Origin of the sequence: Paraliobacillus sp. X-1268 (assembly GCF_003426095.1) — a bacterium.
Lineage (GTDB): Bacteria > Bacillota > Bacilli > Bacillales > Amphibacillaceae > Paraliobacillus_A > Paraliobacillus_A zengyii.
The window spans coordinates 692,059-749,729 of sequence record NZ_QJSK01000001.1 but is presented as its reverse complement, the minus strand read 5'-3'; the positions used below and the strand labels follow the sequence as shown (position 1 = coordinate 749,729).

The 57,671-nt window shown below is 34.5% G+C and carries 53 protein-coding genes (1 of these 53 running past the window's edge); 36 read left to right on the top strand and 17 right to left on the bottom strand.

The window, feature by feature from the left end:
- Positions 1-375: 375 nt before the first annotated feature.
- Positions 376-513 (bottom strand): YjcZ family sporulation protein, encoded by a 138-nt coding sequence (locus tag D2K62_RS03800; RefSeq protein WP_112180600.1) that lies wholly within the window; start codon positions 511-513, stop codon positions 376-378.
- 510 nt (positions 514-1,023) lie between these two features.
- Between D2K62_RS03800 and D2K62_RS03795 the strand changes: the two genes are divergently transcribed.
- A complete protein-coding gene (locus tag D2K62_RS03795; protein ID WP_117160930.1) occupies positions 1,024-1,788 on the top strand; it encodes a class I SAM-dependent methyltransferase in 765 nt (254 codons plus the stop codon).
- Positions 1,789-1,915: 127 nt separating this feature from the next.
- Positions 1,916-2,812 (top strand): alpha/beta fold hydrolase, encoded by an 897-nt coding sequence (locus D2K62_RS03790; RefSeq protein WP_157967838.1) that lies wholly within the window; start codon positions 1,916-1,918, stop codon positions 2,810-2,812.
- A gap of 173 nt (positions 2,813-2,985) precedes the next feature.
- Here the strand turns inward: D2K62_RS03790 and D2K62_RS03785 are convergent, their stop codons facing one another.
- On the bottom strand, positions 2,986-3,774 hold the full coding sequence (locus D2K62_RS03785; protein ID WP_112180603.1) for an HAD family hydrolase: 789 nt from the start codon (positions 3,772-3,774) through the stop codon (positions 2,986-2,988).
- Between the two features lie 200 nt (positions 3,775-3,974).
- Here D2K62_RS03785 and licT point away from each other — a divergent pair, with 200 nt between their 5' ends.
- The 3 genes from licT to D2K62_RS03770 all read left to right on the top strand — a co-directional run bounded on the left by licT (position 3,975) and on the right by D2K62_RS03770 (position 7,733).
- Entirely contained in the window at positions 3,975-4,841 is an 867-nt protein-coding gene (gene licT / locus D2K62_RS03780) for a BglG family transcription antiterminator LicT (protein ID WP_112180604.1), read from the top strand.
- A gap of 115 nt (positions 4,842-4,956) precedes the next feature.
- Entirely contained in the window at positions 4,957-6,789 is a 1,833-nt protein-coding gene (locus tag D2K62_RS03775; RefSeq protein ID WP_117149274.1) for a beta-glucoside-specific PTS transporter subunit IIABC, read from the top strand.
- A 38-nt stretch (positions 6,790-6,827) separates the two neighbouring features.
- A complete protein-coding gene (locus tag D2K62_RS03770; protein ID WP_112180606.1) occupies positions 6,828-7,733 on the top strand; it encodes an AEC family transporter in 906 nt (301 codons plus the stop codon).
- 81 nt (positions 7,734-7,814) lie between these two features.
- Here the strand turns inward: D2K62_RS03770 and D2K62_RS03765 are convergent, their stop codons facing one another.
- The 3 genes from D2K62_RS03765 to D2K62_RS03760 form a co-directional block, all read right to left on the bottom strand.
- Complete coding sequence (locus D2K62_RS03765; protein WP_112180607.1) at positions 7,815-8,672, bottom strand: Cof-type HAD-IIB family hydrolase; 858 nt, start codon at positions 8,670-8,672, stop codon at positions 7,815-7,817.
- Between the two features lie 115 nt (positions 8,673-8,787).
- Entirely contained in the window at positions 8,788-8,910 is a 123-nt protein-coding gene (locus D2K62_RS19250) for a hypothetical protein (RefSeq protein ID WP_255421349.1), read from the bottom strand.
- Positions 8,900-9,403 carry a hypothetical protein gene (locus D2K62_RS03760; RefSeq protein ID WP_112180608.1) on the bottom strand — a complete coding sequence of 168 codons (504 nt, stop codon included), beginning with the start codon at positions 9,401-9,403 and terminating at the stop codon, positions 8,900-8,902. The genes D2K62_RS19250 and D2K62_RS03760 overlap by 11 nt, the downstream gene beginning before the upstream one ends.
- Positions 9,404-10,024: 621 nt before the next feature.
- Between D2K62_RS03760 and abnB the strand changes: the two genes are divergently transcribed.
- The 3 genes from abnB to D2K62_RS03745 all read left to right on the top strand — a co-directional run bounded on the left by abnB (position 10,025) and on the right by D2K62_RS03745 (position 12,642).
- A complete protein-coding gene (gene abnB, locus D2K62_RS03755; protein ID WP_198671271.1) occupies positions 10,025-11,371 on the top strand; it encodes an arabinan endo-1,5-alpha-L-arabinosidase AbnB in 1,347 nt (448 codons plus the stop codon).
- Between the two features lie 159 nt (positions 11,372-11,530).
- Positions 11,531-12,013 carry a DUF4306 domain-containing protein gene (locus tag D2K62_RS03750; protein WP_112180610.1) on the top strand — a complete coding sequence of 161 codons (483 nt, stop codon included), beginning with the start codon at positions 11,531-11,533 and terminating at the stop codon, positions 12,011-12,013.
- A 107-nt stretch (positions 12,014-12,120) separates the two neighbouring features.
- On the top strand, positions 12,121-12,642 hold the full coding sequence (locus D2K62_RS03745) for a cysteine hydrolase family protein (RefSeq protein ID WP_117160928.1): 522 nt from the start codon (positions 12,121-12,123) through the stop codon (positions 12,640-12,642).
- 152 nt (positions 12,643-12,794) lie between these two features.
- Here the strand turns inward: D2K62_RS03745 and D2K62_RS03740 are convergent, their stop codons facing one another.
- A complete protein-coding gene (locus D2K62_RS03740; RefSeq protein WP_117149278.1) occupies positions 12,795-13,436 on the bottom strand; it encodes an alpha/beta family hydrolase in 642 nt (213 codons plus the stop codon).
- Positions 13,437-13,614: 178 nt separating this feature from the next.
- Here D2K62_RS03740 and D2K62_RS03735 point away from each other — a divergent pair, with 178 nt between their 5' ends.
- The 5 genes from D2K62_RS03735 to D2K62_RS03715 all read left to right on the top strand — a co-directional run bounded on the left by D2K62_RS03735 (position 13,615) and on the right by D2K62_RS03715 (position 18,429).
- On the top strand, positions 13,615-14,310 hold the full coding sequence (locus D2K62_RS03735; protein ID WP_117160927.1) for a hypothetical protein: 696 nt from the start codon (positions 13,615-13,617) through the stop codon (positions 14,308-14,310).
- A 126-nt stretch (positions 14,311-14,436) separates the two neighbouring features.
- On the top strand, positions 14,437-14,994 hold the full coding sequence (locus D2K62_RS03730) for a tyrosine-type recombinase/integrase (protein WP_117160926.1): 558 nt from the start codon (positions 14,437-14,439) through the stop codon (positions 14,992-14,994).
- A gap of 16 nt (positions 14,995-15,010) precedes the next feature.
- Positions 15,011-16,483 carry a potassium/proton antiporter gene (locus D2K62_RS03725; protein WP_112180614.1) on the top strand — a complete coding sequence of 491 codons (1,473 nt, stop codon included), beginning with the start codon at positions 15,011-15,013 and terminating at the stop codon, positions 16,481-16,483.
- A gap of 106 nt (positions 16,484-16,589) precedes the next feature.
- Entirely contained in the window at positions 16,590-17,375 is a 786-nt protein-coding gene (locus tag D2K62_RS03720; RefSeq protein WP_117160925.1) for an alpha/beta hydrolase, read from the top strand.
- Between the two features lie 139 nt (positions 17,376-17,514).
- Entirely contained in the window at positions 17,515-18,429 is a 915-nt protein-coding gene (locus D2K62_RS03715) for a C45 family autoproteolytic acyltransferase/hydrolase (RefSeq protein WP_117160924.1), read from the top strand.
- A gap of 30 nt (positions 18,430-18,459) precedes the next feature.
- Here the strand turns inward: D2K62_RS03715 and D2K62_RS03710 are convergent, their stop codons facing one another.
- Positions 18,460-18,660 carry a cold-shock protein gene (locus D2K62_RS03710; RefSeq protein WP_112180617.1) on the bottom strand — a complete coding sequence of 67 codons (201 nt, stop codon included), beginning with the start codon at positions 18,658-18,660 and terminating at the stop codon, positions 18,460-18,462.
- Positions 18,661-18,958: 298 nt separating this feature from the next.
- Here D2K62_RS03710 and rlmN point away from each other — a divergent pair, with 298 nt between their 5' ends.
- Complete coding sequence (rlmN, locus tag D2K62_RS03705; protein WP_112180618.1) at positions 18,959-20,020, top strand: dual-specificity RNA methyltransferase RlmN; 1,062 nt, start codon at positions 18,959-18,961, stop codon at positions 20,018-20,020.
- 105 nt (positions 20,021-20,125) lie between these two features.
- On the top strand, positions 20,126-20,542 hold the full coding sequence (locus D2K62_RS03700) for a DUF4395 domain-containing protein (RefSeq protein ID WP_112180619.1): 417 nt from the start codon (positions 20,126-20,128) through the stop codon (positions 20,540-20,542).
- 116 nt (positions 20,543-20,658) lie between these two features.
- Here D2K62_RS03700 and D2K62_RS03695 read toward each other — a convergent pair whose 3' ends face one another.
- Entirely contained in the window at positions 20,659-21,945 is a 1,287-nt protein-coding gene (locus D2K62_RS03695) for a lysine N(6)-hydroxylase/L-ornithine N(5)-oxygenase family protein (protein ID WP_112180620.1), read from the bottom strand.
- Positions 21,946-22,142: 197 nt separating this feature from the next.
- On the opposite strand from D2K62_RS03695, the gene D2K62_RS03690 reads away from it, so the two are divergent.
- The 8 genes from D2K62_RS03690 to D2K62_RS03655 all read left to right on the top strand — a co-directional run bounded on the left by D2K62_RS03690 (position 22,143) and on the right by D2K62_RS03655 (position 31,346).
- Positions 22,143-22,589 (top strand): GNAT family N-acetyltransferase, encoded by a 447-nt coding sequence (locus D2K62_RS03690; protein WP_112180621.1) that lies wholly within the window; start codon positions 22,143-22,145, stop codon positions 22,587-22,589.
- A gap of 461 nt (positions 22,590-23,050) precedes the next feature.
- On the top strand, positions 23,051-24,346 hold the full coding sequence (locus D2K62_RS03685) for an ABC transporter substrate-binding protein (protein ID WP_112180622.1): 1,296 nt from the start codon (positions 23,051-23,053) through the stop codon (positions 24,344-24,346).
- A 71-nt stretch (positions 24,347-24,417) separates the two neighbouring features.
- Entirely contained in the window at positions 24,418-25,278 is an 861-nt protein-coding gene (locus D2K62_RS03680) for a carbohydrate ABC transporter permease (RefSeq protein ID WP_112180623.1), read from the top strand.
- On the top strand, positions 25,278-26,093 hold the full coding sequence (locus tag D2K62_RS03675; RefSeq protein WP_112180624.1) for a carbohydrate ABC transporter permease: 816 nt from the start codon (positions 25,278-25,280) through the stop codon (positions 26,091-26,093). The genes D2K62_RS03680 and D2K62_RS03675 overlap by 1 nt, the downstream gene beginning before the upstream one ends.
- A gap of 41 nt (positions 26,094-26,134) precedes the next feature.
- Entirely contained in the window at positions 26,135-27,151 is a 1,017-nt protein-coding gene (locus D2K62_RS03670) for a LacI family DNA-binding transcriptional regulator (protein ID WP_117160923.1), read from the top strand.
- Between the two features lie 89 nt (positions 27,152-27,240).
- Entirely contained in the window at positions 27,241-27,909 is a 669-nt protein-coding gene (locus D2K62_RS03665) for a YesL family protein (RefSeq protein ID WP_117160922.1), read from the top strand.
- A 68-nt stretch (positions 27,910-27,977) separates the two neighbouring features.
- The gene (locus D2K62_RS03660; RefSeq protein ID WP_112180627.1) at positions 27,978-29,663 is read left to right on the top strand and encodes a glycoside hydrolase family 13 protein; all 1,686 of its coding nucleotides are present in this window, start codon (positions 27,978-27,980) and stop codon (positions 29,661-29,663) included.
- 18 nt (positions 29,664-29,681) lie between these two features.
- The gene (locus D2K62_RS03655; protein WP_117160921.1) at positions 29,682-31,346 is read left to right on the top strand and encodes a glycoside hydrolase family 13 protein; all 1,665 of its coding nucleotides are present in this window, start codon (positions 29,682-29,684) and stop codon (positions 31,344-31,346) included.
- A gap of 65 nt (positions 31,347-31,411) precedes the next feature.
- Here D2K62_RS03655 and D2K62_RS03650 read toward each other — a convergent pair whose 3' ends face one another.
- The 4 genes from D2K62_RS03650 to yicI form a co-directional block, all read right to left on the bottom strand.
- On the bottom strand, positions 31,412-32,233 hold the full coding sequence (locus D2K62_RS03650) for a carbohydrate ABC transporter permease (RefSeq protein WP_112180629.1): 822 nt from the start codon (positions 32,231-32,233) through the stop codon (positions 31,412-31,414).
- Positions 32,233-33,099: a carbohydrate ABC transporter permease gene (locus D2K62_RS03645; protein WP_369974622.1), complete on the bottom strand. Its 867-nt coding sequence runs from the start codon at positions 33,097-33,099 to the stop codon at positions 32,233-32,235. Before D2K62_RS03645 ends, D2K62_RS03650 begins: the two co-directional genes overlap by 1 nt.
- A 127-nt stretch (positions 33,100-33,226) precedes the next feature.
- Positions 33,227-34,504 carry an ABC transporter substrate-binding protein gene (locus D2K62_RS03640; protein WP_117160920.1) on the bottom strand — a complete coding sequence of 426 codons (1,278 nt, stop codon included), beginning with the start codon at positions 34,502-34,504 and terminating at the stop codon, positions 33,227-33,229.
- Positions 34,505-34,677: 173 nt separating this feature from the next.
- Complete coding sequence (yicI, locus tag D2K62_RS03635; protein ID WP_117160919.1) at positions 34,678-36,996, bottom strand: alpha-xylosidase; 2,319 nt, start codon at positions 36,994-36,996, stop codon at positions 34,678-34,680.
- Positions 36,997-37,166: 170 nt separating this feature from the next.
- On the opposite strand from yicI, the gene D2K62_RS03630 reads away from it, so the two are divergent.
- The 10 genes from D2K62_RS03630 (at position 37,167) to D2K62_RS03585 (ending at position 52,708) form a co-directional block, all read left to right on the top strand.
- Positions 37,167-38,081: an AraC family transcriptional regulator gene (locus tag D2K62_RS03630; RefSeq protein WP_112180632.1), complete on the top strand. Its 915-nt coding sequence runs from the start codon at positions 37,167-37,169 to the stop codon at positions 38,079-38,081.
- 1,130 nt (positions 38,082-39,211) lie between these two features.
- Positions 39,212-40,753, top strand: a complete 1,542-nt coding sequence (locus D2K62_RS03625; protein WP_117160918.1) for a response regulator transcription factor — start codon at positions 39,212-39,214, stop codon at positions 40,751-40,753.
- Positions 40,750-42,537, top strand: coding sequence for a sensor histidine kinase (locus tag D2K62_RS03620; protein WP_117149283.1), 1,788 nt, complete (start codon positions 40,750-40,752; stop codon positions 42,535-42,537). Before D2K62_RS03625 ends, D2K62_RS03620 begins: the two co-directional genes overlap by 4 nt.
- Positions 42,538-42,786: 249 nt before the next feature.
- A complete protein-coding gene (locus D2K62_RS03615) occupies positions 42,787-44,100 on the top strand; it encodes an ABC transporter substrate-binding protein (RefSeq protein WP_117149284.1) in 1,314 nt (437 codons plus the stop codon).
- 87 nt (positions 44,101-44,187) lie between these two features.
- The gene (locus D2K62_RS03610) at positions 44,188-45,060 is read left to right on the top strand and encodes a carbohydrate ABC transporter permease (RefSeq protein WP_112180636.1); all 873 of its coding nucleotides are present in this window, start codon (positions 44,188-44,190) and stop codon (positions 45,058-45,060) included.
- On the top strand, positions 45,057-45,884 hold the full coding sequence (locus tag D2K62_RS03605; protein WP_117149285.1) for a carbohydrate ABC transporter permease: 828 nt from the start codon (positions 45,057-45,059) through the stop codon (positions 45,882-45,884). Before D2K62_RS03610 ends, D2K62_RS03605 begins: the two co-directional genes overlap by 4 nt.
- Positions 45,885-45,949: 65 nt before the next feature.
- Positions 45,950-48,160, top strand: coding sequence for an alpha-galactosidase (locus D2K62_RS03600; protein WP_112180638.1), 2,211 nt, complete (start codon positions 45,950-45,952; stop codon positions 48,158-48,160).
- 30 nt (positions 48,161-48,190) lie between these two features.
- Complete coding sequence (gene lacZ / locus D2K62_RS03595; protein ID WP_117160917.1) at positions 48,191-51,301, top strand: beta-galactosidase, LacZ type; 3,111 nt, start codon at positions 48,191-48,193, stop codon at positions 51,299-51,301.
- A 152-nt stretch (positions 51,302-51,453) separates the two neighbouring features.
- Positions 51,454-52,242: a hypothetical protein gene (locus D2K62_RS03590; RefSeq protein WP_112180640.1), complete on the top strand. Its 789-nt coding sequence runs from the start codon at positions 51,454-51,456 to the stop codon at positions 52,240-52,242.
- Between the two features lies 1 nt (position 52,243).
- On the top strand, positions 52,244-52,708 hold the full coding sequence (locus D2K62_RS03585) for a hypothetical protein (protein WP_112180641.1): 465 nt from the start codon (positions 52,244-52,246) through the stop codon (positions 52,706-52,708).
- Positions 52,709-52,751: 43 nt separating this feature from the next.
- Here D2K62_RS03585 and metA read toward each other — a convergent pair whose 3' ends face one another.
- The 5 genes from metA to D2K62_RS03560 form a co-directional block, all read right to left on the bottom strand.
- Positions 52,752-53,660, bottom strand: coding sequence for a homoserine O-acetyltransferase MetA (gene metA, locus D2K62_RS03580; RefSeq protein ID WP_112180642.1), 909 nt, complete (start codon positions 53,658-53,660; stop codon positions 52,752-52,754).
- A 135-nt stretch (positions 53,661-53,795) separates the two neighbouring features.
- The gene (locus D2K62_RS03575; protein WP_112180643.1) at positions 53,796-53,933 is read right to left on the bottom strand and encodes a YvrJ family protein; all 138 of its coding nucleotides are present in this window, start codon (positions 53,931-53,933) and stop codon (positions 53,796-53,798) included.
- An 84-nt stretch (positions 53,934-54,017) separates the two neighbouring features.
- Positions 54,018-54,230 (bottom strand): DUF2922 domain-containing protein, encoded by a 213-nt coding sequence (locus D2K62_RS03570; protein WP_117149289.1) that lies wholly within the window; start codon positions 54,228-54,230, stop codon positions 54,018-54,020.
- A 32-nt stretch (positions 54,231-54,262) separates the two neighbouring features.
- Positions 54,263-54,484: a DUF1659 domain-containing protein gene (locus D2K62_RS03565; RefSeq protein WP_112180645.1), complete on the bottom strand. Its 222-nt coding sequence runs from the start codon at positions 54,482-54,484 to the stop codon at positions 54,263-54,265.
- Positions 54,485-54,615: 131 nt separating this feature from the next.
- A complete protein-coding gene (locus tag D2K62_RS03560; RefSeq protein WP_117149290.1) occupies positions 54,616-54,795 on the bottom strand; it encodes a YjzC family protein in 180 nt (59 codons plus the stop codon).
- 135 nt (positions 54,796-54,930) lie between these two features.
- Between D2K62_RS03560 and D2K62_RS03555 the strand changes: the two genes are divergently transcribed.
- From D2K62_RS03555 to D2K62_RS03545, 3 genes are all read left to right on the top strand, one after another.
- Positions 54,931-55,893 carry a LacI family DNA-binding transcriptional regulator gene (locus D2K62_RS03555; protein WP_117149305.1) on the top strand — a complete coding sequence of 321 codons (963 nt, stop codon included), beginning with the start codon at positions 54,931-54,933 and terminating at the stop codon, positions 55,891-55,893.
- Positions 55,894-55,938: 45 nt separating this feature from the next.
- The gene (locus D2K62_RS03550) at positions 55,939-56,724 is read left to right on the top strand and encodes a Cof-type HAD-IIB family hydrolase (protein WP_112180648.1); all 786 of its coding nucleotides are present in this window, start codon (positions 55,939-55,941) and stop codon (positions 56,722-56,724) included.
- Positions 56,725-57,082: 358 nt separating this feature from the next.
- Positions 57,083-57,671 carry the start of an NAD(P)/FAD-dependent oxidoreductase gene (locus D2K62_RS03545; RefSeq protein ID WP_117149291.1) on the top strand. Its footprint extends 620 nt past the window's final position, so 589 of the gene's 1,209 nt are visible here — the first part of the coding sequence; its start codon is at positions 57,083-57,085; the stop codon falls past the right edge of the window.

The window sequence follows — 57,671 nt, the reverse complement described above, 5'->3', positions numbered from 1 at the left end:
TAGACATACAAAAAAGCATTACGACCTTCATTAAGGTCGTAATGCTTTTTTCTTTTGGATTTTTAATAATAATCCGGTTAAATATGTACACTTTTTTGTAGATCATATAAAATACGTTAGTATAATAACGTTAGTATTCCCAAAGGTAGGTGAGAAAATTGTGCAATATAGAAACTTGGGGAAGTCATAAAATTGTAACAATTCTCACCTACATTAAAATTGTAACAGACTATGTTGAGTAAGGGAAGTAATCGATTAAAAATCGGTCCAAAAGAGGAGCGTTTTAGGTCTTAAGATGTAGAAAATCTTCTTATATGTAAGAAGGCAGAGCAAGTAATTTACCTTGCTTTGCCTGTTCATTAATTTTACATTATCTTAATAAAATGACGCACCTACAATAATTAAAAGAATAAACAACACAACTATTAGCGCAAATCCGCTACCAGCACCTGTCGCTACAGGAGTAGCACAACCAGCACCATAGCCGGCACCATATCCACCATGATAACCCATGTTCTATCACCACCTTACTGTCTTAACTACTTATAGACTATGTAAAAAACAATAAGTGTTGAGGGCAAATGACTATATTAATATGAATTGGGCTTTATATAATTATAAAATTGCATAGGAACAGCATTTTACATGCATTTTTGTTTTTTTGAAAATAGTACGTAAGAATATCTTACAAAAGAAGCGAAACCTCTAGAAACCTGTGTTACATTTAATACATAGAAATTGTGAGTATCCCAACAATACTTACAATATTCATTTCATTGCTCTCCGTTTATTTTAAAGTGTCTGCTATGTAAAATTAGCAATAAAGAAGCCAAAATACCCCCTGTGTTTTGGTTTTTTTATGCTCTTTTTTAGTTGACATTGTTAAAGTATGTTTTTGCTCATTTGATTTACAGGAATTAATGTCCTGGAATGAATTTAATTATAACAAGAGAGTATAAAATATTTTAATACAAAATATGGTAATTAATGATATACTTATCTAAAATAGAATGAGAGATTATAATGACAAATAACATTGATGCATTTTCGAATAGTTTAGAAAGTTATCGTAATTACACAGAAATGCCTTGGGGAAAGTTATTTTACTCAACAGTTCTCTCACAAATAGAACAACATTTAAGTGGTCAAAAATACGTTTTAGACATTGGATGCGGATTTGGCTTAACGGCTTTATCTTTAGCACAGAAAGGTTTTAAAGTAATGGCAGTTGAACCTAATAAAGAGTTGTTAAACATGGCTAAAGAGAAAGCACTTGATAGCGGTGTCGCTATTGAATTTAGGAATTTAAATATGACACAACTGGATTCTTTTGAATGTACTGTTGATTTTTTAATTTGTCATAATGTGCTTGAATATGTGGACAATCCCGAAAAAGCGATTAGAGACTTGGCTGATAAGACAAAAAATAAAGGATATCTATCGTTAATTACTCATAATCCATTGGCAAACGTATTGAAAAAGGCAATAGTAGATAAATCACCGGCAAAAGCGTTAACTTATATTGGGAAAAAATCAGATTATAGTGCAGTGATTGGTGCAGAAACGTCACTCTATACAAATGATGATATTCAGAAATGGTTGAATAATGCTGGATTTAAGGTCGTGAATCGTTATGGTGTTCATAATTTATACGGATACATAGACAACGAATTTAAGTTTGCTCCTGATTGGAATAAACAAATGACTGAACTGGAGATGCAAGTCAGTAGTATTTCTCCTTATCGAGATATTGCTGTTTTCACGCATACAATTGCTCAGCTAACATAATTAAGCTAATCCAAAAAGGAAAAGTAGCATGTTAATTCATGAAATGAGAAAATATATGTGGAACAGTGGATCGAAATGTTCATTTCACAATATAGATCAATCGGTTTAGAACGGAAGGAGAAAGATTTTGTCTGGGTATATAACGATTAGAAACAAGCGGATTTATTATGAGGTTCACGGCGATGCCGATCTACCTGTAAGTTTGTATTTACATGGTGGCCCTGGAGTTGGTTCCTATGACTTCATCGAACAGCAAGCTAAAGAGCTTTCAAAATTCATGAGGGTCATTGCAATTGATCAAAGAGGAGTGCTACGATCGGATCCAATTGAAGATAAAGAGTCATTCGGACTTCTTGATCTGGTAGAGGACTGCGAAACTATCCGTAAACAACTTGGTATCGAAAAGTGGGGTATCATTGGTCATTCTATTGGTGGATATTTGGCAGTACACTATCAATTAAAATATCCTGAGCAGGTGACATATCTTTTGTTTGAATGTCCGACGTTTGATTTGGGAAGTTCTGCGCGATCTCTAATTACAGGAGCAGTTCAGCAATATGAACGATTAGGAAAAGATGGGATGATCAAAGAGTGCCTGATAGCTTCAAAAATAACGGATACCAAAAAGGTATGGGAAAAATGTATAGAGTTTCTTATTGATTTAGGTGAAAATAAAGACAATTTGTATGTCCATGGTGAAGATAAGCATTTTTTTGATCGACTTGTTGAAAAATCCGATATTCCAGAGGTGAATTGGAAAAGGGCCTTCAATCATCAACAAAAACTCTATCAAGAGGGGAAAATATTTGAATCATTGTTAACGAAACTCGATTCTATTACCTGTCCAATGCTACTGATGAAAGGTAAATATGATTGGGTAACGGGTGATGACCAACTGCTCTCGTTTACGAACGGAAAGTCCAATCGTAAGGTAGTTGTGTTTAATCAAAGTGGCCACTTTCCGAGGGTTGAGGAACCCAAAATGTATGCCAGGACAATAAAAGATTTCATATCGGTTAACTGAAAAATCATACATATTGACCTGAAACAAACGGTTCCTTTATTATAACAACCTACCACTACTGTTGTTCAACTATAGTGGTAGGTTTGTATGAGTAAATAAAACTTTTAATTTAATAATCTAGGTTAATGGAACTTCCTAATTTGCGGAAGTTCCATTAAGTTTAACAGCGTATTTTATTTAACTAAACCTAATTGCTTTAGTCCGTTAAAAATACCATTATCATCGACACTTGTTGTACGATGTTTTGCGAAAGCGAACAAATCTGTATGCGCGTTTCCCATTGCAAAACCTTCTTCTACAAATGCAAGCATTTGTTTGTCATTCATCCCGTCCCCAAATGCAATCGTACTATCTTTTTCGAAACCAAGAAGTTCAATAACATGTTTAATAGCGCGACCTTTGTTTACACTCTCTCGGATTACGTCATAACTATGCATTAGACCTTCAACATTAACCTGCGAGAAAAAGATCGGTTCATCTGTTTCATATAATCCGGGATCATCTTCATTTAGGTTCATTAGTGTAATTCCTAAAATATTATCCACATATGCCGATGTATATAGTGATGTGTCTTTTAAATCAAAGTAACTAGAAAAATCTTTAATAACATCTGCTTCCATTGATGTCATCAAACTTTTATTATGTGTATATAAAACCATTTCATGCGGATTCGCTTCACAAACACGAAGGAAGTGTTCGACTGTCTCCTGTTTCATGGGTTTGTTCAATATTTCTTTATCTTGATATATAGCATAAGCACCGTTGTAGCCAATAAAAGAATGTACATCTAGTTCTTCAGCAATGTCTATAACTTCATGTAGTGGTCGACCAGTAGCCAAGAAGATCTCTATTCCTTGTTCTTTTACTTGTTTTATTGCATTTTTTGTCGAATCATCAATCGTGTGATCTGCTTTCAAAATAGTTCCATCAATATCTAAAAATAATATTTTATAATTTGTCATGGTAGGCTCCTTTTGTAGTAGACGCTATAATGAAAAGTTTATCATAAATTTGTCATATAGAGAATGGAAATACTGTAGTTTACCATCTAAGAAGAAAATGATATAGTAATGGATAGCTTCACGTTGATAAGTAATTGATTAACCTTATTTTCGTAGTTCGGATAAAGGACTTTAAAACTTATTTAAAAGGGCGAATGTAGATGAATATAAAAAAAATCTTAAATAACAATGTTGTTGTAACGGAAAACGAGCAGCAAAAAGAGTTAGTTGTGATGGGGAGAGGCCTAGCTTTTCAAAAAAAGATCGGTGAAGAAATTGAAAGCGAAAAAATTGAAAAGACCTTTGTTTTAGAAGGAGAAGGTTTTACAGACAAATTAGCAGAACTTTTAAGTGAGATCCCAGAACAGTATTTTGAAATCGCTTATAAAATAATTAATTTTGCAACGAAACGGTTACCGTATGAATTAGATGATTATATTTATGTTGCCCTTACTGATCATTTGAGTTTTGCAATTAGCCGCTTTAAACAAGGGGTTAATTTACCGAATGCCCTATTATGGGAAATAAAAAAGTTCTATAAAGAAGAATATCAAATTGCAAGAGATGCACTTGTTATTATTAAAGAAGAAATAGGAATCGATCTTCCAGAAGACGAAGCAGGTTCTATTGCTTTACACTTAGTTAACAGTCAGCTCTCGGGGGAAAATGTCGAAGCAACCGTGAAAGTTACAAAGATGGTTAATAGTATTTTAACCATTGTGAAATATCATTATAATATTGAAATAGATGAGACTTCGCTTAACTATGAAAGATTTTTAACACACTTAAAATTCTTTGCCTTACGATTCATACGAAATGAGGGTAAGGGACAGGAAAGTATGGATACCTTTTTATTTGAACAGATAAAAACGAAATATAAAAAGGCATATGATTGTAGTGAAAAAATTGTTGCGTTTGTAGCTAAATCATACGATTGGGATATATCAGATGACGAAAAAATTTACTTGAGTATCCATATTCATCGTGTTACCAATAGAGAAGTACAACAGCAACAATCAAACAAATAGATTGATTAGCTAAAACCTAAGACTACATTTCATACAGAAACTGCTCAAGCGTAGTTGGTTTGTATCGAACTGTTAGTTTAGGTTTTTTTATTAGGGAAAGAGAGTGGGATCTAGTATGAATTATAATCAGTTAGCTGAGAAAATTATTCATTATGTTGGTGGAGAAGAAAATATTGAGTCTTTACATCACTGTACAACCAGATTGCGATTTAAATTAGTTGATAAATCTAAAGTTGATCGACAGGAAATACAACAATTATTAGGTGTTATACAAGTGATGGATAGTGCCGGTCAACTACATATTGTTATTGGGAATGATGTTAGTGACGTCTATCGGAAAATAATAAAACAAAGTGAGTTAGACGGTAAAACACAAACTAAAACGCAAGAAAACAACTCTATACTGAATTATTTTATTGATATTATTTCAGGTGTTTTCACGCCATTATTAGGTGCAATGGCTGGTGTCGGTATTTTAAAAGGCATATTGATTTTATCCCTTGCATTAAACTGGTTAAATGAAGATAGCGGTACCTATCAAATTTTACATGCGGCAAGTGACAGTTTGTTTTATTTTTTACCACTTATATTAGGTATAACAGCCGCACGAAAATTTGGCACGGATCCTTATGTAGCTTTTGTTATTGCAGGAGCATTAGTATATCCAGATTTGATCACTACATATGAATCAGGGTTAGAATTAACTTTTATGGGCTTACCTATTTATTTAACGAACTATGCAACATCTGTTATACCGATCATTTTGACGGTTTTTGTCATGTCTAAAATAGAACCACTACTAAATAAAATTTTTCCTAGTGCGATAAAAACATTTTTTACACCACTAGTGTTAATTGCGACGTTGGTTCCGTTAACTTTATTAGTGTTTGGTCCTTTTGGTAACTATGTAAGTGGAGGTCTTGCTGATGGATATAGCTGGATTTATAGTAATAGTGCAGTAGTAGCAGGAATTGTAATAGGTTTCTCGTGGCAAATACTTGTCATGTTTGGTCTGCACTGGGGATTAGTTCCTATCGCAGTTAATAATTTAAGTCAATTTGGTGGAGATACCCTTACTGCGATGTTAACGCCAGCAATTTTTGCTCAGGCTGGAGCGGCGCTTGGTGTATTTCTTAAATCAAAGAAAAAACAGGTTAAATCAATCGCTGCCCCTGCGGCAATAGCGGGCTTGTTTGGGGTGACAGAACCCGCTATATATGGAATTACACTACGTTATAAAAAACCATTCATTATAGGCTGTATTGCTGGAGGGATTGGTGGTGCAATTGCTGGGCAATCAGGCGCAAGTTCTTCATCTTTAGCAGTACCAGGACTTGCTTCCTTACCGGTATTCTTTGGACGCGGTTTTACATTATTTTTATTAGCAATAGCAATAAGTTTCATTTTTGCTACTGTATTTACTTATTTCTTTGGATATCAAGATGAAATGAGCGCACAAACTGCAACTAATAATCAAACAGAAACAGTCATAAAGAATGTAGCGATAGCAAGTCCATTTAATGGGGCACTTCTTTCATTAGAAGAGGTACCAGATGAAGTGTTTGCTTCAGGTGTGGTTGGTAAAGGTATTGCGGTTGTACCAATTGATAAGAAGTTATACGCGCCAGTAACGGGAGTAGTTTCAAGTGTCTTTCCAACGAGTCATGCGATCGGTTTTACATCACAAGAAGGTGTAGAAGTATTGATTCATGTAGGGATTCATACAGTGCAATTAGATGGTGAATATATGGAAGTATTCGTCAAACAAGGTGACCTGGTAGAGCAAGGTCAGCATATCGCAACAATAGAAATCGAAAAAATTACTGCACGGGGATATGATATCATCACGCCGATTCTTGTAACGAATACAGGAGAATATACAGATGTTTTACCAATAGATGAAGAGAATATAGTGGTAGGAGAACGACTGATTACAGTTATTATTTAATTATATACGACTATCACTTTATGTAGGGAGATTTTAATTTGGACGGATTTAATCAGCAATTCATCTATTCCATTTTAATTATTGGTTTAGGTTATTTATTAAAACAAACAAAAATAATCAAAGAAAGTGATGGAGAAGGACTAGCACGTCTTATATTTAATCTTACATTACCAAGCTTAATTGTAGTAACATTTTCAGATATTGTGATTGAGCCATCTTTATTTTTCTTAGTAATAGCGGCAATTATTGCAGGTTTTTTCTTCGTATCCATCGGTTTATTTGTTTTTAGAAATGAACAGAACAGTACAAGAGGCATGTTACTTATGATGATACCAGGATATAATGTAGGCTTATTCGCTTATCCTTTGGTAGAAGGGCTTTGGGGTGCGGAAGGGATTAAATATTTTGGAATGTTTGATGTAGGGAATGCTTTTATTGTATTTGGATTAAGTTATTTAATGGGTAGTTTTTATGCAAGTGAGGAAACCAAGATCACAACGAAAGAAATTACACTTAAGTTAGTAAAATCAATTCCATTGATGACATATATGATTGTATTTCTATTAAATATTATACATATTCCATTGCCAAATGTATTAATTGATACAGCTTCTATTATTTCTGGTGCGAATATGCCATTATCTTTATTATTATTAGGTATTTATTTGAATTTTACTTTTGATAAAAAATATTTGTATTTAGTTGGGAAGTTCCTTGTAGCTCGATTTGGAGTTGGTCTGCTTATTGGAATTGCACTCTTTGTTTGGTTGCCAGTTGATTTAATGTTTCGCTATACACTCTTGATTGCTTTAATCTTACCGACTTCAATGTCCTTATTGCCTTATGCAGTTGAATTTGGTTATGATAAAAAGTTTGTTGGGACTGTATCAAATATCACCATGTTACTTAGTTTCTTTTTAATTTGGTTAATTATTAATATATGAGAGACTTCATTCATTTCGTTTATGTGATCTACATTAAAATAAAAAGTCCACTATTCCTAATTAAGAATAGTGGACTTTGTTTTATTTATTTATGAATACTTCAATTGCTTTAGCAACACCGTGTTCATTGTTACTTACTGTCGTGAAATTACATGCTTGTTTAATGGCCTTTTCAGCGTTACCCATTGCGACACTATGCCCAACAATCTTTAACATGGATAAATCGTTAAAATTATCACCAATTGCCATTGTGTCTTCTAAAGCGATGCCATTTTCAGCTGCAAAAAGTGATAAAGCAATCCCCTTTTGTGCATCTGGATGATTAAATTCTGCATTGTCAAAACCAGAAGATGTAATGATGACGTTATCCTTGACTGAAAACTGTTTTTTTACTTTTTCCAATGTATCTACTTCTAGAGAAAAGGCAAGTGCTTTATAGACTTCAATGTCTTTATCTGCAAGAAGTCCGTTGAAATCATCTGTTATTTTAAACTCTTCTTCTTGAAAACGCAATGCTGCTCGCTCTTCCACTTCTTCACGCGAAACTTCTGGGTGAGAAGAGAGCATGATATTCAAAAGGACTTCCATGAATTTTGCGCGGTCAGGAGAATAGATACCTTGATTGGTATATAATTCAAAATAGGCTTCACTTTCCTGACATTGCTGTATAATTTTTTTGCTGATTAATTTAGAAAGTGGGATATTACGTAACCTTTCCCCTTTTTCTGTAAAAACATTTGCACCATTTAAACAAATAATAGGACAAGTTATCCCAACTGCTTGTAATGGCTTATTTGCAGCGGAATAGGACCGGCCAGTTGCAACAACTACTTTTATTCCCGCTTGAATTGCTTTCTTTAATGCTGTTTCATTTTCTTTGCTAATTTCCCCATTTTCATTCAATAATGTGCCATCTAAATCTGTCGCAATAAGTTTCATTTCATTACTCCCTTTGTATGTAGGATGTTAGTAAACATCACAATCTCTCTAACATTAGAATACACAAGAAGTAGGTCACATGCAACGACTGCGAACCTACTTCTACAATTCTTAACTATTCTTTACATAGTATATTTTTAACCCATCTATCTTTTTTGTCTCTAAATTCACTTAGCTTAATTTTACTTACTTTCCTATTATTTTGCATTTGTACAATCAGTTCTCTTTTATTCTTCATCGGATTTCACCTCCTTATCTAATAAGGAAGTCATCATATCGGTCATGGACTTTAATTTTTCTTCATCTTGAAGCATATCTTGCATCATTGACATTGCTTCTTTAGATAAATCTGGATCTTTTAATACTTTGTTCATTAGTTCCGGTGTATCTCCATTTTCCATTAGTTTTTTCATCAACTTACTTAGATTTGTATCAGTCATTTTTTTCATTACTCCTTTCGTTGTATCATGCATAAAGAATGCTTTTATTTTTTGGGAAAGTTGAGCTAACCGAGCACTATTTTCAGGTTGTCTAAAAATAGTAATAAGACTTTCTAATTTATCAATCGATTCTGTATGAAGATTTTTTTGCTTCCAATCTAGTCTGATTTGTTCCAGAATGGTTTGGTCTTCTACTGATTGATTAATCGTTGAATTTTTAAATCTTTTCGCTTTTACTTCTCGAAAACGACCTTGAGCCGTTCGCTCGAAATATAGTATATTATCTTTCAAATTTTACACCTACCTTTATTTTTTATAGTACATAGATACGCAAATAGAAATGTTTCGACCGTGTTTTTGTCTTATATAAAGGTTAAAATAGCGTGTATACCTACACCTATTTATAAAATATAGGGAAGGTAATCCTATTAAAATAACCATTTTTAAAAAAATTGATAATTGTCCATTCATTTTTCTCTATCAATCATAGATTAACAGTGTGAGGCCTCCACAAGTTTAATAAATGATTGATAGGAGGGAATAGAATGGCTATTATAGCTGCTTTGGTATTGTTGTTCTTTTGGTTCTTTATTTTCACACCAATTATTTTGTTAGTTGCGGTATTGGCCGCTTTAGGTATCTAGTAATGAAGCGCTAGTTTAACTACTAGCGCTTTTTACCTTATAAGGACAAGTGACGTTTTAAAAAAGCATTTTTGAAAAATAGTACGTATATATTTCCTAATATATCTAGAAATCTAATGATAATTAAGGTATGATAAAAAAGAAGATAGACATGCAACCAAGGGGAGGAATATTGTTGAAGCAAAATAAATGGAAACTAGAATTAATAGGAATAGCTATAGTAGGTAGTCTTTTTTTAACGGGTTGTAATGAAAACGCTAACAAAGATATGGAAGCAACAGATCTGGATGCACCTAATTATCAAAATGTAACGGTACATGACCCATCCGTTATCAAAGATGATGATACTTTTTATGTGTTTGGATCACATTTAATGTCCGCTAAATCAGATGATTTAATAGAGTGGGACCAAGTGTCTAATGGCGTACATGAAGGTAATGTACTAATACCAAATGCAGCTGAGGAAATGGAAGAAGCGCTAACTTGGGCTGAGACCGATACCTTTTGGGCTGCAGATGTCATTCAATTAGAAGATGGGAAATATTATATGTATTACAATGCCTGTAGAGGTGATTCACCTTTATCAGCAATGGGAATTGCCACATCTGATTCTATTGAAGGACCATATGAGGACCAAGGCATTATTTTGAAATCTGGTATGACCGAAGAGCTTAGTGAAGATGGTGATACTTATGATGGAACACAAGATCCAAATGTTGTTGATCCAGACGTATTTTACGATAAAGATGGTAAGCTTTGGATGGTCTATGGATCCTATTCAGGAGGGATTTTCATCTTGGAACTGGATGCAGCTACTGGAGAACCATTACCTGATCAAGGATATGGCAAAAAACTATTAGGTGGAAATCATAGTAGAATAGAAGCGCCATTTATGCAATACAACGCTGATACCGGCTATTACTACTTATTTCTATCTTATGGTGGCTTAGATGCCGTTGGTGGATATAATATGCGTGTCGCTCGTTCTGAAAACCCTGATGGTCCGTTTGTTGATGCAGAAGGAAAAGATATGATTGAAGCGAAAGGAGCAGCTGGAAGTTTCTTTGATGATGAAGCAGTTGCACCATATGGCGCTAAAATAATGGGTAACTTCACATTTTCTGAAGGAGATGGTTATGTATCTCCTGGTCATAACTCTACTTATTATGAAGAAGAAACAGATGAGTATTTCATTTATTTCCATACACGCTTTCCAGATCGTGGTGAAGAACATGAATTGCGTGTACACCAAATGTTCTTTAATGAAGACGGTTGGCCAGTTGTTGCTCCTCACCGCTATGGTGGCGAAGAAATAGAGACATATAGTGAGGATAAAGTAACGGGTAGTTATGAATATATTAATCATGGAAAAGATATATCCGAGTTCGCTAAATTATCAGAAGCAATAGAGTTAGAAGCAAATGGTGAGATTAGCGGTTCAGTTACAGGTGAATGGGAATTAGAAGGTAATCAGATAACGATTGTTATCGATGGCACAAGTTATGATGGTGTATTCCTTTCGCAGTGGAACCCATTTTCATCTGAACAAGTTATGACATTCTCGGCAATGTCTGATAACGGTGTTACAATCTGGGGTAGTCAAGCAATAGAATAAGTGAAAGAAAAGTGGTCTAGCGAAAAAGCTAGATCACTTTTTTACAATTATTTTAATAACTTTAAAGAATAATTGTAATTTTATGTTAAAATAAATGAGGAGTTTTGGACGATATTAGTATGTAAGTCTATTTAGTTTACTAAAGAAAGCGGGAATAGTATGAAATATATTGTACAATATCTGCTAGCATTAGTGGTAATTGTCTTTTCAACAGTGTTTACGTGGTATGAAGGAAGTGAAATAAGAAATAATACTTGGGAACGGAAGTATTCCGCTTTTTTTTCAAAGCTGTTTACTAATGAGCTTACAACAGGTGCTGATATATCACAATTAGATCATTTCATATATGCAGCTAAATTCAAACCACTATTTCCAACATTGCTAATAGTAAGCCTATCGTATGTTTTAATGCTAAGTGGCTATTTGTTATCAAAACAAAACAAGAGAAATCTGATTATAATTCAGTGTTCATTTGGAATCTTATATTTATTATTAGGACTAACAATATCTGACTCACCAACTTTAGGAGGAAAATACTTAACTACCGTCTTTATAATACTTTGCATTGCAAATTTTATAGTTGCAATAATGGTTTTTTTGAAATTAAAAAAGGATAGAAAGATAATATATTCATCGATCTGATTGTTGGAATTTCTTTGTAAACAGTTACTTAGTTTGATAAGTTTAAAAGAATGGTATATGATAAACAAGAAACGAACAAACGTTCTTTTTTAAGGGAGGAAAAAAGGATGAAAGCACTACTGGTTATTGACGTTCAAAATGGAATGTTTCAAGAAGGTAATAGCGTATATAAAGCTGAACGATTATTACAAAACTTAAAAAGTTTAATAGCAAAAGCACGCTATGCTAAAACACCTATTTTTTATATACAACATAATGCACCTGTTGGCAAGCCCTTAGAATATGGTACAAAAGGTTGGGAGATTCATTCTGAAGTCACGCCAAACACGGAAGATATAATCATTCAAAAAACTACTCCAGATTCATTTTTAAATACGTCTTTAGAAGCTGAATTGAAAAAACATAGGATTGAACATTTAATAATTGCAGGCATACAAACAGAAGTTTGTATTGATACAACTTGCAGAAGAGCATTTAGTATGGATTACAAAGTCAGTTTAGCATCAGATGCACACAGTACTTGGGATTCACAAGACATCAACGCTAAACAAATCATAAATCATCATAACAACGTATTACGTTGGTTTGCAGATGTTTACTCAAGCAAAGATATTACTTTTGATAGTTGATTGTAAAGAAAATATACATACAAAGCTTTTTCAAGAGCGACGGCAACTAATGTGGCGGTCAATTAGAATGGATTAACTGTTTAGCATTCTTCCTCAAGTTATTCATCTCTAATTTTATATTTATTTTCACAAGTATAAAAGTTAAAAGTAATTTAAAATTTTTCTATATCAGTTACTACGTCTTTTAAAGTATCTATTGACTTAGCTATGTCTTCTTCATGGTCAAGACTATGATTAACCCCAGGAATTAATTTTGAAGTAATATTTTTATTTGTTCTTATTTTATTGAACTTTTCCTCTGTATAGAAACGATCTCTGTCACCCATAAAACACAAACCTTTGTTTTTGCTATCAACCATAGTTGTAAAAACCTCATCTAAATCTAATAGAGGTGTTAACCAAATAGTTTTAGCATTCTCGAAAATAGTTCTTTTCAATTCAGAACTCATTGCAATGGTTCCTATGGATTTACCAATAATATAAAAATTTATATACGAGTTAGTGTTGAGTATCTTATCTATGACTAATTTCGAATCACTTTTAACCGCTTCATATAATTCATTTTGAGAGAAATTGTTATAAAACGGATCACTATAAGAATAATTAACCGCTAAGATGTCTTTATTTTTATTGAAAAATACTCCAGTAGAATAATGAAAAATTGGACTGTTAGCCGTATAACCAGCACCTGGAAGTATTATCACTAAATCGTGTGAAGAATCAGTTTTTCCGTATAAAGTATAAGGTATATTCTTTCCTTTATAACCCTCGATACTTTCATTAATGTATTTCATTGTTATTCCTCCTTGTATAAAGTCAATATATCTTTGCACTTCCATTTTATCAGAGTTCCAAGAGTAAGCTATAAAGAAATTTTTTGGTAAATTTCTCTGTTAATACCCTTTCAAGCTACAAAATATGCTAAAGTAACTATAGAAGTAATGAGCGGAAAATGGTTTTTGGGGGAAAGTTATGAATAAGTTTCGGATTGTTTTTATTGGTCTATTATTAATTCTAATGATTGGCGTAATTGTGCCACTCGTATTAAGTGGTCAACCAGGTCAACAAGAAGCTAAAAATGATGTTGAAGAAGACGTTGAATTAAGTGATAGTAAAAGTGGAAAGACAATAAAATTAGCACAAGATATAAATAGAGGAATTGTTTTAAAAGAAACAATTGAGATTGAAGAGACTGAGAACGAAGAGGATGACTTAGAAGAGGAAAAAGAAGAAGAGCTGGCAGAGTTAGAATTAGATCAGACGGATGAAGATAGTACAGAAGTCGCGGAGGAATCAACGGTTGCAACACAAGATCAGACTAATTATAGTAGTAGCACTGGCGCTGGTTCTAACAATAGCTCTAGTTATTCTAGTACATCAAGTAATAGCACTGAAACAAAATCAGAAAGTGTAGCGACAAATAAAGAAACTACTAGTAAGACAGATGATGAAGATGAAAAGAAAAAAGAAGTGGCAGAAGAAGAAGCTAAAAAAGCAGAAGAAGAAGAAGAAAAAATAGCAAAAGAAAAAGAAGCGAAAGAGGAAGCAGCACAAGCGGAGAAAGAAGCTGAGGAAAAAGAAAAAGCAGAACAAACACAAGAACAACAAGATTTAGAGGAACAAATTGAAAAAGAAGCAGAAGAGTTAGATGAAGAACCAAAAGGATAAAATACTTATAAGTAAAGCATGGGGTGCATTTCTCCATGCTTTTTTTATTTGATTAAAGCATATGAATTTAATGTTACATAAATATACGTTATAATTATATTATGTAACATAAGGTGGTGTGATAATATGCATACTGTACAACCAATAAAACGAATAGATCAACTAGAAGCAATGAAACAAATTTTACATAAACGCTCAAAACGTGATTATTGTTTATTTTTAATAGGTATTAATACAGGTATGCGAATCTATGATTTGATTAACATTCGTGTAGATCAAGTTATGAGTCAGGCAAATGAAATTCATCCTTATTTACAAAAATCAAGCTATCTTGATCCACCTATTTATTTTAACCAATCTCTACAAGCATTAATTCATGAAGTAATAGAAAAGTCAGATCTTAAAAGAGAAGATTTTCTGTTTAAATCACGCAAATCAAAAGCTCCAATAACACGTCAACAAGCATATCGTATCATTCATTATGCGGCAGAAGAAGCTGGAATAGATGAACCAATTGGTATGCACACACTTCGAAAAACGTTCGGTTATCATGCTTATACAAATGGCATTGCAATCTCCCTTATAAAAAAACGTCTACAACATCAAACAACAACTGAAACTCGGCATTATCTCGGTATTTCAAAAATAGACAGTTCTGAAGTAAAACTTGATATTAATTTATAGAAAGGAGAAATAATTCATGATTAATGGAATTTTTCAGACAGACTCACTTATTTTATTATTCGCAACCTTATTTATCTTAGGTGTAGTTACTACCAAATTATCTTCTCGATTTGGTGTTCCAGCATTAGTATTATTTATTGTGATTGGGATGGTAATGGGTAGTGATATATTAGGACTTATTTATTTTGATAATGCGCAAACAGCACAAATAATTGGTGTGTTTGCTCTAATCATTATTTTATTTGAAGGTGGTTTACAAACAAATTGGAGTGATCTGAAACCAGTAATGAAGCCATCATTGTCATTAGCAACGCTCGGTGTCGTACTTACATCAGCGATTGTAGCGGTGGCTGCAAAATACATACTACAAATTGATTGGACTCTTGCAATGCTATTTGGGGCGATTGTTGGATCTACGGATGCGGCAGCAGTTTTTGCTGTATTAAAAGAACAACCGATAAAGAAGAGAATTGGAACAACACTTGAGGCCGAATCTGGATCAAATGACCCAATGGCTGTTTTCTTAACAGTTGCAATGATTGAATTAATAACGAATCCTAGTACAAATATTTTTTGGTTAATCATAACATTCTTTTTACAAATTGGTCTTGGACTACTTCTTGGCTTGTTATTAGGAAAAATTGCGGTCATGGCAATAAATAAGATTAACTTAGATTCAAGTGGTTTATACCCGATTTTTGCTATTTCTTTCGCACTATTAACATATGGTTTAACCTCTGCTTTAAATGGAAGTGGCTTGTTAGCTGTGTATGTATTAGCCATCGTTATGGGAAATGCTGAAATTGCCTATCGCTTTTCTGTATTCCGTTTCTCTGAAGGTTTTGCTTGGATGATGCAGATTCTAATGTTTGTTATTTTAGGATTACTCGTTTTCCCATCTGAACTATTTCAATGGAACATCATCTTCCAAGGTGTAACGTTATCTATTATTTTAATGCTGATTGCACGTCCAATTGCAGTGGCTATTTCAACTATCTCTATGCATTATACAAAGAAAGAACTAATCTTTTTATCATGGGCGGGTTTGAAAGGTGCAGTACCAATTGTTTTAGCAACCTTTCCTTTACTTGCTGGAGTGGAAGGTAGTCAGCAAATTTTCAATGTTGTCTTTTTTATTGTACTAACGAGCTGTCTTATTCAAGGGACGACAATAGCTCCTTTGGCTCAAAAATTAGGATTATTTGGTCCTAAGAAAACAACTCCGATTCATACGTTAGAGTTGATATCATTAGGAAAAGCTAATGCTGAAATGATTGAGTATGAAATAGAAGAAGATGCTGAAATTGTTGGTAAAACATTAAACGATATTTCCTTTCCGAAAGACACACTCGTGAATGCGATAATTAGAGAGGAACAGCTAGTTACACCAACAGGTGATACAGTAATTTCAGCTGGTGATTTTCTTTATATGCTAACATCCCGTTCAAGTAAAAAATCGTTACGATTGTTATTGAGAAGAAAATCTTAAACATCTAGTGAAATTATCGAAAAAGAATTATAAATAGCGTGTGCGTGTTTTTCCAAAATGTTCTATACTAGAGTAGTAAAAATCTTTAGGAAAAGGACTGATATCAATGGCACGTATTACATGTGATTTTTTTTCCGAAACACTTATGTTAAATACATCGATGACAGTAATTTTACCAGAGCAAACAGCTAATCAAATAGGCATGCAAAACAATAAAAGACAGGACCAAAAGCATCCAACGCTTTATCTATTGCATGGGCTTAGTGATGATCATACAATCTGGACGCGTCGTACTTCGATTGAACGTTATGTAGCTGAATTAGGAATAGCGGTAGTAATGCCAAATGTTGATCATAGTTTTTATACCGATATGACGTATGGAAAAAATTATTGGACATTTATATCAGAAGAGTTGCCTAGGATTGCGCGCTCGTTTTTTCCGTTATCTGACAAACGAGAAGATAATTTTATTGCCGGATTATCTATGGGTGGTTATGGAGCAATGAAATGGGCTTTAAATAAACCGGATCAATTTGCAGCGGTAGCAACGTTATCTGGTGTATTAGATATTGCTAGTCATGTTGCTAATCAACAAGAACCTAATCCAATGGCTGCAACATTATATAACGCTTATGGAGACCAGGATTTAAAGGGAACGATGCATGATGTGTTGGATTTAATCAAGAAAATAGATGCCTCAGATGGTGAGAAACCTAAAATCTATCATGCGTGTGGCACAGAGGATTTCTTGTATAATGATAATTTACTATTTAAAGAAGTTTGTGATCAAACTGATTTAGATGTCGTTTCAACTTTTGATAGTGGTTCACATGAGTGGGGGTATTGGGATTATCATATCCAACGTGTATTGAAATGGTTACCTTTAAAATAATTTAATACATATAAACTTTTTATTAGCTGATCCAACTAGTTTATATGAGAGCGTCTAACTTATTAGTTAGATGCTTTTTTGGATATAATACCCAAAGGGCTTTCTTACATAAATAGACTAGAGAAAGAAGGGATACTGTTTGAAACAGATTTATAGCGACATGATTGAATTTAGAGGTTCTCATTATGATTTTGGTCTAATACAAGCGAAAGAATTAAAGGATTCTTTATATATTAAAAATCGTCTAAAACAGTGGAAAACAAGAAAACCGCGTTTTTCAATTGATATAGAGGAAGCAAAAACGGCGATTAAATCAATTTCACCAAAAATATGGTTTGAACTAGAAGGTCTTCGGGATGGTTTAGAATGGCCAATCGAAAAAGTTCTGCATGAATTTGGTGGATATCGGCTTGATTATGAACGTTCCGGTTGTTCTGTAATGACAGGTGATGGCTATCTTGTACGTAACTATGACTATCATCCAAAAACATATGATGGTCGTTTTGTTTTAGAAACATGTGCGACCGCCTTGGAAGCAATAGCGTTACTAAAAAAAATACCGCATCGCCATTCATTTAGCTATATTCTGTATGACAAGATTGGAAAAACATATGTTGTAGAAGCAACACCTCGTAATGTATTTGTTAGAGAATCAACAATATGTACCAATCATTTTAAGACAATGGAAGAGGAGAATCGTCATTATTTAGTTGATTCTAAACGGAGAGAAATGATACTTGCAAAAGAAGCGGATTCAGGATTAAGTGCAAAGCAAGCATTTCAGTTATTAAATGGTCGTCAGCGTGGAATTTTCTCGGATGAATATCGTAATTGGGCAGGAACGATACACACTACTGCTTACTTTCCAAATGATTTAAAGGTATGGATAGCACTTGGTGCTGATCAAGATCCAACAGAAGTAGACTTTGAAAAGTGGTTACAAGGGATAGTGCTGTCCATAAATCATGTTACAGGTGAGGTTGATACAGCTATACCATTTGCACATATGGATGAAGGAGCACATTGGCAACACAAAAAAAACGAACCAGATTAATCTGGTTCGTTTTTTATTTAATAGCTGTTATTAGTTTTTTTCAACGTTAGCAGCTTGTGGTCCACGGTTGCCTTCTTCGATGTCGAATGTTACAGTTTGACCCTCTTCAAGTGTCTTAAAGCCTTCGCCTTGAATTGCAGAGAAGTGAACGAATACATCGTCTTGTCCTTCTACTTCGATAAATCCAAAACCTTTGTCTGCGTTAAACCATTTTACTGTTCCTTGTGCCATATTACTTTTCCTCCTAGTGTGGATCGTCCACACAATGTATTACTATTCTTGCTCATGCATCAAAACGAAAACTTTCACGTTGCTAGTTACTTGAAGTGTTTTGTCGAACAAAATAGCTAAGTTCATTATAACAAGTGATTTTCCAAAAAGCAATGTTTTGTAAGAAAAAAATAAAAGGAATTTTTCAAAATACAAAGAAATTAATCTTTAATTGGCTATAATACTTGATAGATAGGACGATTGTATGTAGTATAGACAAAGGAGTTTTTTATTAATAAGGTTTAAAAGAGGGGTAACTATGAGCGATAAATATTCCATATATGGATTGACACAAGATAAGCTTACAGAGTGGCTAGTTGACCGTGGGCAAAAAAAGTTTCGGGCATCACAAGTTTGGGATTGGTTGTATAAAAAACGTGTGACAACGTTTGAAGCCATGACAAATCTTAATGAAGAAAGTATCGCTTTATTAAAAGCTAATTTTTATATAGAGTCTTTGACAGAAGATTTAAAACTAGAATCAAAAGACGGAACGATCAAGTTCTTATTTAAACTGGAAGATGGTAACTTGATTGAAACGGTATTAATGCGTTTTTCCTATGGTTTATCGGTTTGTGTCACAACGCAAGTAGGCTGTAATATTGGTTGTACATTTTGTGCAAGTGGTTTACTAACGAAAAATCGTGATCTCTCGGGTGGAGAGATAGTAGAACAAATTATGAAAGTACAACATCATTTAGATAAATTAAATAATGGTGATCGCGTTAGTCATATTGTTATTATGGGAATTGGTGAGCCGTTTGATAATTATGATAATACAATGGATTTCTTACGTGTTGTCAATGACCAACAAGGTCTATCAATTGGTGCAAGACACATTACGTTATCTACAAGTGGATTAGCACATAAGATTCGCGACTTTGCGAATGAGAATTTCCAAGTTAACTTGGCGGTTTCTTTACACGCTCCAAATGATGAACTACGTACACGCATTATGAAAATTAACAAAGCATTCCCGCTTGCGAAGTTAATGGATGCAGTTGATTATTATTTAGAGAAAACAAATCGACGAATTACGTTTGAATATATTTTGCTGAAAGATATTAATGATCATCAAGAAGAAGCTGTGCAGTTAGCAAAACTTTTGAAAAATAAACGCCATTTATCCTATGTCAATTTGATTCCATATAATCCTGTTGAGGATAACCAATATGATCGTAGTGAAAAAGATGCCATCGTATCTTTTTATGAAACACTATTAAATGCTGGAATCAACTGTGGTGTTCGTGTTGAACAAGGTTCCGATATTGATGCAGCATGTGGACAATTACGTAGTAAGCAAATGAAAAAGGCCAATTAATAGTAACCACACTTCGAAGTTTAAAGAAGTGTGGTTTTTTTTAAACCATAATGCTTTATTCCGATTAAACAAGTGTGTATAATAAGAATAAAAGGGGATGAAGAGATGACTATTCCAAAACCATTAGTCCAATTAAATCAATCTTTCATCGTTACTACCGTTATCATCGCATTAATCTTCGTTAAGTCGCTGTTACTTTTACCATTTATAATTGGCGTATATACATTAGCTACAAAACAAAACCCAATTATTCTTTTTGGCAAAATGTTTTTAAGAAAACCAGTAACTAGCTATCAACAAGAAGATAAGGAACAGCAAATCTTCAATCAATGGATAGCAACGATATGTTTAGGAGTATCGCTCTTATTTTTTACTATTAATTTAAATGTTTTAGGATATGTTTTTAGTCTCATGGTTGTATTAGCTGCAGGAATTGCTTTAATGGGATACTGCATTGGTTGTACAATTCGTTATCGCTATATGATGTGGAAATATAATCGTTCCAAAAAACAGTCTGCTTAACTGACATGTTATTGAAAATATGTCTAAATATATAAAGAAAAGGCCAAATCACTAGTGATTTGGCCTTTTCTTTTGCATGTTTCCCACTAGAGTTTAACCATTATTATTGCTCCAGTTTAGAATTGAGTGAATGTATTTTTACGTACATGTGGATAAACTTCTCGGCCCGCAATGGTATTTATGATTTGAATATTACGGTCTACCGCTAATCCTAGATTTGTCGCTCCGGTACCATGTGAATGTTCTAAATTTGTTACTGTGAAGAAGCGAGCTGGTTGCTCCTGTTTAAAAACAAGTTGATAATCTCTTGTTACTTGATAATGTTTATCATCTTCCCAAACAATTTTATCTTTAAAACGTTCAAAGAACCAAACAGGTATATTGGGTTTGTACCCAGTAGCTAGTATGATTTTATTACTTGTATAAGTGGATTGTTTATCCTCTTGCCATTGATGACACAACAATTGATAGTTTTTATCTTTTGCTGTGATACGCTTTATTTCTGTAAGTGGCTGAATGGTGACGTTTGGGTTATTGCCTCCGACCGATTGATGATAAAGCAGTTCATAAATCTTATGTAAAGTAGACTGATCAATACCCTTCCGTAGTTGACTCAGTTCATCCAATGCCTTCATTCGTTCTTTATAAGATAGGGCATGAAAATAATCTACATAATCGGGCGTGAATACTTCTTGTCCAATTTTCGATGCATCTAATTGAAACAAACCAGCAGATCGAGTGATCCATGAGAGATGATAGTGATGGAATTTCTGTTCATGAAGCAAATCATAAAAAACCTCTGCAGCGCTTTGACCTGAACCGATAATCGTAATTGATTTTGCAAGTTGGGTTTCTGATTTGTAGTCTAAATAATTATTCGTATGATAGACATCTGCTGAAGATAAGTTTTCCGTACCCTCTAGAACAAGTGGCTTACTTCCTGTTCCCAACACGACATGTTTTGCTTGATAACATTTCACTTTGTCCTCATTCCAATGCTTCACTTTAACAATGTAATATGTATGATGATCTATCACATCAATCACTTCAGAGTGAAAGTAACAATTTGGTAATTGCTCAGCTACCCAGCGTCCATAGGAATCATATTCTTGCCTTGGTATAGTGAATTTCTGAAAAAAGTAAAAGGGATAAAGCCTATTTTGCGCGTGCAAGTAATTTAAAAATGTGTATTGGCTTTTGGGATTAGCGAATGTTACAAGATCGGCAAGAAACGAAACTTGTAAGTCTGTCCCATCGATTAGCATCCCAGGATGCCAGTGAAATTCAGGCGTTTGATCGAAAAATAGCGCATCTAATTCTGACTGTTCATCTATGAGTGCTGCTAATCCAAGATTATAGGGGCCGATACCAATGCCAATAAAATCTAAGGTAGTAGTTTGCATCCGGAAAACCTTCTTTCATTTATAAGTATAATATTTATATACCCGTAACGTTATGTGATCAATCAAACGTCGCTTAATAATTATATATAGTCACATGAAGCAGCGTTCGTAAAATGTAATCATGATTTTAAACCACTATCGTTGGATATTTATGTTAATATTAATTCACCAAAAGATTATCAGGGAGGAATTTGAATATGGAGATCTATCAAGCCACGAGTGAAGATTTAGAAGGAGTAGCAAATTTATTTAATGATTATCGTGTATTTTATCAACAAAAATCAGATATAGAAGGTGCTAAGTCTTACATTAAAAAACGTTTAGAAACCAAGGATTCTGTTATATTTATTGTGAAAGCTAAACAAAAATATCTAGGATTCACACAACTATATCCGACATTTTCTTCCATATCTATGGCTAGAGCGTGGATTTTAAATGATTTGTTTGTAGATGGAGAAGCAAGAAAGCAAGGTATAGGAGAAATGCTTTTGCAAAGGGCGAAAGAGTTTGTCAGTGAAACAGGTGCTAAAAGTATAAGCCTGAGTACAGCGCCAGATAATTATTCGGCTCAAAGGTTATATGAAAAAAATGGTTACATACGTGATACGGAATTTTATCATTATGAATTAATTTTGACTAAGTAACTGTTTGAGACGTTATCCAATAAAATAGACCAATATAAAATAGTAAAACCTGATTTCAATTTTTGGTGAGAAATCAGGTTTTACTATTGAAAGCTTGATTGGATTCAATAGTCATTTAGAGATGAATTAATGTCTGGATCAATAAATTGTGCATACGTTTGCTTTAAAATCCATATATATTAAAGTTAAAGGAGGAAGCATTGTGATACGTGAGCCAGTTCCCCACAAGTTCGTTATGAAATAATAGGATAAAAAAAGCCAATTAATTATTAATGTAAGCGTTTAAATTTTTTTAAAAAGTTATTGCTTTATAAAAAGGCCTATGGTATTGTTTGTTTATACAAGTTAATGCAAACGATTGCTTAAATTGAATAACAAAGCAATTAATGCAAGGGAATCACAAAATTCTACATTAATTTGTAAAACGCTTTCTTTAATAAATAATAAAGGGGAGATTTACAATGAAGAACAAAAAATTTCTGTTTTTATCTCTAGCTTTCGTATTAAGTATTTTGCTAGCTGCTTGCGGGTCCGAAGATAGTAGTTCTGGTGACACGGAAACAGCAGAAGGAGATAAAGTAAGTATTGAGATATTCCAAGGGAAAGTAGAGTTTAAAGATCAATTCGAAGATTTAGTCGCTAAGTATGAAGAAGAAAACCCAAATGTTTCAATTACAGTTGAAACTGTAGGTGGGGGAACTGATTATGCGCCAGTGCTAAAGTCAGCATTTTCTTCGGGTGATGCACCAGATATTTTTAATGTTACTGGTCCACAGGATGTAATCGATTATAAAGAATACTTAACAGACCTTTCTGATACAGCAGCAGCTCAGGCCGCTCTTGAGGGTACACTGACGGCAGTTACAGATGGTGATCAAATTCTTGGCTTACCATTTAATCAAGAAGGCTATGGTTTAGTTTATAATAAACGAATTTTTGAAGAAGCAGGTGTTAATGCAGAGGAGATACTCACTTTTGAAGATTTAGAAGAGGCTGTCAAAACAATCGATGGTATGAAAGAAGAACTAGGCATAGAAGGTGTGTTTGCATTACCTGGTAAAGAAGCATGGGTTATGGGTGATCATTTAGCAAATGCGTTTTTAGCACCTGAATTTAATAATGATATTATGGAAGCGTTTAATGCTGAAACAGTAACATTTGAAAGAGGAGATGAAATGAAGCGTTTCCTTGATTTACAAGCTGAATATTCTGTTGGACCTGTTTTAAGTCTAGATTATTCACAACAAGTCGAAGAGAACTTTTCGCTTGAACGTGTAGCGATGATTCAACAAGGTAACTGGGTTTACCCATCTGTCCAACAAATGGATGAAGAGTTAGCGCAAAACATTGGTATGTTACCAATTCCAGTTGAGGGATTAGAGGGACGCCTTCCAGTTGGCGTACCAAATAACTGGGCAGTTAATAATGAAGGTTCAGAAGCGGAAATTCAAGCATCTAAGGATTTCTTAGATTGGATGTATACATCTGAAGAAGGAAAGAGAGCAGTATTAGAAGACTTTAAATTCATTCCAGCTTATGAAGGTTATGATACAGAGATGATCTCAGATCCACTTTCAAAAGACGTCTATACGTATTCTGAAGCAGGTAATACAATTGGATGGATCTTCGGCGGATATCCAAGTAATCCATGGGGTACAGACGTAATGGGATCAAACATGCAACGTTATTTAGCTGATGACATGACATGGGAAGAAGTAGTAGAAGATTCGATTGCTAAATGGGAAGAAAAGAGATAGGTAACTAACATATAGAATCAAGCGATGTATATACATCGCTTGATATTTTCATACAAACGGAGGGGATCAACATGCGAAATCGTGATCTAGCTTTTTGGTTATTTTTAACACCTGTTTTATTAGGGTTAGGTTTAGTGGTAATTGTTCCATTGATTTATGGTACGATATACTCCTTTACGAATTGGAATGGTTTAACAGCTGATAAATTTGTTGGATTAGAACATTACATTAATCTATTTCAAGATAAAGGTTTTTTAAACTCGATTTGGTTCACGATAAAGTTTTCGGTTGTAACGGTATTTTTACTTAATTTTTTTGGTTTAAGCTTAGCATTACTTGTAACACGAAAACTAAAGTCTGCTAATTTTTTACGAACAATCTTTTTTATGCCTAACTTAATTGGTGGTTTAATACTAGGTTTTATCTGGCAGTTTATTTTCGTTAGTGTATTTGATGATGTCGGACAATTATTAGGAGTTGAAAGTTTACAAGGTTGGCTAGCGACAACTGCTACCGGTTTTTGGGGCTTAGTTATTTTAACTGTATGGCAAATGTCTGGTTATATTATGATTATTTACATTGCTTATTTACAAAACATTCCAAATGAATTAATCGAATCCTCTAAGATAGATGGTGCAAATAGTTTCCAACGTTTCAGAAGTATTACGTTTCCATTAGTTGCTCCAGCTTTTACAGTTAGTATGTTCTTGACACTATCAACATCATTTAAAATGTATGATCAAAACTTATCATTAACAAATGGTGGACCATTCGAATCAACGCAAATGGTAGCGATGAATATTGTTCGGACAGCATTTGGAGCTAATGAAATGGCTTATGGACAGGCTAAAGCAGTCGTATTCTTCATTATTGTAGCGGTAATTTCATTAACACAAGTGTATTACAACAAGAAACGGGAGGTTGACATGTAATGAAGCATAAGAGAAAAAAATATCTTGGAGAAATAGTAGCAGTATTACTTGGTTTAATCTGGCTTTCCCCGTTTTATTTAATGCTTGTTAATGCATTTAAATCAAAAAGAGAAATCTTTACTGATGTTTTAGGTTTACCAGAAGGTCTAGAAACAACCAACTTTGTTGAGGCGTTTGTTGATTTAGACTTTATTAACTCCTTAATGAATTCGTTAATTGTGACAGGCGTAAGTATTGCCATTATTGTGTTTTTCTCTTCTATGGCAGGTTATGCTTTAGCGCGAAATAAAAGTAAACTAAGTGGACTGATTTTGCTTCTTTTTGTTGGTGCGATGTTAATCCCGTTCCAATCTGTAATGATTCCATTGGTTGCACTATTTGGGAAGGTTGAATTGCTAAATCGCTTTGGACTCGTTTTCATGTACTTGGGTTTTGGTTCTAGTTTATCTATTTTCTTATACCATGGTGCAATGACTGGAATTTCACGCTCACTAGATGAGGCAGCGATTATCGATGGTGCAAATAAATTCCAAACATTTCGTTATATTATCTTTCCGTTATTAAAACCAATCTCGATGACAGTTGGTATTTTAAATGTCATATGGATCTGGAATGACTATCTCTTACCATCTCTTGTGTTAAGTGAGAGTAATGCGACGATCCCATTGAAAATGTTCTATTTCTTTGGTCAGTATACAAAACAATGGCATTTAGCCTTAGCTGGTTTAACGATTGCTATTATTCCAGTAGTTATTGGTTATTTCTTCGCACAGAAACAAATCATTGCAGGAGTAGCAGAGGGTGCTGTAAAATAACAGTATTAACTAATTGAATTTAGTAGTAAGTAGGTGAAGAGATGGCAGTTACAATAAAAGATGTAGCTAAAGAGGCGAATGTGGCAACTTCAACGGTTTCACGTGTTATTTCAGATAGTCCTAATATTAGTGAAAAAACAAAGCGAAAAGTACGCAAAGTAATGGAGGAAATGGGTTACTATATTAATTTAAACGCGCGTGTTTTAGTACAACAGTCTACACAAAACATTGGAATTGTGATGAAAAACTCAACGATTGAGTCCTTGCATGATCCATTCTTTCCAGTAGTGTTACAAGGTATTAGTTCTTATGCGAACAAGCAAGACTTTAGTATTAGTATAACTACCGGTGATACCGAAGAAGCGATTTTACATGATGTAGAGAAGATGGTGCAAGGGAAACGTGTAGATGGCATGGTGGTTACTTATTCGAAAGAGAATGATAAGGTAGTACCCTATTTATTAAAATGTGGAATTCCCTTTGTAGTAGTTGGTAAGCCAGTTGTACACACAAACGAAATCATGTACGTCAATAATGATAATGTTCTAGCAGCAAAAGATGCGACAGAACACCTTATAAAATTAGGACATGAAAAAATAGCCTTTATTGGTGGAGATAATGAATTCGAAGTTTCCATTTCAAGATTAAGAGGTTACCAAGAAACAATGCAATTACATGCACTCAAGCTGAATGAATCATACGTTAAAGAAGCGCCAAGTTCGGATTGCATAGAAAGAATTGTTACTGAATTGTTAGCATTGCCAGATCGGCCAACCGCTATTATAGGAACAGATGATTTAACTTCGTTGCATATTATGTCTGTATTAAGAAAAAAGCATGTCCATGTTCCAGAAGACATTAGTTTGATTAGCTTTAATAATACGATGGTTGCACAATTATCGAACCCTAGTTTAACATCAATTGATACGAATGTTTTTCAACTTGGCTATGAAGCGGCGCGGTGTCTAATTGAGGAGATTAAAGAACGGTCAACCTATGCAAAAAGTGTCATTATACCTACTAAGATAGAAATAAGAGATTCCACTGCGTCTATTTAAAGGCAATTTTTTTTAATAGATAAAGCAAACGTTTGCTTATGATTTGCATAAAAGTGTCATGATGTAGGTGATTAAAGGAGTAGAGACTTATGAATACAATGATGAGCGGATTTTTCAGAATAACGGAATGGATTATGCGATTTTCAGTCGTGAATCTATTATGGCTAGCCTTTAATTTGCCAATTGTTTTGTTACTAGTGAGTGCAATCTATGCAGAAGGAACCTTTCCGTTCTTCTTTTATATACCAATCATAATCCTCGCGCCATTTCTATTCTTTCCAGCAACAACAGCGATGTTTGCAATGGTAAGAGATTGGATTATGGAACAAGAACAAAAATCTCTTATTAGTAGTTATTGGAAGTATTATCAGACAAATTATAAAAACAGTTTGATTAGTGGTTTAGTATTAACGTTGATTTGGTCGGTCCTAATTATTGACTTCTATTTCTTTCAGCAAACAAATGTTATTTTATTTTTCACATTTATCTTATTTGGGATTGTTTTATATGTCTATACACTTATCTTTTTCGCAGTACTTGTGCACTATGACATTGCGTTAAAAGCAGTGTTTAAAAATTCCTTTTTACTCACATTAGGCAGTCCAATTCTTTTTCTTGCGGTACTAGTTACCAGTGTAATTATTTTATATGTAAGTATTAATGGCTTACTTTTTTTATTTCTATTCTTTACTGGTAGTTTGATCGCTTTTATTACCTTCTCAGCATTTTACCGTCTATATATGAATTTGAGTAAATAATATAGAGAGAAATAAGGTAATTAATTTTGTGAAAATCATTCCCAATAATAAAATTTTGGAGGGGTTAGATGCCTAAACAATGGTGGAAAGAAGCAGTAGTTTATCAAATTTACCCAAGAAGTTTTAACGACAGTAATAAAGATGGTATTGGTGATTTAAAAGGTATTACAGAGAAACTTGATTATCTTGCAAAACTAGGCATTGAGGTGATTTGGTTATCTCCGGTATATCAATCACCAAATGATGATAATGGTTACGATATTAGTGATTATCGTGCCATCATGGATGAATTCGGTACACTGGAAGATTTTGATGAAATGGTAACGGAAGCTCACAAACGCTCTATAAAAATCATGATGGATCTCGTTGTTAATCATACATCGGATGAACACGAATGGTTTGCCTCTTCACGTTCATCAAAAGACAGCGCTTTCCGTGATTATTATATTTGGAAACCGGCTAAGAAGGATGGAATGCCACCAACAAATTGGGGTGCAGCATTCGGAGGCAGTGTGTGGCAATATGATGAGAAATCGAATGCATACTATCTTCATCTATTTAGTAAAAAACAACCAGATTTAAATTGGGAAAACAAAGATGTCCGTCATGAAGTGTATAGCGTAATGACCTACTGGTTGGATCGTGGTGTAGATGGGTTCCGAATGGACGTTATAAATATGATCTCTAAAGATCAACAGTACCCAGAAGGAGAAATGGTAGAGACTGGTTATAGTGATGGCTCACCATACTATTTGAATGGGCCTCGGATTCATGAATTTTTACAAGAAATGAATCAACAAGTATTAAGTAAATATGACACGATTACGGTAGGTGAGATGCCTGGCGTTAATGCTGAACAAGCACGTTTGTATACTGGTGAGAATCGAAATGAACTAAATATGGTTTTTCATTTTGAACACGTAGATATAGGAAGTGGGAAGTTTGGTAAATGGACGCCACAACCATGGCAACTAACTGAATTGAAAACAATCTTTTCGCGATGGCAAGAAGGTTTAGAAAGAGATGGTTGGAACAGTTTATATTGGAGTAATCATGATCAACCACGAGCTATTTCGAGATTTGCGAATGACTCTGAGGAGTATCGTGAGGTCTCAGGTAAAATGTTGGCAACCTGTTTGCATATGCTAAAAGGTACACCCTATATATATCAAGGGGAAGAGATTGGAATGACGAATGTTGCGTTCGAAACAATTGATTCATACCGTGATATTGAAACAATAAATGCCTATCTAGATTACACAAAGAAAGATCTATTAAGTGAACAAGAAATGATTCAAGCAATTCATGCACGTAGTCGTGATAATGCACGGACGCCAATGCAATGGTCGAATGCGTTAAATGCTGGATTCACCGAAGGGAAACCATGGATTCCGCTTAATCCAAACTATCCATTTATTAATGCGGATAAAGCACAATCAGATTCGAATTCTATTTTTTATTATTACCAACAATTAATAGCATTACGAAAAAAACATCCAGTTATTGTCCATGGCAAATATGAATTATTACTCGATGATGATGAACAAATCTATGCCTATACAAGAAAATGGAAGGAAGACACGTTACTTGTTATCTGTAATTTTTCTAGTGAGTCCGTAAGCTTTCATCTTCCAAAGCACATATCATTTAATGAGAAAAATATATTACTAGCAAACTATGATGTAAGTGAAAAAGATCCAATAGAGAACATTACTTTAAAAGCCTACGAAGCACGAGTGTACAACTTAAGATAAAGGATTAGGGGGACGATCATGAATAAGAAGTGGTGGAAAGAAGCAGTGGCCTATCAGATTTATCCAAGAAGCTTTATGGATTCAAATGGTGATGGGATTGGAGATATCCAAGGTGCCATTCAAAAGCTTGATTATTTAAAAAATCTTGGTATTGATGTAATCTGGATGAGTCCAATTTACCAATCACCAAATGATGATAATGGTTACGACATAAGTGATTATCAGGATATTATGGATGAGTTTGGGACAATGGAAGATTTTGATCAATTACTAGAAGAGACACATAAACGAGGGATGAAAATCATTATGGACTTAGTGATAAACCATACATCTGATGAACATCCATGGTTTATTGAATCGCGTTCTTCTAAAAATAATGCCTATCGTGATTATTATATATGGAAAAAAGGTGAAAACGGGAAAGAACCAAATAATTGGGAGTCGATTTTTAATGGATCTGCCTGGGAGTATGATGAAAAAACAAATGAATATTTTATGCATGTATTCTCTAGAAAACAGCCAGATTTAAATTGGGAGAATAAAGCGGTAAGAGATGAATTATACAAGATGGTAAATTGGTGGTTGGATAAAGGTATAGACGGTTTTAGAGTCGATGCCATCTCCCACATAAAAAAAACAGAAGGGTATCCTGATATGCCTAACCCGAATAAGTTAACATATGTACCATCATTTAAAGGACATATGAATCGACCAGGTATTGATACATTTCTTAGTGAATTTGCAGAAAAGACACTCCATCATTATGACATTATGACTGTCGGCGAAGCGAATGGTGTGAAAGTAGAAGACGCTGATCAGTGGGTTGGAGAAACTAAAGGTTACTTTAATATGATTTTTCAATTTGAACATTTAGATTTATGGGGAAAAGGTTCATCGAATGGACTAGATATTCATGCATTAAAAGAAACACTAACCAAATGGCAAACTGGTCTTGACGGAGTTGGATGGAATGCGCTATTTCTAGAAAACCATGATCAGCCAAGATCAGTCTCCACATGGGGAAATGATACTAATTTGCGTCAAACTTCAGCAAAGGCTTTGGCAACCTTATATTTCCTCATGCAAGGCACGCCATTTATCTATCAAGGACAAGAAATAGGCATGACAAATGTTCAATTTGATTCAATTGATGAGTATAACGATATCGCAATAAAAAATCTCTATAAAAAAGAACGAAAAGAAGGGAAATCGCATCAGAAAGTAATGGAAGTGATTTGGAAGAGTGGTCGTGATAATTCGCGGACACCGATGCAATGGTCAAGCGCGAATAATGCTGGTTTTACAACAGGCAAACCATGGCTCAAAGTTAACCCGAATTATGCTGACATAAATGTCGAACAAAACTTAGAAGATCCGAACTCCATCTATCATTATTACAAGAAATTGATCACACTACGACGATCTAGTGAGACGTTACTATATGGTAGCTATGATTTAATAGGAGAAGAACATGACTACGTGTATGCATACACAAGAACACACGATGATAATACCGTATTGATTACAGTGAATTTATTTGAAAGTGAAACAACGATCACGTTACCAGATGAATTTAAAAATAAAGAACGGTCATTATTGCTTAGTAATTATAAGGTTCAGGAAAGCAATACTACAACCTTATCATTACGACCTTACGAAGCGAGAGTGTATCAATTAAAGTAAAAAGTAAAAAGGATCTATCCAACTCTGGATAGATCCTTTTCGTGATTCAACAAACCTTGACAACTTTATTTAACAGCACCATCAGCTATACCTTTAATAATGTACTTTTGTAAGAACATATATAAGATAATTATTGGAATAATCGCTAACACTAACGCAGCTAATGCTAAATGCCATTGTGTTGAATACTCACCAAAGAAATAAAAAGTTTTCAAAGGAATCGTATACATTCCTTCTTTATTTATTACTATGGATGGTAAGAGATAATCATTCCAAAACCAAATTGCATTTAGTACGATAACCGTTACCGTTGTTGGACGTAACATGGGGAGGATGATATAGCGATATACTTGAAATCTATTACATCCATCAATAATAGCTGCTTCATCAAGAGAGGTTGGAATACCCCTTAGAGCCCCAAAGAAGAGGAAAACAGCTAAACTAGACCCTAGCCCTAAGTACATAATGGAAATTCCAAAACGATTTAACATATCGAAAGAACCAAAAATGGATACTAAAGGAATCATAATTGCTTGGAATGGGACCAACATCAAGATTGCAAACAAAAAGTAAATAAGTGTACTCGTTTTCGTTTTCCTTCTAGATAGTGCATATGCTGCCATAGAAGAGAAAATAACAATTAACAATATACTAAAACCTGTTATAAAAACAGAGTTTAAAAAGCTTCTTACGAAATCGAGTTGTATAAAAGCTTCAGGATAATTGGCTACAGTTCCGTCATTAGGTAGTCCTAACGTATTCGTGAAGATTTCTCCTTTTGTTTTAAAGGAGTTGACGATCACTAAATAAAACGGATAAATCCAAATTACTGAAGTTATAAAGCCTAGAAATAAATAGATATATACAGATAGCTTCTGCTGTTTCATTACAAATCGACCTCTCTTTTACGTGTAATATAAATTTGTAAGACAGATATTATTGTAATAATCACCAAAAAGATAACAGCTTTAGCTTGGGCATAACCCATTTCCTGAATTTTAAAAGCTGTATTATAAATGTTCATTGTCGCCATTTCGGTCGAGCTAAAAGGCCCACCAGCAGTTAGTGCCATATTTTGATCATACACTTTAAAGGCATTTGAAAGTGTCAAGAACATACTAATTGTGAATGCTGGTGCAACTAAAGGAAATTTAATCTTCCAAAATTTCTGCCAAGCATTCGCACCATCAATCGTGGAAGCTTCTAATAATTCTTCTGGCACATTATTCAAAAACGATATATAAATAACCATTATATAGCCACTCATTTGCCATACAAATAAGATAACTAAACCCCAAAAGCCGGTATTTGTATCTGATAACCATCCATTAAAGGCATCAATTCCTGTAATTTCTCCTATACTCGCAAAAGCTTTTAAAAAGATAAACTGCCAGATAAAACCTAAAATGATGCCACCTATTAGATTTGGCATAAAGTAAATAGTTCTGAATAAGGTACTAGTGATTTTGCTGAACTTTTGTGTAACTAATAATGCAAAACCAAGTCCTAGTGCGTTAATACCAATTACAGATGCTATTGAAAACCCTGCTGTAAACAGCATACTATCCCAGAATTGTCCATCGCTTATTAATCTTGTATAGTTGTCTAATCCAATAAAGGCAGCAACTTGAAAACCGTTATATTCTGTGAAAGAGTAGTAAATACCTTGAATAAACGGGATGATTATGACAAGTGTAATTGCTAATAAACAAGGAATTAAAAACATCCAATAAGAACTTTTTTTGAAAGTCACGAATATCCAACCTTTCTATTTAACGCATAGTGTCGAAAAAAAGTTCGACTCTATCATTTAAATTATCCTGGTTCAATCGTACGTTAAGTGTGATAAACGGACGATTGAACCAGATTAAAATTTCACTTTATCTCATTTTAGAATAGTTTTCTTTTGTCACTTCTTCAAAGTCCTCCCATGTAATGTCACCATTTAGATACTTTTGAAATTCAGGAAAGAGAGCTGTTGAAAAGAATCCATCTGGATATTGGTTATTTGCCCATACACCAGTTTCACCGTTCATTAGCATTTCATAAATAGTTTTAGATACTTCATCTGCTATTGCATCTGTATCATAGCCTTCATGTGCAGGTATATATTTAAAATCACTCATAATTTTCTCTTGACCATAATCAGAGGTGTACATCCAATCCATAAATGCTTTGGATTCTTCGACAGACGCTTCATCTTTGTCACCGTTTATTCCCCAGAACCAAGAGGGACCTGCAATTATTTTACCTTCAGTATCATCTTCCACATACATCGGTAAGATACCAAGCTTTTCACTTGCAAAGCTCTCATCAATGCTGTCTAAGGATGGGATAATCCAGTTACCTTGATGTATAATAGCAACTTGCCCACCTGCAAACATTTCTTCCACTGATGTACTATAATCTAATGATAATATTGGCTGTGCATTGTATTGATTGAACAAGTCAGTATATTCTTTCATTCTACTTCCGTATTCAAGATCTAATTGTTCAGATTCATAAGCTTCAATTACGCTATTGTTAAATTCAGGTGAAGTAAAATGACTTGAAAATTGACTTACAACCCAATCTTCTTTTCCGCTAAAAGCGAACACGGACTCTAAACCAAGTTCTTCTTTTTGGCTATCGATCGTTTCCACAGCCTCGACAAAATCTTGATAAGAACCTATGCTTTCTGGATCTACTCCAGCTTGATTAAATATATCTTTATTAATCATCCAACTATAACCTTCTATATTTAGAGGGATGCCATAAGGCGTGCCATCCAGTGTTGCCCCCTCTAATGTTCCATCAATTGCAGTCTTAGCAGATTCCATTTCAGATACATCAATTAAATAATCTTGATATTTTGCAGCATCAGATAGTCCCCCCAATAAAAAGATATTAGGTTCATCGTTTGATGAAAACTTTGCTTGTAATGCTGATGTTGCGTCTTGTCCGCCACCAACCGTAGTTAAATTAATCTTTACATCGGGATTCTCTTCTTCATATTTTGCTATCATTTCTTCTAGTTGATCTTTTGTTTCTACTTTAATATTAAAAATGGATAGTTCAACTTGATCGTTGTTACCGCTTTCAGTATTTGTCGAACAAGCAGATCCTATTAGTAAAAATACTGTCAGTGTAAAAAATAATCCTATTAATCTTTTTTTCATATTAACCCTCCTCGTATATTACCTTCCAGATTTCAAGTGTATCTATACAAATGTTTATCTACAACATGGTCATTGTCTTACTTACAAGGAAAAAAACTATGAATTGCAGAGGAACCTATCACCTCCTAAATATATTATAATAAGTCAACTTTCATACTAGGGCTATAAAAGATTTACAATACAATATTTAATTCATGTGAACCATGAAGCTTAATTTTTACTTCTCCTGAATCTGTTTCTAACTCCCCGCTTGAAATGGAGCTAATCGTATCATATCCTTTAAGCGCAATGGAATAATTTAATTCTTTCATATTCGTTTCAATAGCAATATGCTTACCTTTTTTTATAGCTGTGACGTTACCAATTTGCTTACCATCGAGATTGGTAACAGAGGTTTCTGCTAGTAAGTCATCTTTTAGTTCATAAATTGTAAAAGTAACATTTTCAGCAAATTCATAATCAGGTCGATCATTTTTTTCACCTAAAGCTAAAATCGTGTTCTCCTTAACAAATATAGGCATATCAAGGTAATTATACTTTTTGCTTTGCCAAGAACCGCCTTTTACCACGTTACCAGTTAATAAATGTGTCCAGTTACCATCAGGTAAATAGTACGTACCGACACCTTCCTCATTAAAGATAGGAGCGACTAACAATGAATCACCAAACATATATTGTCGATCAAGTACATGTGTGTTTGGATCTTGAGAAAATTCTAGTAACATAGGTCGCATTACTGGGACACCTGTCAGGTGATTATCAACAGATGTACGATAAATGTAAGGCATTAATTTATTTTTTAATTTAGCAAAGTGTTTCGTCACTGCAACAGCTTCTTCATCGTAAAGCCATGGGACACGATACGAAGAGCTTCCATGTAAACGACTGTGACTAGATAAAAGTCCAAAAGCTGTCCATCGTTTAAATAAGTCTGGGCTTGCTGTATTTTCAAATCCACCTATGTCGTGGCTCCAATAACCAAAACCTGAAAGTGAAAGAGATAAGCCGCCACGTAGGCTCTCAGCCATTGATTCATATGTTGTGTCACAATCACCACCCCAATGAACGGGGAATTTCTGACTTCCAACTGTAGCTGATCTTGCAAAAACCACTGCTTCTTGTTCGCCTTTTTCTTTCTTTAATAACTCAAATACCACTTCGTTATATTTATAGGCATAATAATTGTGCATGCGATCTGGATCAGAGCCATCAAAATATGAAACATCTATTGGTATTCTTTCACCAAAATCAGTTTTGAAGCAATCTACACCCATGTCTAACAGTTCTTTCAGTTTCGATTGATACCATTTACAAGCAGCAGGGTTTGTGAAATCAACAATTCCCATGCCAGCTTGCCATAAATCCCACTGCCATACGTCACCATTATTCTTTTTGATTAGGTAGCCCATTTCAGCTGCTTCATCAAATAATGGTGATTTTTCTGCAATATATGGATTAATCCAAACACAAATCTTTAATCCTTTTGCTTTTAAACGTTGTAACATTGATTCAGGATCTGGGAATGCATCCTCATCCCATTTAAAATTACTCCATTGGAATTCTTTCATCCAAAAGCAATCAAAATGAAAAACACGTAATGGTATATCACGTTCTGCCATCCCGTCAATAAAGTGATTGACAGTTTCTTCATTGTAGTCTGTTGTAAATGAAGTGGAGAGCCACAAGCCAAAAGACCAAGCAGGTGGTAACGCTGGTTTACCTGCTAGTTGTGTATAGTTACGTAATATTCCTTTTGAATTGGTACCGCTTACAATATAATACTCTAGCATTTCTCCCTCAACACTAAACTGTGTTTTGGAAACTGCCTCAGCACCTACTTCAAAACTTACATTTTCCGGATGATTAACTAATACACCATATCCACGATTGCTTAGGTAGAAAGGGATGTTTTTATAGGCTTGCTCTGAGCTTGTTCCACCATCTTCATTCCATATATCAACCGCTTGCCCGTTTCTCACAAAAGGGGTAAAGCGTTCACCTAATCCATAAATATATTCCCCAACATTGAGGTTCAATTGACTGCGGATATAACTTTCTTTCTCTGGTCCTTGAACCCAAGCAATCCCTTTTGTATCTAACTGTGTAAGTTTTTTATCGCCATAATAAAATTGAATAGTAAATGGATCTCGTTCGACTCTTACTTTCATATTTCCACTATGAAAGATGGTTTCTTCTGCTCCATTTTCAGTAGTAAAGTTTAATGGAATCGAATTATCAATTAACTCAAAGTTGGGCGTTTTGTTTTTTGCTCCTTTATGATGCCAGGCTCTTACTCGAATTACATCTTCCAATGGTGAAGATAATTGAATCGTAAGGGAAGAAGTGTTTAATGTATCCCCTCTGTCTTTAATAACTTTACATGGTGCATAAAGTGTTAATATGTCCTTCGTTTCCGATGTATCACGAATAACATATGGATGATTAATCGTAAAACCTTCTTTAGTAAGCCAGTATCCATTCGTAAATTTCATTTTGACACCCCATTCATTTGATATTACGTGTATTGAATTATCTACTTCTTTTCCTAACTTTTTTATATACTTTATATTTATAATTATATTGATATTTTAACTCTTTTTATTGCACTATTCTAATATTTAATAACACAATTCTGATATGATGAGCAAAGGGAGGCTACTATATGGATAAATTTATGTTGTTGGAGGATAGGGAACATGGAGATAATATGTTTCCTTTTCGTGTATACACAGTTGATTATTTAGATGGAGATGCAATATTTAACGTACATTGGCACCATGAATTGGAGTTTATTTATGTCGAAGAAGGTAAGATTAACTTACAGGTCGGAACTGAAAATCACACATTAAGAGAAGGGCAAGCTTTTTATATACCAACCGGCCAGCTACATGGTGCCTTTCCGATTGATAAAATACCGTTTAAACTTCATGCCATTGTATTTCATTTTAATTTATTAAGAAGTTTTAGTTACGATCGGATGGAGTCGAATTATTTAGAGCAATTAGAAAATCCAGCTATTTCAAGTGCTGTTAGGTTGTTACCTAATGAAAGTGAAGGGGAGATATTGAAGATTGTAAATAAATTAATAGATGCCTATGTTAATCGAAGACCTAGTTTGGAACTCGTAATTAAGGGATATTTATTTTTATTATTTGCTGAGATGTTTGATAAACAGGTATGGAAGTATAATGATCAAATAAGTTTCAAAGATTCAAATAAAATTACTTTACTAAAAACTGTCTTAAAATACATGAACAAAAATTATAATCAAAAACTTACTGTGCTTGACTTAGCTGCACAAGTTCAAATGAGTGAAGGACACTTTAGTCGATTTTTCAAGTCTTTGGTTCGTATGACACCGATGGAATATTTAAATAAAATAAGAATTAGCAATGCTTGTAAATTGTTACAAAAAACAGATAAAAAAATGATAGAAATTGCAATGGATGTTGGTTTTAATAATCAAAGTTATTTCATCCGCCTATTCAAAAAACAAAAGGGGTGCACACCGATAGCATATAAAAGAAAAAATCCTGCTATTAATCTATCAGAAGATTCCTCACATAGACCTTCTTGAAAAACATGAGAGTTTGTATAATTGAAATAGTGTCATTATCAAAGAAGAAGCACTTAAACATAACAATCAAAAAATCAATTTTATATCTTTTGGGTTTGTCCTACATTAGGAAACAGTTAAGTTATTTGCCTTTTATGACTTAGGTAGCACGAAAATGACTCATGAGATGGGCAATAGAAATAAAGAGTAAAATGGTACATCTTTAATTTTTATATGCTTAGATCAATTGTAAAGAAAGTGAAAGCTATTGCCAAACAATAATGAAAACGTATACAATATAAGAATATGATGCTAAAAATAATGAAAATTACATATCATGAATAACGATTGGCCTTTAAGTTAACTTGTTTCTTGAAAACATATTATTGTTTAATGGATACATTTCGAATTAAGGAATATTTTTTACCAACAGATGTGTGCTCCATGTAGTGTCGTAGTAGTTAAGAAAAAAATTTAGGACTGTGATGACTCGATTAATCGTACAATCGAAACCATTTGCTGATAGGGCAACAAAGAAAGAAAGCTACGTCGGAACAATCATCAACTGTGACGTAACAGAATCTCCTGACCCGCTACTCAAGTGAAATTGACTCCCTTTCCGCAGGCACGGCTTCAGCTAACTCGGAAACAAAGAACGTTACCGAGTGGATCTTCAGCCCGCGCTGTTCCTGCAGGAGTGTCGCCAATTTCATTTGATACGCTAGTTAGGAGAAATAAACAGCAATATTCACTATGAAGAATTAGGTTATCTAGGGAATGAAGCAAGTTTGAAGAAAAACAGTAATTGTAATGTTGAATATAAACAATTGATAAGCTTGTCTAGCTAAAGTGTCATTATTCCATACGCAATCATCATGTAGATTCTGAACTAGCTTTGGAAATATACGTAGACTCCTGTGGGAACAGCGCGGGCTGAAGATCCACTTAGTAAAGCGCTTTTTGCTTTACTAAGTTAGCTGAAGCCGTGCCCACGGAAAGCGGAGTATATTTCCTAAGCGGTATGTTACGTCGCAATTTCTCTCAAATGTGAGGTTTTAAGAGTAATTAGGCTCCAAAATAGTCATTCATTTAAAATAGATAAAAACAAGTAATTTTGTACCCATTACTCTAATTAGGGATGGTGAGAAGAAATGGGATCATTAATAAAGGTACTCATTGTGGATGATGAGTTGTTAATTAGGCAAGGCATCTTACACTATGTTAATTGGGAAAAAGAGGGGTTTGAAATTGTTGGCGAAGTATCCAATGGGGTGGAAGCATTAGCGCTAATTGAAACGCAAAAACCAGCTATCATTATTACGGATATCGTGATGCCGGTTATGGATGGAACTGAATTTATAAAAAAGGTAAAAAAAGAACAGCCCCACATAGATGTGATTGTTTTAAGTAGTTTCAATAACTTTGATTATGTGCGAAGCACGTTTCAAAATGGGGTAGCTGATTATATATTGAAACCGAAACTTGATGGTAAGATATTGCTTGATACACTTAAGCGCGTTGTAACTAACCGTTCACTTTCTAACAATATAGAAACAGCAGATGAAACAATAGATAACCAAAAATCGATAAGTGATCTATTTAAAAAGTTATTAGCGGGTTATGCATCAACAAGTGAGCTAGAGTTGTTAAAAACATCTTTACCAAATGAGATGTGTTGTTTAGTCGAATTAAATGTAACGAGTCAAGACGAACAAACTGCAATCAAACCGTTAGAGCAAATAGAATTTATGGTGCAAGCATTAGAGAAATCGGTTTGCCATTTGCTTGAGAGTACTGAACGAGCGAGTACTTTTATTATAAATTTATCATTTGATGCATATGAGATGCTAATCGCGACGATTACTGATCGTAATCATTTAACAAGTAACTTTACATGGTTAATAACTGAACAGTTTAATCAGGTTGACCAATTACCAGCTATCTATCAAGGTCAATTGGTCGCGATGCGCAAGTATTTATTTTATTTAACGGATGAGCGTGTACTTCGATATAACAACTTGCCTGACAATGTCATACCTGAAGTACCATTTGATTTAAATTACTTTCTTGAATTGTTTAAATATAAAAAGGTAGATGAATCGATTTACTATTTAAATAAACATATTGATTATTTAACAAATGACTATACGAGTGACCGTTCAGCATTTAAATCTTTTTTAGGTAATGTTATTTTTAATGTAATGGTCGTGATGGATCAATTAAAATATGATACTAATGAATTTAAAAAGGATAAATACGAATACTTTAATCAAATTAATAATGCGTATACCGCTGAACAAGCCCGAAAAGCACTTGCTCAGTTTATGCTAGAAATTAAGGCAATTATTTATCAAGCAGATAGTAAAATACAAACAACGAATATGACTGTCTTACTCGCTTATATCGATGAGCATTATTCAGAATCAATTAGTTTAACTGGATTGGCTAAACACTTTCACTTTAATCCGTCTTACTTGTCTGCTTATTTTAGTATGCATCACAACTTGGGGTTTAGTGAGTATTTAACAGGAGTACGTATAGGGAAGGCTAAAGAACTTTTAGAAAATAGCCAAATCTCCATTTCTGATATTAGTGGAATGGTAGGTTATGCCGATCATAGTTATTTTTGCAAAGTATTTAAAAAGAGAGTCAATAAATCCCCTGGTAGTTACCGAAAAGATAGATTGAAATGAGACAGTTTAAATGGATTAAACTAATTGAAAAGAATAACTTATTCATTAAAATATTCTTTGTTACCGTCATTAGTATTACGTTAGTATCATTGTTGATTACAGTTAGTTCAATTCGTATGTCAACGGAGCTTTTTTTAGAGACGTTTAGTATTACAAATTCAAAAATTAATACACAAATACGCTCTCAGTTTGAAGCGTATAGTAATGCGGTAGTGAAAACATCAAATCAAATTGAAAGTAATGGGACGATCAAACGTGTGTTAAGTGAGGAAGAATTTGATTCGCTTAATTTAGCTGGTTCATATTATGAAATTATTAATCAGCTAGAAAGTATTTACTCAAATTTACAGCCTTTAGGTGCTAATATGATTGTCACAAGTACAGATCAACAATTGTATAATATGAACTACTCTTATTGGCCAACTTCCTTGCCAATCTTAAAAAAACATCCGATTACGCAAATTACTTTAGCGACACCAGATCGCATTAATTATCATTTTGTCAAGCCTGAAACACTTAATGGAGAGGCAATGTTGGTTTCAACTAAAGCCTTATCTGAATTATCATCTGATCATATTTATGGCATACTGTATATTTCCATTAGTGAAAAACAACTTAGAAGTTTCTATGAAGGATATACAAGCGCAGGCAATGATGTGCTGCTTATTGACCGAAGTGGTAAAGTAATCTCAAGTAATAATGAAGCAAATATTGGTTTAGATAACGTAGAATTATTAGAATATGCCCAAAAGGGTGATGATGAAGATATAGAGATTCAAGATATCACGCTTGGAAGCAGTGATTATTTGTTCTTGTCAGAATACATACCAGGTTTTGATATGTATTTAGTGAATCTGATTGATAAACAAAAAGTAACAAGTAGTCTAATTAACACACGTGAAATTATTCTAATTAGTAGTAGTATTGTTTTCTTTGCTGTGATTGGTGTGTTTATCGTATCACGTCGTATTACGAAGTCGTTGAGTCGACTAGTTACACAGATTGCAAAGCAAACCAAACATGATTTCAGTAAACGAATTGAAGAAACTGGTGGCTATGAGGCAGAAAAAATTGCGCGCGCCTTTAACTACACGTTAGATGAGCTACAAGATTATGTGAAAATTGTAGTAGAGTCCCAGAAAAATCAACGTGATGCAGAGCTAAGGGCATTACAACATCAGATAAATCCACATTTTCTCTATAATACGTTGACAACAGTTAAGTTCATGGTTATGCAAGAAAAAACCGAACAAGCAATGGAAACAATTCATGCACTCATCTCCTTATTACAAAGTGCATTAGGAGAAGTGAGCCAGACGGTTTCTGTTGAGCAAGAACTTGAAAATATGAAGTATTATGTCTTTATTAATCAAGCACGTTACGGTGAACGTATTAAGGTGAATTACTTTATCGTTCCAGATGTATTACACTACCACATACCAAAACTCGTTTTACAACCATTTATTGAGAATGCTTTCTTTCATGGCTTTAATAAAAAGAAAGAAGGTTATATCCAAATTATGATTCATCAAGAAGCGGATACATTAGTATGTGAAGTTGTTGATGACGGGGATGGTATGCAGTTGGAAAAAGAACAATTCCCTTATGTTTATAAAGGTAAACGCCAAATGTTTAGTGGTATTGGCATGCGGAATGTACATGAACGAATTCTTTTACTTTATGGTGATCGCTATGGTGTGCAAGTGTCTAGTACAATCGGAGAGGGTACTAAAGTAGTTGTTCGATTACCATTAATTACAAATTCATTAGATGATGAATCGTAACTCAATTTTTCCTGCTTCGTAAAATATTGTAATTTATTTCCAAACAGCTTGTTGCGATGTAAAAGTTATCTAATAACTAAAGAAAATACAAATTCTAAAGAAAATACAACTATAAATCTTACCGGTTATTTAACTGCATAAATAATTACAAGGATAGTCTAAAGATCGTTCTAACGATCTTTTTTTTCGCGCGTTATACTAAGAATGTAGTTAAAGATAACGCTTACAAAAAAACTGGGAGGTTTAATTATGAAAAAGTTATTTTTATTGGTATTTGCAATAGTTAGTGTATTTCTATTAGCAGCTTGCGGTGGAGATGGAAGTTCAGATGAGACAGAAGGAACAGACAGTACATCATCTGAGGACACGAGTAGTGGAACTCAAGAAATATCTGTTTGGGCTTGGGATCCTAACTTTAATATTGCGGCGCTTGAACTTGCAGAAGCGGCATACGATGGAGAGACAGATATAGAATTAGAAATTATTGAAAACGCACAAGACGATTTAATTCAACGATTAAACACAGGATTAAGCTCGGGAACAACGCAAGGTATGCCTGACATTGTGTTAATTGAAGATTATCGTGCGCAAAGCTTCTTACAATCATATCCAGATGCTTTTTATCCATTAACGGATTATATTAATGCAGATGATTTTGCAGCTTATAAAACAGAAACAACCAGCCTTGATGGCGAACAATATGGTGTACCGTTTGATTCAGGTGTAGCTGGTTTGTATGTACGCACAGATTATCTTGAAGAAGCAGGATACACGGTTGAAGATGTAACAAATATTACTTGGTCCGAGTATGTGGAAATCGGAAAAAAAGTGAAAGAAGCTACAGGTAAGGATATGATTACATTAGATCCAAATGACTTTGGGATTATACGGACCATGATTCAAACAGCAGGGACATGGTATTTTGAAGAAGATGGTTCCACACCCCATTTAGCTGATAATGCAGCATTAGAGGAATCATTTGAAATTTATAAAGAAATGATGGAAGCAAACATTGTGAAGATGAATTCAGATTGGAGTCAGTTTGTTGGAGCATTTAATAGTGGGGATGTTGCTAGTGTACCTACAGGAAACTGGATTACACCAAGTGTGAAAGCAGAAGAATCACAATCAGGAAATTGGGCCGTCGTTCCAGTTCCTCGTTTAGAAGTGGAAGGAAGTGTAAATGCTTCAAACTTAGGTGGTAGTTCATGGTATGTATTAAATACAGATGGTAAAGAAGCAGCAGCAGAGTTCCTTGCGAACACATTTGGTTCAAATGAAGCTATTTATGAAGAGTTAGTTACAGAAATCGGTGCTATTGGTACGTATATTCCTGGTATTCAAGGAGAAGCGTTTAAAGACGAAGATGAGTTCTTTAGTGATCAACCGATTATATCTGATTTCACAGAGTGGACAGAAGAAATTCCAGCAGTCAATTACGGCATGCACACCTATGCAATTGATGATATTTTAATCAACGAAATGCAAAACTATTTAAATGGTAAAGCTTTATCTGATGTGATGAATGATGCACAATCACAAGCTGAAACGCAGTTAAGATAAGAATAGAGAAAATGATCGTGAGATACGTTCGTTAATCACGACGATTGTATCTCACGCTCTTATTTTAATCGAAGGGAGTAACAAGGTATGAAACAGCTCTTTAAAAAGAATAATATCGGATGGCTCTTTGTCATCCTATCAGTTATTGCAATCACACTGTTTTATTTTTACCCAATGATTGACGCACTATTCTTGTCTTTACAATCAGGTATGGGCTCGACATTAACCTTTACAGGACTTGATAACTGGGGTCGCCTATTTAATGATCCTACTTTTATTGCAGCTTTGATCAATACAAGTATTTATTTAATCGTTCAAGTGCCAGTTATGATCCTATTAGCCCTATTATTCTCCTCTTTATTAAATGACCAAACCTTAAAATTTAGAGGCTTTTTTAGAACAGCAATATTTTTACCAGCAGTAACGTCACTGGTAGCTTATTCTGTTATTTTTAAATACATGTTCAGTGGTGATGGAATTGCTAATCAATTTTTAATGAGTCTATCGATTATTTCAGATCCAATAAACTTTTTATCAGACCCCTTCTGGGCAAAGATTACAATTATATTAGCAATCACATGGCGTTGGACTGGTTACAATATGATATTTTATCTTTCTGCTTTACAAAACGTAGATAAATCAATTTATGAAGCAGCAAAAATTGATGGTGCATCTTCGTTACAACAATTTCTAAAGATAACGATACCGATGTTGAAGCCAATTATTTTATTTACAACGATTACATCAACAATCGGAACGCTTCAGATCTTTGATGAAGTCGTCAATATTACCGGTGGTGGACCGGGTAATGCAACTATTTCCATTTCACAATATATTTATGATTTATCGTTTAAATATACTCCTGATTTTGGATATGCAGCCACTGTAGCCTATGTGATTGTTATTCTAGTGGTCATCCTATCTACTATTCAATTTAAATTGGCAGGTGATAAAAAGTGAAAAAAATAAAAAGAATTTCAGTCTATACATTTTTGTCGATTGCTACGATCATTTCCATTTATCCATTCTTTTGGATGGTCGTTAGCATGACTAATAAATCGGTAGATGTCACACAAGGAAGACAGTTACCAGGTACACACCTAATTGAAAATTTGAAAAATCTATTTGAACAAGTTGATATTGTCACTGCTCTTACTAACTCAGCAATTATTGCAGTTGCTTCTACATTTTTGACATTACTTCTTGCGTCATTAGCAGGCTATGGCTTTGAAATGTATAAGAGTAAAGGGAAAGATATTGTTTTCAATATCTTATTGATTTCGATGATGATTCCGTTTGCAGCAATAATGGTACCACTGTATCGTCTGTTTGGACGAATTTCACAAACAGCACCAATGATTGGAATTGATACATTAGCGGCAGCCTTTTTACCAACCATTACGACCGCATTCTTCATCTTTTTCTTTCGACAAAACACAAAAATGTTTCCAAAAGATTTAATTGAGGCAGGTAGAATTGATGGATTAAGTGAAATAGGTATCTTTTTCCGAATTTACGTTCCAACAATGAAAACAACATATGCCGCAGCAGCAATTATTGCTTTTATGAATAGTTGGAATAATTTCCTTTGGCCATTAGTAGTATTACAATCACCAGGAAATCAAACGATACCATTGTTAATTTCTAATCTTGGTTCAAGCTACTCACCTGATTACGGTATGATCATGTCCGCGATTACGATCGCAACGTTACCAACAGCCATCGTGTTTTTCTTTATGCAGAAGCACTTTGTTGCTGGGATGATGGGGTCTGTTAAAGGATAATTAGCACGCAAAAAGCAAATTCACGCTTGCTTTTTGCGTGAAATTAATAGAGTTGGAGGTTTACAATGTCTATTTTATTTAATGAAAAAACAAAAGAATTCCATCTTCAATCTAGTAAAGTTAGTTATATCTTAAAGGTACTAGAAAATAACCAATTAGGTCATTTGTATTTTGGTAAACACCTGAACCACCAGGATAATTTCACACATTTATTTCATACCGCTCAAAAAGATAATACTTGTTATATCAGTGATATAAGTGATCCTTTTTCACTAGATTTAATCAAACAAGAATATCCGGCTTATGGTACGACAGATTTTCGTGAACCAGCACATCAAATTTTACAACAAGATGGTAGTAGGATTACCAACTTTGAATACGTTAGTCATGAGATTTATAAAGGAAAACGTGGATTGGAAGGATTACCTGCTACATATGTGGAGTCAGAAGACGAAGCAACAACGTTAGAGATTACCTTATATGATCAGGTGATAGAGACAGCGTTAATTTTATCTTATACGATTTTTGAAACCTATCATGTACTTACGAGATCTACACGTTTTGTTAATCGTGGCTCTGCAAATGTGAATCTATTGCGTGCGCTTAGTGCAAGTATAGATTTAAATGATAGTAACTATGAAATGGTTCAATTATCTGGTTCGTGGGCACGTGAGCGACATGTGAAAAAAAGGCCGCTTCAACCTGGATTGCAAAGCATTGCAAGCACTAGGGGAACAAGTAGTGCCCAACAAAATCCGTTTATTGCATTAAAACGTCCAGAAACGACAGAGCATCTAGGAGAAGTCTACGGATTTAGTTTAGTTTATAGTGGTAATTTCCTGGCTCAGGTTGAAGTCGATCATTATGATGTCACACGTGTGATGATGGGGATTAATAACTTTGATTTTAATTGGCTTTTAGAAGCAGGTGGTTCTTTTCAGACACCCGAAGTCGTGATGGTTTATTCTGATCAAGGTTTGAATGGGATGAGTCAAATTTATCATCAACTTTATCGAAATCGACTTGCAAGAGGGAAGTGGCGTGATCAAGATCGTCCAGTTTTAATAAACAACTGGGAAGGAACGTACTTCGATTTTGATGAAACGAAAATAGTGACGATGGCAAAAGAGGCAAAGCAATTAGGTGTGGAGTTGTTTGTGTTGGATGATGGTTGGTTTGGAAAACGCAATGATGATACGACTTCATTAGGTGATTGGTTTGTTGATCGAGATAAATTACCAAACGGAATCGCACATGTAGCAAATAAAATTTGTGATTTAGGTCTTGAATTTGGTTTGTGGTTTGAACCAGAGATGGTTTCACCAATTAGTCAGCTCTATCAAGAACATCCAGATTGGATAATTCATGTAGCTGACCGTAATCGTTCGCAAGGTCGTAATCAATATGTACTGGACTTCTCAAGAAAAGAAATTGTTGATCATATTTTTCAAGTAATGGCAAAGGTGTTAAAAGAGGCACCAATTTCCTATGTGAAATGGGATATGAATCGCTATATGACAGAAATAGGATCGATAACGTTACCACCAGAACGTCAACAAGAATTACCGCATCGTTATATTCTAGGTGTATATCAATTATATGAACGTTTAATCACAGCATTTCCTACTATTCTATTTGAATCGTGTTCAAGTGGAGGATGTCGATTCGATCCAGGTATGCTCTATTATGCTCCACAAGCATGGACAAGTGATAATACCGATGCGGTTGAGCGTCTAATGATTCAATATGGTACATCGCTGGTTTATCCGATTTCATCGATGGGGGCGCATGTATCTGCGGTTCCGAATCATCAAGTGAATCGACTAACTAGTATCGATATGCGTGCTGCTGTCGCTTATTTTGGGATGTTTGGTTATGAGTTAGACGTGACAACCATGAGTGATGCCGATAAACAAAAGGTTTCAGAACAAGTTCGCTTTTATCAAGCAAATCGTAAATTAATCCAGACGGGCCATTTTTACAGATTACTGAGTCCATTTGAAGGCGATCAAAATAGTGCAAGTTGGATGGTTGTCTCAGAAGATAAACAAGAAGCGCTTGTCGGTTATTATCAAATTCTATCACGTCCGAATCCAGCAGGAAGACGCATTCGATTAACAGGACTAGAGGCAGATGCACGTTATAAAATCGATGGAATTGAGGCCTGTTTTTATGGGGATCAATTGTTACAAGCAGGAATTGAAATTGACAGCTATCGCAAGAATGGCGCACATGGTGATTTCAGATCTGAACTATTTAAATTAACACGTGTATAGCTAGATTAATAAAGTTAGGAGCGATTAGTTATGACAAAAAAATTCATATATAGCCCACCAGAAAATGGTTACCCTGAATGGAATAATAATCCTGAAATTTTTCAATTGAATCGCAGGGAAGCACATGCAACACTAATGTCCTATCCTAAGATAGAGGGAGCAAAAAAATGTGATCGTACTGCTTCAGAAAATTATCGATCACTAAATGGCATGTGGCAATTTGCTTATAGTGATGAACCAACCAGTCGTATAAAAGACTTTTATCGGAAGGATTTTGACCATAGTGAATGGGATCAAATAAAAGTACCTAGTCATTGGCAACTGCAAGGTTACGATTATCCGCAATATACAAATACAACGTATCCTTGGATAGAAAAAGAGGATATAACTCCGCCATTTGCACCGACAAATTATAATCCAGTAGGTCAATATGTAAGGACTTTTACTGTCTCAACTGATTGGAAGGACCAGCCGGTTTATTTGAATTTCCAAGGTGTGGAGTCTGCGTTTTATCTTTGGATAAACGGTGATTTTGTTGGATATAGTGAGGATACGTTTACACCGGCTGAATTTGATTTAACACCGTATATTATTGATGGTGAAAACAAGTTAGCGGTTGAAGTGTATCGCTGGAGTGACGCAAGCTGGCTTGAAGATCAAGATTTCTGGCGCTTAAGCGGTATTTTTCGTGATGTGTACATCTATACAATGCCGACTGTGCATATCGATGATTTTTTTGTCAATACGCATTTGGATGAAAAATATCAAGATGCTGAACTAGTTGTTAATGTGAAATTACTCGATTATTTTAAGGCAAGGCAGTCTGTCGACCTTAAGGCAATGCTTTATGATGAGACTGGTAAGGCAGTATTAGATGAACATTTGTTGTCAAATGTGAATTTTCAGAACGATGGTGTTATTCGTCCTACACTAAAAACGATACTGAAAAATCCGAACAAATGGAGTGCGGAAAGCCCTTATTTATACACATTAGTTTTGAGCTTATATGAACAAGGTGGTCAATTACTTGAAGCTAAAAGCAGTAAAGTCGGTTTTAGGAAATTTGAATTAAAAGATAATTTGATGAAAATAAATGGCAAACGTATTGTCTTTAAAGGAACAAATCGTCATGAATTTGCATCTGATAAGGGGCGTGCCGTTACGTATCATGATATGGTCGCTGATATTAAGTTGATGAAACAATTTAATATTAACGCTGTACGTACAGCGCATTATCCTAATAATCCATTATGGTATGAGTTATGTGATCAATACGGACTTTATGTGATTGATGAAACGAATTTAGAGACACATGGTACATGGGTTTATGGTCAAAAGGGATTGGCTGAAACGGTACCTGGTAGTCGTCCTGAATGGACTGAAAATGTGTTAGATCGTTGTAAGTCGATGTTCGAACGCGATAAAAACCATCCATCAATTGTTATCTGGTCATTAGGTAATGAATCATTTGGTGGTGATAACTTCTTGAGGATGCATGACTTTTTTAAGCAGAATGATCCATCACGTCTTGTTCATTATGAAGGAATATTCCATTATCGTGACTCAGAAGCGGCTTCAGATATCGAAAGTACAATGTACGTTTCACCAGAAGGTATTGAACAGTATTCAAAAGAGGCGAAAGAGGACACCAAACCATATATTTTATGTGAGTATAGTCATGCAATGGGTAACTCGTTAGGTAATTTTCATAAGTACACGGAACTGTTTGATACGTACTCTATTTTACAAGGTGGTTTTATTTGGGATTGGAAAGACCAATCCTTATTGACGGAAACAGCAGACGGGACTCCGTATCTCGCATACGGAGGAGCTTTTGGTGAATCCCCACATGATGGTAACTTCGCAGGAAATGGTTTGATTTTTGGGAACGGTGCAATTAGTCCGAAAATATTTGAAGTGAAACGTTGTTATCAACAAGTAGAATTCAGTGTTATGAATTTTGAAAAAAGAAAGTTTAATCTAAGTAATAAATTTCTATTTACTAATGTTAGTGATTACCGATTAAAATGGTTGGTTACTAAGAATGGTGAAGTGGAACAATCAGGTGAATTAACAATTGATTGTGAACCAGGAGAGAAAAAAGAATTTACACTTGATTACCAGTTGCCACATAGGATTGATGACCAAGGTGAATATATTGTAACACTTAGTCTGACAGAGCGGGTTGACCGTTTATGGTGTGAGAATGGACATGAACTCGCCTTTGGTCAATTCACTTTGCCTGTAAAAGCGCCAGCATTACGGGAAGTAGCGACATCAGCAGAAACCATAGAAGTTGATGTAAAAAATGATATGCTCGCCATTTCGGGTAATAACTTCTCCGTTGCATTTGATAAATCGACTGGTGTACTTTCCTCTTATCGTATTAATGGCAAAGAACTGATTAAGGAAGGATTAGCACCAAACTTCTGGCGTGCGATGACTGACAATGACCGTGGGAATCAGTTGGATCAGCGTAGTGCACTATGGCAATATGCGGGAGATACGCGAGAATTAATGGACTTTACTTACCAAGTATATAAAGATCATATTGTAGTTAAGACAGTTTATCTAATGGCTATAGTAAATTATTCAAAGTTAGAACTTGAGTATACAATAAGTGGTTTAGGTGAAGTGAAGATTGATTATGTTTTTGAACCAGGTGAAGCGTTACCAGAAATCCCTGAAATTGGTGTGAAGTTAACAATGCCAGTCGAATTTGACGAATTAAGCTGGTATGGAAAAGGACCACATGAGTCGTATTGGGATAAACAAAAAGGCGCTAAAATTGGACTTTATCAAGGTAAAGTAGCCGATCAATATGTACCTTATTTGAAGCCACAAGAATGTGGGAATAAGATGGGCGTAAGATCGGGCAGAATTCATTGTGGTGATGGTACTGGTTTAGAAATAATCGGAAGTCCAACTGTTGAGCTAAACGTATTACCTTACACAGCAAAACAATTAGAAGAGAGTAATTACGGCTTTGAATTGCCAAAGTCCGACCAGACTATTGTACGGATTAATCTCGCCCAAATGGGTATTGGAGGCGATGATAGCTGGGGTCAAAAAACACACAAAGATGTAACCTTGTTTGCTAATCAACTATACAGATATAGTTTTACTTTAAAAGGTAACTAAAAAAATAGAAAGCCCATCAAATAGATTCTATTTGATGGGCTTTTATCGTTTTGTCTTAAAAGCTAGTAATATAAATAATGTGGATGAAAAGAAGCTACTTAGGGAAACTAATATTAGTAAATTAGATGGAAATTTATAAAAGAGGATTCTATATGGATAATTATACGAATGATAACACAGCAAGACGTTATACAGCACATGTCAGTATTCTTGGAACTACACAAATTCATTTAAGAAACCCTTATATTGTTGCTTGGTGGAGTGCAGCCTTTCCTGGATTTGGTCATTTACTGTTATCTAAATATCTTCGAGGCTTTGTTTTATTTATCTGGGAGGTTGTCGTGAATATAAACGCACATATTAACGAAGCTATGGTCTATTCGTTTCAAGGTGAGATAGCTATGGCGAAAGAAGTTTTAGATACAAAATGGTTAGTAATTTATATACCAATATATCTTTTTGCGATTTGGGATAGCTATCGAACTACGATCGATTTGAACAAAATTTATCTTTTAGCAGAAAGAGAACAGCATCGGTTTAATTCGTTTAGTATAGGTGCACTCGAAATTAATTATCTTGATAAAAGAAATCCTATGATGTCCGTTATATGGTCCCTATTTGTTCCAGGTTTAGGCCAACTTTATATACATAGAATCGTCAGTGCATTTTTTGTGGTTGTTTGGGTAGTTATTTTCACTTATTATTCGCATGCACTAGAAGCGATTTCTCTCTTGTTCTTAGGAGAATTAGAAAGATCAACAGCAGTATTAAAACCTGAATGGTTATTGTTTTTACCATCTTCATACGGCTTTGCTATGTTCGATTCTTATATGAATACTGTTGAAAATAATAAGCTATTTGAGAAAGAACAGCGTGCTTATTTGACTAAAAGATACCAATCACATACGTTCCATATCAAAAAGAAAAAAGTGAGTGAATAGAATGCAAATTTTTTCGACTTTTGAAAATACAGTCTATTTAGAAATTGCACTTTCTATGCTTGAAAAAGAGGGAATTAGTAAAGAAAGAATTTTTGCAGTTCCTTTAGATAATCGAAAAGAGGAACGGAAGGTTTTTGATACGATCCATCGTTCAGATGGGACTTCAATGATTGATATTGGGATGGCGCTTGCGACAGCATTTGCAGTAGTTGGTGCTAGCATAGGGTTCAAGTTGGCTTGGGGTCCGATATATTGGGGATTAATTGGTGCGGTTTTGGGCTTTCTTTTAGGACTTTCGATTCGAATTTTTACCGAAATATTTCTGAAAAAGAGAAGGCGATTATTAAAAGGTAAACACGGAGAAGTGATTGTTATCGTAGATTGCGAAGAAAAGGATATAGATTTAGTAGAAGCGATCCTGTGGGATCATTTTGCATTAGGAGTAGCTAAAGTGAGTGAAGACTAATTAGACAAAAGAAACCACCGGGCTAGTAGCCACGGTAGCCTTTTCATTTCCATGTATAGGGTGTTTCTTGATAAACGTAGTAATTAAGCCAGTTCGAGAAAATCAAATAGGCTTGTGAACGCCAGCGGTTTAAAGGAGATTTATCTGGGTTATTTTCCGGGAAATATCCAGTAGGCATATGAATGTCTAATCCTTTATTCTTATCACGAAGGTATTCATCAGCAAGTGTGATTGCATCATATTCAATATGGCCAGTGATCATAATATGTTTCTCATCTTTTGAAACAATTAAGAAAGGCCCTGCATCATTTGATGAATCTAATGCGATTAACTCTGGATGATTATCAATTTTAGCTAAATCAATATCTGTATTTCTCGAGTGTGGAGCTAAAAACTCATCATTAATACCGCGAACTAGTTTAGAAGTAGGAACGACTAATTCATGGTTAAAAATCCCACTTAGTTTATTTGGACGTCTTTCCTTCTTAATCCCATAATGATGATAAAGCGCTGCTTGTGCACCCCAACAGATATGTAAAACAGAAGTCACATTCTTTTTAGACCATTCCATAATCTCGGTTAACTCTCCCCAATAGCGAACCTGTTCAAATTCCAAATGTTCAATTGGAGCACCAGTGATAATTAAACCATCATAACGATTAGCTTTAACATCAGTAAACGTCTTGTAAAACTGTTTTAAATGTGATTTATGCACATTTTTTGATTCGTAGCTTGCGGTATGAATAAAATCAACACGTACTTGTAGTGGTGTATTACTCAGTAAACGTAATAATTGTGTTTCTGTTTTTTCTTTTTCTGGCATTAGATTTAAAATGAGGATGTTCATCGGTCGTATATCTTGTGTTGTTGCCCGTTCAGCATCCATTAAAAAGATATTCTCTTTTTCTAATATCTGTCTTGCTGGTAATTGTTTAGGTACATTAATCGGCATATCTCTTTTACCCCCCTGCATGGTACTTCCATTATTATAGCGAGGTTAACATAGATGAGCAACTGGTATCGACTAAAAACTAATAATTTAAAAAGCTATCTGCTTTACAAGTAGCAGATAGCTCTTACGTTCATGTTATTTTAAATTTGCTGGTAAGGATAGGATGGATTCAATTAATGTATTCAATTTCCCTTCAATACGATGTAATAAGTAGAACGTAACCGCAATAGGAAAACCAACATCTGTTAGAATGGATACCCATGTTTCCTGCATAAAAGTTAACTCCTTTCTTTAGTTTAACTAGTTATTGAAAAAGGGAGCAATAATCTGCTCCCAATTTGTTAAGCCTACTTTATTTTATAATGTGATTTCTTCTACATTACGTTCCACAATACGTGCGCTTTTTTTACTTGTTAGTTCCCCACCAGATGAGTAAAAAGCTTGTTGGGCAATTATACTATCCATTGCAGCATTGATTGCAACAGGATCTGCAGGTTCAATTGGATTATCTAGTGTAACGGTTACTATTTTATCTTGTTCGTTACCGAATTTTAATTCAAGTGTCTTCATGGTTTGACCTCCTTTCTTTTAATCACTTAGTACTACTCAACAGTAATAAGTTCTGTGTCATTACGTTTGACCATTTGTAATGTTAATGTTTGTAAAGGTACTAGCACTTGCGCAATGGTCAATAATTGGTCTGCTGTTGCGACTGTTTTGATGTTATTAAATGTCTTCGTTTTAATTACGATGTTTCCATCATCATCAAAACCATCTTCAAACAATAGTTGTAACCTAGAATCAATTTTTTCTGATACGGCCATCTGTCTCACCTCCTGTCATTGCTATAATCGAAATCATGCAAATAAAAGTGTGTTTAATGGAGGAGATTGTCTTATAGAGAAGCTTTTCACAAAAACAAAAGCAAGCCACTATAGGCTTGCTCGCTTTTTACTTATGGTTTTCGTTTTGGCATCCATTTTCTATCTTGATTAGATGTTTCGGGGAAAGATTGTCCAGCTTCTAGTCTTACTGATTTTGGATTTGCTACCATGCTACCTGTTTCACCAATTTCAACATAAATGCCGTTGTTCGGTGCTTTTTGACCAGGATTGAATTGATGGTTTTGTCCCATGTGAACACCTCCTTTTTATTAGGCTTCCCTGAAATAGAAAGAAATAATGTGGAATTTTATTGACCTGAAACGCGTTTCATAAAGTAAGCTAAATTATGTTAAAATATTCGTATTAGAGTAAAAAAGGTGATTGAAATGACGAATATTAGAGATATCGCTAAAATGGCTAAGGTTTCTGTTACAACTGTTTCGCGTGTCCTGAATCAACATCCTTATGTAAGTGAGCAAAAACGGGATGCTGTTTTGGACGCTGTTAAAGCGAGCAATTATCGTAAGAATATTAATGCGGTTCATTTGAGTAAAGGGAAGACTTTCTTAATTGGTGTTGTATTACCTTATACAGATCATCCTTATTTTGGCATGTTGTTAAAAGGGATTGCGAATCAAGCTTTAGAGGCCAATTATAAGTTAGTATTGATTCAAACAAGTTATCAAAAAAGTAAGGAAAAAGAAGCATTAATTATGTTAGAACAAAAACAAATTGATGGATTAATTATTTGTTCCAGAATTAGTGAATGGGATACAATCAAGCGATATCTCGTATACGGACCAATTATATTAGCAGAAAATGCTAGTGAGAAACAAATTTCCGCTACCTATATTGATCATTACCAGTCTTTTTATGAAGCAATTGACTACTTGTTTGTCAATGGGCATCGCCAAATAGGTTATTGTATCAACCGTAAAACAGGAGTTAGCAGTGAACAACGTGAAAAAGCTTATCAAACATTTTTAAAAAGCAATGCCTTACCTTATAACAATACCTATATTTTTGAAGGTTGCTTGAACTTTGAAGATGGCGAGAAAGTTGTCCAACAATGGAAACAAATGAAGGATCCACCTTCCGCTTTAGTTGTAACAAATGATCAAGTTGCCGCTGGAATTATAATATGTTGTCAAAACGAGGGGATAATAGTGCCAAAGGATTTAGCCATTGTTGGATTTGATAATCAACCAATAGCAAAGTACCTCGGCATAACAACAATGGAAATTCCATTAGTTGATATGGGTAAGCAATTATTTTTGCAAGCAATTGACACCGCGTCGATATCACAACACAAGGTTTCAGTCCATTTAATTGAAAGAAGTACAGTCTAGTAGGAACAAGCTAATACATAGTAAAAGTACAAAAGGAGAGCTAATATGACTGAAAAAAGTGTAATATTTTTTGATATAGATGGGACTTTATTAGATCATGATAAAAAGTTACCTGTCTCAGCAAAGGAAGCTGTATTCGAATTGAAAAAACAAGGACATATTGTAGCCATCGCAACAGGACGCGCTCCATTTATGTATGCTGATCTACGTGAAGAATTAGAAATTGATACATACGTTAGTTATAACGGACAATATGTTGTGGTCAACGGTGAGGTCGTTTATGGTCAACCATTAGACGTGCCTTCATTGGTTGAACTGACCGCAGTAGGCTTAACAAATGATCATCCAATTGTATATATGGATGAGGTGGATATGAAAGCCAATGTACCAACACATGAACATATTGTAGAAAGTATTGCTTCATTAAAAATTGACTATTTACCGTCACATGATCCAGATTATTATAAAGAACGTAACATTTATCAATCATTATTCTTTTGTACAGAAGGAGAAGAGGAACAGTACCGCGCAAAATTTCCAGCATTCGATTTTGTAAGATGGCACCCAGTTGCAGTTGATGTTTTGCCAAAAGGTGGTTCAAAAGCAAACGGTATTAAACAGGCAATGAAAGCGATCGGTATTGCAAAAGAGAATCAATACGCATTTGGAGACGGACTCAATGATTTAGAAATGCTCGCTTCAATAACGAATAGCGTTGCAATGGGAAATGCCAAAGAGGAAGTGAAGGCAGTCTCTAAATATGTAACGAAAGATGTCGATCAAGATGGAATTGTTCATGGTTTGAAACTAGTAGGGTTAATAAAAAAATAAATATAGTGAGCCAATCAATTTGGGTAATAGCCGCTTAGTAAAACATACAAAAGGAAAGCATGCAGCTTTTGAATAAAAAACAGCCGTAATTATACAATTATCCTTAAATCTAAAGACGAGACTGTATATTCTGAAAAGATAGTCTATTAATAAGTTTGTTACTTATGACACATTTGGTTAGACGTTTAGGCTCCTATTTGTTAGAATAACATAGAAGATGCTTTTTCGAACGACAGGGATGGAAGCATTTGATGGACAGAATGTTAAAGTGCTATTAAATGTATACATAGCGACTTATAGACAAATAATTACACTATTGCTGTGCATCAATTCACTACAAATAAGGGGTTGAATGTAAATGAGTAAACCAAAAATCGTCCTGCTTGGCGCAGGTTATGCCGGTATGATGACAACAAAACGTCTCATGCAAAAATTGTCAATTGAAGATGCAGAGATTGTATTAGTTAATAAGCACAACTATCATTATCAAACAACGTGGTTACACGAAGTTGCGGCTGGAACTATTGATCCAAATCGCGCTCGTGTTATGATCTCTGACGTGATTAATCCAAATCGCGTAACAATCGTAGAAGATACGGTAGAGAAAATTATGCCAGATCAGAAGAAAGTTGCATTAAAAAACAGTGAGTTAGATTACGATTATCTTGTTGTAGGATTAGGATTTGAGAAAGCAACATTTGGTATTCCAGGTATGGCAGAGCATGCATTATCTATCCAAAGTATTGATAAGAGTCGTTATATTCGTGACCACATTGAATATCAGTTCTCAAGTTATCATAACGCAGAAAACCCTAAAGAAGAGTTACTAACATTCATCGTAGGTGGAAGTGGCTTTACTGGTATTGAATTTGTTGGTGAATTAGCAGAGAAAATACCTGAGTTATGTAAGAAATATGATGTAGATCGTAATAAAGTTCGCATCGTTA

Bases quoted from the DNA above. Each gene is read 5' to 3' on its own strand.
- D2K62_RS03800 (WP_112180600.1), bottom strand. From the start codon at position 513: ATGGGTTATCATGGTGGATATGGTGCCGGCTATGGTGCTGGTTGTGCT.
- D2K62_RS03795 (WP_117160930.1), top strand. From the start codon at position 1,024: ATGACAAATAACATTGATGCATTTTCGAATAGTTTAGAAAGTTATCGT.
- D2K62_RS03785 (WP_112180603.1), bottom strand. From the start codon at position 3,774: ATGACAAATTATAAAATATTATTTTTAGATATTGATGGAACTATTTTG.
- licT (WP_112180604.1), top strand. From the start codon at position 3,975: ATGAATATAAAAAAAATCTTAAATAACAATGTTGTTGTAACGGAAAAC.
- D2K62_RS03775 (WP_117149274.1), top strand. From the start codon at position 4,957: ATGAATTATAATCAGTTAGCTGAGAAAATTATTCATTATGTTGGTGGA.
- D2K62_RS03765 (WP_112180607.1), bottom strand. From the start codon at position 8,672: ATGAAACTTATTGCGACAGATTTAGATGGCACATTATTGAATGAAAAT.
- D2K62_RS19250 (WP_255421349.1), bottom strand. From the start codon at position 8,910: ATGAAGAATAAAAGAGAACTGATTGTACAAATGCAAAATAATAGGAAA.
- abnB (WP_198671271.1), top strand. From the start codon at position 10,025: ATGGAAGCAACAGATCTGGATGCACCTAATTATCAAAATGTAACGGTA.
- D2K62_RS03750 (WP_112180610.1), top strand. From the start codon at position 11,531: ATGAAATATATTGTACAATATCTGCTAGCATTAGTGGTAATTGTCTTT.
- D2K62_RS03745 (WP_117160928.1), top strand. From the start codon at position 12,121: ATGAAAGCACTACTGGTTATTGACGTTCAAAATGGAATGTTTCAAGAA.
- D2K62_RS03740 (WP_117149278.1), bottom strand. From the start codon at position 13,436: ATGAAATACATTAATGAAAGTATCGAGGGTTATAAAGGAAAGAATATA.
- D2K62_RS03735 (WP_117160927.1), top strand. From the start codon at position 13,615: ATGAATAAGTTTCGGATTGTTTTTATTGGTCTATTATTAATTCTAATG.
- D2K62_RS03730 (WP_117160926.1), top strand. From the start codon at position 14,437: ATGCATACTGTACAACCAATAAAACGAATAGATCAACTAGAAGCAATG.
- D2K62_RS03725 (WP_112180614.1), top strand. From the start codon at position 15,011: ATGATTAATGGAATTTTTCAGACAGACTCACTTATTTTATTATTCGCA.
- D2K62_RS03720 (WP_117160925.1), top strand. From the start codon at position 16,590: ATGGCACGTATTACATGTGATTTTTTTTCCGAAACACTTATGTTAAAT.
- D2K62_RS03710 (WP_112180617.1), bottom strand. From the start codon at position 18,660: ATGGCACAAGGAACAGTAAAATGGTTTAACGCAGACAAAGGTTTTGGA.
- rlmN (WP_112180618.1), top strand. From the start codon at position 18,959: ATGAGCGATAAATATTCCATATATGGATTGACACAAGATAAGCTTACA.
- D2K62_RS03700 (WP_112180619.1), top strand. From the start codon at position 20,126: ATGACTATTCCAAAACCATTAGTCCAATTAAATCAATCTTTCATCGTT.
- D2K62_RS03695 (WP_112180620.1), bottom strand. From the start codon at position 21,945: ATGCAAACTACTACCTTAGATTTTATTGGCATTGGTATCGGCCCCTAT.
- D2K62_RS03690 (WP_112180621.1), top strand. From the start codon at position 22,143: ATGGAGATCTATCAAGCCACGAGTGAAGATTTAGAAGGAGTAGCAAAT.
- D2K62_RS03685 (WP_112180622.1), top strand. From the start codon at position 23,051: ATGAAGAACAAAAAATTTCTGTTTTTATCTCTAGCTTTCGTATTAAGT.
- D2K62_RS03680 (WP_112180623.1), top strand. From the start codon at position 24,418: ATGCGAAATCGTGATCTAGCTTTTTGGTTATTTTTAACACCTGTTTTA.
- D2K62_RS03675 (WP_112180624.1), top strand. From the start codon at position 25,278: ATGAAGCATAAGAGAAAAAAATATCTTGGAGAAATAGTAGCAGTATTA.
- D2K62_RS03670 (WP_117160923.1), top strand. From the start codon at position 26,135: ATGGCAGTTACAATAAAAGATGTAGCTAAAGAGGCGAATGTGGCAACT.
- D2K62_RS03665 (WP_117160922.1), top strand. From the start codon at position 27,241: ATGAATACAATGATGAGCGGATTTTTCAGAATAACGGAATGGATTATG.
- D2K62_RS03660 (WP_112180627.1), top strand. From the start codon at position 27,978: ATGCCTAAACAATGGTGGAAAGAAGCAGTAGTTTATCAAATTTACCCA.
- D2K62_RS03655 (WP_117160921.1), top strand. From the start codon at position 29,682: ATGAATAAGAAGTGGTGGAAAGAAGCAGTGGCCTATCAGATTTATCCA.
- D2K62_RS03650 (WP_112180629.1), bottom strand. From the start codon at position 32,233: ATGAAACAGCAGAAGCTATCTGTATATATCTATTTATTTCTAGGCTTT.
- D2K62_RS03640 (WP_117160920.1), bottom strand. From the start codon at position 34,504: ATGAAAAAAAGATTAATAGGATTATTTTTTACACTGACAGTATTTTTA.
- yicI (WP_117160919.1), bottom strand. From the start codon at position 36,996: ATGAAATTTACGAATGGATACTGGCTTACTAAAGAAGGTTTTACGATT.
- D2K62_RS03630 (WP_112180632.1), top strand. From the start codon at position 37,167: ATGGATAAATTTATGTTGTTGGAGGATAGGGAACATGGAGATAATATG.
- D2K62_RS03625 (WP_117160918.1), top strand. From the start codon at position 39,212: ATGGGATCATTAATAAAGGTACTCATTGTGGATGATGAGTTGTTAATT.
- D2K62_RS03620 (WP_117149283.1), top strand. From the start codon at position 40,750: ATGAGACAGTTTAAATGGATTAAACTAATTGAAAAGAATAACTTATTC.
- D2K62_RS03615 (WP_117149284.1), top strand. From the start codon at position 42,787: ATGAAAAAGTTATTTTTATTGGTATTTGCAATAGTTAGTGTATTTCTA.
- D2K62_RS03610 (WP_112180636.1), top strand. From the start codon at position 44,188: ATGAAACAGCTCTTTAAAAAGAATAATATCGGATGGCTCTTTGTCATC.
- D2K62_RS03600 (WP_112180638.1), top strand. From the start codon at position 45,950: ATGTCTATTTTATTTAATGAAAAAACAAAAGAATTCCATCTTCAATCT.
- lacZ (WP_117160917.1), top strand. From the start codon at position 48,191: ATGACAAAAAAATTCATATATAGCCCACCAGAAAATGGTTACCCTGAA.
- D2K62_RS03590 (WP_112180640.1), top strand. From the start codon at position 51,454: ATGGATAATTATACGAATGATAACACAGCAAGACGTTATACAGCACAT.
- D2K62_RS03585 (WP_112180641.1), top strand. From the start codon at position 52,244: ATGCAAATTTTTTCGACTTTTGAAAATACAGTCTATTTAGAAATTGCA.
- metA (WP_112180642.1), bottom strand. From the start codon at position 53,660: ATGCCGATTAATGTACCTAAACAATTACCAGCAAGACAGATATTAGAA.
- D2K62_RS03575 (WP_112180643.1), bottom strand. From the start codon at position 53,933: ATGCAGGAAACATGGGTATCCATTCTAACAGATGTTGGTTTTCCTATT.
- D2K62_RS03570 (WP_117149289.1), bottom strand. From the start codon at position 54,230: ATGAAGACACTTGAATTAAAATTCGGTAACGAACAAGATAAAATAGTA.
- D2K62_RS03565 (WP_112180645.1), bottom strand. From the start codon at position 54,484: ATGGCCGTATCAGAAAAAATTGATTCTAGGTTACAACTATTGTTTGAA.
- D2K62_RS03560 (WP_117149290.1), bottom strand. From the start codon at position 54,795: ATGGGACAAAACCATCAATTCAATCCTGGTCAAAAAGCACCGAACAAC.
- D2K62_RS03555 (WP_117149305.1), top strand. From the start codon at position 54,931: ATGACGAATATTAGAGATATCGCTAAAATGGCTAAGGTTTCTGTTACA.
- D2K62_RS03550 (WP_112180648.1), top strand. From the start codon at position 55,939: ATGACTGAAAAAAGTGTAATATTTTTTGATATAGATGGGACTTTATTA.